Raw genomic sequence first — 55209 nt, 5'->3', positions numbered from 1 at the left:
CCGATCGCCGCGATTGGCGTTCAGCTGCGCGCGCGTCTCTTCCAGCGCGGTGACGTCGGTTTCCTCGACATAGGTGAAGTGCGGAATGTGGCGCTTCGACGCGGCCATGTTCTCGGCAATCCGCTTGCGCAGGCCGATTACCTTAATCTGCTCGTCAGCACGCGCGGGGGCCGCGCCGGAGAAGCCGCCAGTGTAGGACACATAGGCGTCGAGATCGGCGTGGCGGATACGGCCGTCCTCGGCTGCCTTCACGTCAGCCAGGTCGATGCCGAGGTCAGCCGCGCGCTTGCGCACCGCTGGGCTGGCGAGAACCTTGGCGGCGGCAGGTGCCGGGGCCGGGGGCGGAGCAGGAGCGGGAGCGGGAGCGGGAGCCGGTGCTTCCTCGACCACTTCGGGTTCGGGTGCCGACGCAGGAGCGGGTGTCGGTTCCGGAGCCGGAGCAGGCGCAGCCTCGGCCGCCGCCTCGTTCTCTTCCAGCACGTCCTCGGGCACTTCGCCTTCGGTCTCGATCACCACCAGCATGCCGCCGATGGCCACCACGTCGCCCACTTCGCCGGCGACTTCGAGCACGGTGCCCGCCACCGGGCTTTCCATCTCGACCGTCGCCTTGTCGGTCATCATGTCGGCCAGCTGGCCGTCTTCCTCGATGCGGTCACCCGGCTTCACGTGCCAGGCAACGATCTCGGCCTCGGCAATGCCTTCGCCGATATCGGGCAGGTTGAAGGTGAATTTCGCCATGGCGGTTACTCGCTCAGAAGCTTGTCGATGGCCTCGCCGATGCGGACCGGACCGGGGAAATAGGCCCATTCGAGGCTGTGGGGATAGGGGGTGTCGAAGCCCGTGACGCGTTCGATCGGGGCTTCGAGGTGGTAGAAGCAGCGTTCCTGCACCAGCGCGGACAATTCCGCACCGAAGCCGGAGGTCCGCGTCGCCTCGTGCACGATCATGCACTTGCCAGTCTTCTCGATGGAGGCCTCGATCGCCTCGATGTCGAGCGGCACCAGCGTGCGCAGGTCGAGGATTTCAGCTTCAACGCCCTTCTCGCGGCAGACCGCCTCGGCCACGTGGACCATGGTGCCATAGGCCAGCACCGTCAGCGCATCGCCCTCGGTAACTTTGCGCGCCTTGCCCAAAGGGATCTTGTAATAGCCTTCGGGCACCTGCGCCTCGGCAAAGCCCTTCCAGCTCTTGGCGGGCTTGTCGTAATAGCCGTCGAACGGGCCGTTGTAGATGCGCTTCGGCTCGAAGAAGATGACCGGGTCGTTGTCCTCGATGCAGGAGATCAGCAGGCCCTTGGCATCGTAGGGCGTCGCCGGGATCACCGTCTTCAGACCGGACACGTGGGTGAAGATGGCTTCCGGGCTCTGCGAGTGCGTCTGGCCGCCGAAGATGCCGCCGCCGAACGGGCTGCGTACCGTCATCGGGGCGATGAACTCTGCCGCCGAACGGTAACGCAGACGCGCCGCTTCGGAGATCAGCTGGTCGAGGCCGGGATAGATGTAATCGGCGAACTGGATTTCGGGTACCGGACGCAGGCCATAGGCGCCCATCCCCACCGCGACACCGATGATGCCGCATTCGGAGATCGGCGTGTCGAACACGCGGGTCTTGCCGTACTTTTCCTGCAGGCCGGCGGTGCAGCGGAACACGCCGCCGAAATAGCCGATATCCTCGCCCAGCAGGATCACGTCGTCGTCGCGCTGGAGCATGACGTCGAGGGCGGAGTTGATCGCCTCGATCATGTTCATCTGACGGGTCTCGCCAGCTTCGGTCGCGCCTGCCTCTGTGGTGGTCATGTCGTTCATTCCGCCGGGTCCTCCGGCCACTTGATCTGGCGCTCGCGGATGGCCTGCTCGCTCTGTTCCTTGAGGTGCCAGGGCAGTTCCTCGAACACGTCCTCGAACATGGTGCCGAACGGATGGTGCAGGCCGTGGCCGAGGATGCCGTTCTTCTCGGCTTCCTTCATCGCGGTGCGCACTTCGGCATCCAGTTCGGCGTCCATCGCCTCCTGCTGCTCTTCGGTCCATTCGCCCAGCGCGATGAGGTGGTTCTTCAGCCGGTTGACCGGATCGCCCAGCGGCCATTCCTCGCGCTCCTCGGCCGAGCGGTAGGCGCTCGGATCGTCCGAGGTGGAGTGCCCCTCGGCGCGGTAGGTGAAGTGCTCGATCAGCGTCGGGCCGGCATTGGCGCGGGCGCGATCGGCCGCCCAGCGTTCGGCCGCGAAGACGGCCAGCGGATCGTTGCCGTCCACCCGCAGGCCGGCCATGCCATAGCCGATGGCGCGCGCGGCGAAGGTGGCGCGCTCGGCCCCGGCGAAACCGGAGAACGACGAAATCGCCCACTGGTTGTTGATGACGTTGAAGATGACCGGCGCATTGTAGACGGTCGCAAAGGTCAGCGCGGAGTGGAAGTCGCCTTCCGCCGTGCTGCCCTCGCCCACCCAGGTCGCGGCGATGCGGCTGTCGCCCTTGCTGGCGCTGGCCATGGCGAAGCCGGTCGCCTGCGGCAGCTGCGTGGCGAGGTTGCCCGAGATGGAGAAGAAGTTCAGCCGCTTCGAGCAGTACATGATCGGCAGCTGGCGGCCCTTCAGCTTGTCACCCTTGTTCGAGTAGATCTGGTTGATCATCTCGACCAGCTTGTAACCGCGCGCGATCAGGCAGCCCTGCTGGCGGTAAGAGGGGAAGATCATGTCGTCCCCGGCCAGCGCATGGGTGGCGCAGACGGAAGTCGCCTCCTCGCCCGTACACTTCATGTAGAAGCTGGTCTTGCCCTGTCGCTGGGCGCGATACATGCGATTGTCGAAGGCGCGCACCAGCGCCATTTCGCGCAGCATGGAGCGCAGCGTCTCGGCGTCGAGGCGCGGGTCCCACGGACCGTGCGCCTTGTTGTCGTCACCCAGCACCCGGATCAGGTCGTCGCAGAGCGGGAAGGTTTCCTTCGCCGGGGCGCTTTCGTCCGGACGCGGCTGCGCGCCGGCTTCGCTGATGTTCAGGTGGCTGAAATCGACCGCGTCGCCGGGGCGGTAGCGCGGCTCGGGCACGTGCAATGCGAGCTTGGGGCGATTGCTCCCCTTCTCGGCGCTGGCATCAGCCATCAGCTGCTCCCACAATTTTATTCCAGTAGAGCGGAATTATATTAGTTACATATGTAACGGTCAATCCGCTCTACCATAGGCGGGGCTAGACCGCCACAGGTGCACGCAGGACTCCCTGCGGTTCGTAATCACGCACCTCGAAATCCTCGAAACGGTAGTCGAAAATTGTCGGCGGCACCCGGGTGAGAGCAAGTTTCGGTTCGCCGGCCGGTTCGCGTTCCAGCTGCGCTTCCACCAGATCGGTGTGATTCAGGTACAAATGCGTGTCCCCGCCGCTCCACACCAGCTCGCCGGGGAGCAGATTCGTCTGCGCCGCCATCATCCGCGTCAGCAGCGCCGCGCCGAACAGGTTGAACGGCAGGCCCAGCGCCACGTCGCAGCTGCGCTGGTAGAGCAGGCAGTTCAGCCGCGCCTCGTCCCCCTCGCCGGCGACGTGGAACTGATAGGTCTTGTGGCACGGCGGCAGGGCCATCCGGTCCAGCTCGGCCACGTTCCAGCCTTCGATGATGTGGCGGCGGCTGCCGGGATTGGTCTTCAGGCTCTGCACCACCTGCGCCACCTGGTTGATGCCGGGCCCCTTCTGATACTTGCCGTCCGGCCCGTATTCGTAGGTCGGCCAGTCGACCCATTGCTTGCCGTAGACCGGACCAAGATCGCCCCAATTCTTCGCGAATACTTCATCGGCGACTATGCGCGCTTCGAAGTCCTTCTGCGAAATGTCCTCACCTGTAGCTTGCCGATACTTGGCCAGCGGCCAGTCGGACCAGATGGTGACGCCCACCTGCAGCAGGGGCCGGATATTGGTCTCCCCGGTCAGGAACCACAGCATCTCTTTCGCCGCGGCCTTCCAGTAGACGCGCTTGGTGGTCAGCAGCGGCACCCGGTCGTTCGCCAGGTCGAAGCGCAACATGGTGCCGAAGACGGAGCGCGTGCCGACGCCGGTGCGGTCCATGCGCTCGTCGCCGTGCTCCCAGATGTGGCGCATCAGGTCGAGGTATTGCCATTCGGGGTGGCGGTCCGGAGTCGTGGTCATGCCCGGTGGCTACCACCGGGGGCGGCGCGAGGCCAAGCTTACACGCCGTGATATTCCCGATACCATTCGACGAAGCGCGGCAGCCCCTCGGCAATCGTGGTGGTCGGCGTATAGCCAAGGTCGCGGCTGATCGCGTCGATATCGGCATAGGTGCGCACCACGTCGCCCTTCTGCATCGGCTGCCAGTCGATCTGCGCCTTGGTGCCGCAAGCCTGTTCGAGGATAGCGATCAGGTCGGTCAGCTTTTCGGAGCGGTTGTTGCCGATGTTGTAGAGTGCGTGCGGCTTGGTGGAGCCACCCGCCTTCACCGCGTCGTCATCGGCGGGCGCATGATCCAGCGCCGCCACCACGCCGCGGATAATGTCATCGATGTGGGTGAAATCGCGCCACATTTCCCCCTTGTGGAACACCGGGATCGGTTCGCCCGCCAAGATCTTCCGGGTGAAGATCCAGTAGGCCATGTCCGGGCGCCCCCAGGGGCCGTAGACGGTGAAGAAGCGCAGGCCCGTCAGCGGGATGCGGTAGAGATGGGCATAGGTCTCGCTCATCAGCTCGTCGGCGCGCTTGGTGGCGGCGTAGAGGCTGACGGGATGGTCGACGCGGTCGTCGACCGAGAACGGCACCTTGTCGTTGCCGCCATAGACGCTGGACGAGCTGGCATAGACCATGTGCTCCACCTCGCGGTGGCGGGCCAGCTCCAGCATGTTGGCGTGGCCGACGAGGTTGGACTGCACGTAGGCCGCCGGGTTCTCCAGCGAATAGCGCACCCCCGCCTGCGCGCCGAGGTGCACGATGCGGTCGATCTTCGCGCCGTCCACCGATGCTTCCAGCGCAGCCATGTCGGCGAAGTCCAGCTTGTGGAAGCGGAAGCGCGATCCGCCGGCCGCATCCAGCCGCCGCAACCGCGCATGCTTGAGCGCCGGATCGTAATAGGCGTTGAGGTTGTCGATGCCGATCACGCTGTCCCCGCGTGCCAGCAACTGCTCGCTCAGCGCCGCGCCGATGAAGCCTGCTGCCCCGGTGACCAGAACCTGCATCCGAAAAACCCTCGAAACCCGCCAGAATTGCGAGCGCCCTAGTGGCAGGACGAGGCTGTTTGCGCAATGCGGCAAACTCGTGCTTGCATGCCTGTGAAGCTGACCCTATAGGGCCGCCTCTGCCTCGCGGGGGTTCGCCCCCCGCACGCACCGGTCGGGGAGTAGCTCAGCCTGGTAGAGCACTGTCTTCGGGAGGCAGGGGCCGGAGGTTCGAATCCTCTCTCCCCGACCAATTGACACCTTAGGGAAATCAAGTTTTTAGCGGACCTTTCTAGACAGGAAGCGTCCCCAGACCAACGCCCTTGTGCGGCTCCGATCACACTCTGATCACACGGAGCTAAGCATGGCATCAATTACCAAACGAAAAGGCGGCTGGTGCGTCCAAGTTCGCCGCAAGGGCTATGCTGCCCGCAATGCAACTTTCCCCACAAAATCTGCCGCGCTCAAATGGGGGCGCGAGCAGGAAGCGCAGATGGACAATGGCACCCTTCCCGCCACCGTCGCGCCACTGAAGGCAACAAGGCTGGCAGAACTCATCGAACAATATCGCCAGACCGTCACACCCTACAAACGCAGCTCTGAAACGGAGGGCTTAAGGCTCTGCCGCATGGCCAAGGACCCAATTGCTGCCAAGGTGCTCATTGACCTGTCTGCGGGCGATTTCGCGGCATATCGGGACCGAAGGCTGAAGGTAGTCAAACCGGGCACGGTGCGGCGCGAGTTGTATCTGTTTGCCAACATGATCGACAAGGCGACAAAGGAATGGGGTTATCCGTTCTCGGCAAACCCCGTGCGGCAAGTGTCCTTCCCAATCGCCAACGATGCCCGTGACAGGCGCTTGGAGGATGGCGAGGCGACAATCCTGCGCGATGCTATCGCGTCCTGCCGCAATCCCTTCATCGGCCCCATTGTCGAGCTGGCAATCCAGACGGGCTTGCGGAGGCGCGAAGTTCTGGAACTGACTTGGGCCAATGTCGATCAGGTTCGCCGCATCGCCTTCATCCCGACCACAAAGACAGGCCAGCCGCGCACAATCCCGCTGACGGAGCAGGCCGTCGCTATCATCGCTGCCCTGCCCTGCGAGCGCGATGCTGGGGGCCAGCCGGTGAACGAGAGGCTGTTTCCCATCACGCTCAACGCCTTCAAGCAGGCCTGGCAACGTGTGCAGAAGCGTTCCGGCCTAGCAGACCTGCGGTTCCACGATCTGCGCCACGAGGCGCTGTCGCGCTTCTGCGAGCTTGGGCTGTCGGTTCCCGAGTTGTCGGTCATTTCGGGCCACAAGGACCCGAGAATGCTGTTTCGTTATACCCACTTGCGGGCGGACGACCTTGCTCGCAAGCTGTCCGGACTGCGTTGGGAAGAAAGGAAATCCGCGCCAGCACCACAAGCCAGTCAGACAGGGGAGTTTCAGCTATGAGAATGCCGTTCTGGTTCATTCCGTTACTTTTTGTGTCAGTCTCCGCACACGCCCAGCAAATCGAACGGTTCATTTGCCGTGAAGAAAGCGGCGGCTGGTGCGAAAGCAGCAGCGGCTGCCAAATGAACCACCTCCCTCCAGCGGAATTCAGGCTTCTAGGCGTCATCCCTGACGAACTTGGGACGCAGGCAGCCACTTTTACTGAATGCAGAGGCGATTGTGGCGTCGAATGGGAGGCCCAATTCGTGCGCGGTTTGGGCAACCAGCTTCGCATTCTCCGCAACGGCGAGGAACTGGTCCTCGATCTGGAAACGGGTTTCTTCAGTTATGCACTAATCGCTTCCGCCCAATCGGCAGGCCGTGTCACCTACGCATTTGGCCAGTGCGAGCGCTTAAGCGCCTTCTGACAACGTGCAGATTCCAACCAGATTGACACCTCCGTCCGGTTGCAGGTGGCTCAACGAAATGCCCTATGGACCGAGCTTGGGTGGAAAGCAGACAATCCAGCTGAAGCCGGTCAATTCGCTCTAGTCGCTCTATTGTGATATTCAGGTCATGGGTCGCATGCCTGTGGGAGGCAGTGATGCGCCGTGAACTGACACTATCCGCCATCCTCTTGACGACCTTAGCGATTGGGGGCGCGTCGGCGATTGAACCAACGCGGCAACCTTCCGCCGAAACACTTGCCGCCCTTGATCCGACAGCATTGGGTCGCAACGCTTGCCGCGGGTTTTTCATTTCCGGTTCGACGCTTGATGCTCGCCTGCAACTTGCGCAAGCTCTATCTGACGACAGAGGTTACGGTGCACGTCCGATAAACCTTTACCCTGATATTTCCCCATCTGATCTACCGCTGGGAGAAGCTTCTCCCATGGCTCGGCAATACTTCGACCAGGGCCTTGCTCTGGCATATGGATTCAACCATCGAGCGGCCATTCGATCATTCCAAAATGCGAGAGAGATTGATCCTGAATGTGCCATGTGCTGGTGGGGCGAAGCCATGGCCAATGGCCCCAACATCAATGCAGGCATGGATGATGAACAAAATCAGGCCGCATTGCACGCCCTTGAAAGGGCCAGGCAACTCGCCGTTGGTGACGATCCAGCAGTTCTTGAACTGATCGATGCACAAGCGGCTCGCTACTCTGATGACCCCAATGCCGATCGCGCCGCACTGGATTGGGCCTATGCGCAAGCAATGCTTGCGATTGCACGTGAGAATCCCAGTAACGATGACCTAGCCATTCTAGCTGCCGAGGCAGCCATGAATACGTCTCCTTGGGATTATTGGGATCTGGAAACAGGTGAACCTCGTCCACTGCTTGGAGAGGCCGTTTCATTGATTGAAGCGGTGATGAACCGAAGCCCGGCGCATCCACAAGCGTCGCATCTGTATATTCATCTGCTTGAGCTGCCGGACGCCCAGCGAGCCGAAGCTGCGGCGGATCGCCTACGCGAGACTGGCCCGAAAGCCTTGGGCCACCTCGTGCATATGCCGGCCCATATATATTATCGGATCGGTAGGTATCGAGATTCCATGGATGCAAATATCGATGCTGTTGCAGCTGACGAAGCATATCTAAGTGAAGTCGGCGATGATGGCCTGGTGCGGTTCGGCTATTATCCGCATAACGTCCACTTCCTTCTCGCCTCCGCGCAGATGATGGGAGATGTTCGAACTGTCGCTACCCAGACGGCAAGGCTCGAGGCCATTCTCGACATTGAAACTGGAAGGGACCTTTACTGGGTTCAGGCAATCTATGCCGCTCCATATTTTGCCTACGCACAGTATGGATCACCAGCAGCAACACTCTCACTGACTGCTGACCCCCACGAACTTGATTACGTTGAAGCTATGCGCCGCTACGCAAGGGCGGTGGCTCATGCACAGAGCCGAGATGCAGATTCCTTTGCTCTCGAATTGGAGGCACTCCGGAGCTTTGAAGGCTCGGAGGGGGCAAGGCAACTTGAAGCGAGTGGTTTTCCTGCCCCCTTAATCATTCGGTTGGCCACAGAGGTGGCGCAAGGGCGAATGGCCATGGCATTGGACCGGCACCGGAGCGCTATTTCACATTTCTCAAATGCTGCCGAGATGCAGAGGGCAATTCCTTATACCGAACCACCATTTTGGTATTACCCCGTCCACCAATCGCTAGGCGCCGCATATTTCGAAGCTGGCGAATTTGAAGATGCTCAGCGAGCATTCCGAGCTGCTCTCTTCAACGCACCCAACAATGCGCTTGCCCTTTACGGCCTTATTCAAGCGGAGCGCATGCTTGGGCACGAACTTGAAGCACAGGCAGCACAACAGGCTTTCGACAGCGTCTGGCTAGGCGATGACGAATGGCTCTCGATGGACCGGATCTAGAACAAATTCTTGCCGCTTGGCTGTCTAGGTGCCAGCGACCGCTTTTGGGTGGAAAGCGGACGATCTGAGTTATGCATTAGCCTGCGGTTTCTGTCGGTGGTTTTCGAGACCGAATGGCAACCGGGCCCAGATGCGTTCATGAAAGAAATAGAGCACCAGCTTGGTGAACACTTCCAAGCCGCCAATGGAAGCTGCTGTGGCTACGCTTCCGGTGAAGAACCACGCAAGTGCAAATGTGTCCAGGGATGCAATCAGACGCCAAAGCCCGGTCTTGATGGTCGTTCGGCGCATAGTCTCGCGATGGCTCGCATTGCGAAACGCTATTCCCCAGCCGGTGAGTGACCACGCGCGTTCGTGCAAGAAATAGAGGATGAATTTCGTCACGACCTCAGTAATCGCGATATAGCTTGCTGTTTCGAGGGCATCGGCCTGCGCGACAGGTGCGCCAAACATTGGCCCCAGATATGTGATCAAGAGATAGGACAGGATGAGCGTGTCGATTGTGCCCACGACACGCCAAGAAACGGCCTTGGCGACAGAGCGCCATGGCTTGATGTTCGGCCTTTCCGGCGGATCGAGCTTCGGCGTTTCAGGCCCAAAAAACGGTTTTTGTGGGGGTTCCCTCATTGCAGACGACGTCGTGCGGGATCGATCACGCGCTTTCGGAAAGTCCGGTTCGCTTTTGCGATTGGCGGTCATGCTCCGCCAAAGCGTCTTCCAGCCTGAAATAGGAATAGCGCCCCAGACGATAGTGGACCGTTGGCACGGCAATTATCCCTTCCGGGAGCTCGGTTGGAGCTGAAGGCTGCTTTAGGGCGCCGCCTTCACTTTCCCATTCATTGGTTGCAGACTCTTTGGAATCTGCGGCGTTCAACACGGTGCTCATATCAATCATCCTTTCCGGCAGAAGATCGCTCATCCTGCGGCCAGCCAATGTTGGAAAGGTGGTTGTCCTTTCGCCAGTCCGCCATGCGCTCTGCACGCTCTCCCATGAGATTGGCGGCATCCTTGCGCTCTTCAGCCGAACCCGAGCGATCGACCTTCATGGCCGCGAGCTGGTGATCGAAGAGGAATTGATTCATCGGCATGGCAAAATGTCCTTGCGAAGGGGAATTGGCATGAGCCGAGGGCTTTAATCCCCGGCTCTGCTGTCGGCATCAGCCCTGCTGGTTGCTGGCCTGTTCCTTCAGGGTCTGCTCGTAGCCCTGCTGGTGCTGCAGGTTCACGGCGCTCTTCTTGGCGCCGTCAACCTCGCTGGTCTCGTAGCTGTAACGCTGATCGACCTTCGGCATCTGGCCTTCCTGCTGGAGGTCCGCCTTCTTGAAGCGGAGAACGTCTCCGCCCTTCTCAGGGGTGATTGAGCCGGTCCCCGAGCTGCTGTCATAGCTCTTGATCTTGCCGTAATGTGTCATGTGTCATTCCTTCAAACGAGTGTGCAGCGCGCCAGAATTGACCCGACCGCGACTAAGAGGCGAAACTGAAGGAAAGGGCTTCCGATGGTGGAAGCGGTGACCGTCGATTGCGACTGGTAGCTGAGTATTACGTGGCTATGGCGGCCCTCGAATGCAAGCCTTGGGAGAAGCAATTTCTGCGAATTGGGTCTATGTCTGCAATTGGGTCGCTTTCTGCCAGTCCGCTTCCCGCACCACAATGTGTTGAAGCGGACCGATGGCCGCGAGTTATAGCCAAAAGCCACCTAACACAAAACGCATTATTGAGCGGACGCTTATGGTTGTTCCACAGGTCACGCGACCAGTTTCTCGACAAGATCGGCACAGGCTGAAGTCAGCCGCTGACCTCCACCGCGTAGCGTCGGATAACAACAACGGCCTTCGGACTTTAACGGGATTTTTGAAAGACCCTACCCAAGAGGGCGGGGGAACCCAAGATATCCAAAAGGGGACCCCAGACACCAACGACCCGAGTTCACGAAGCTTGGGCTAAGTCCCTCTCAAAGCGTTGGATATCAAGTTACTGTCATCCTATATAAAGGAGAAGACGAAGATAACTTTGGCCCACGCCTTAGTGCTTCAGCCTTCCCCATCTCTGACCGATGAGCCAAGTTTGATGCCTTCACTTTCAGCCTCTGCCTATAGCCTGCTCTCGACCTTTTTCAGCGAGAACGGGTCTTCCCTTCATGGTGATCACGAGCAGGCTCTGAAGTCTTTCCTCAATACCTTGGAGCAAGGTCTGAACGGTGAGTTACCCGCCTCCTATTACCTGCTTTCGCTAGACCCAGGAATGGGCAAGACTGCGGCCTGTGCTGCGTTCCTGCGGGCGTGGCGAGAAGCAGGCTATAAGCCTGCATCAAGCATCCTTGTCGGTGTTTCCACCATCGATGAGCTGAAGTTCTTCGCCGCAGCCTCGGGTCTTCCAAGCTATGACTTTGGTGTCCTCACCAGTGAGGAGGAAGCGAATGCCTTGGGCCAGCCTAGCGACCTGCACGGTGAAGCTAGGGTTCTGTTCACGACGCAGCAGATGATACGCAGCAGGACCAAGGGGAAGGACTTCGCTGACGCTTCGGAGTTCCACTACCAAGAGCGACCTAGGCTCCTTCGTCTGTGGGATGAAGACATACTGCCGAGTGCCGGCGTGGTCCTTCGGCGGGACACACTATTCGGCTTGGTAGCTCCCCTCCGTCCCGAGTTCCCGGAATTTGTTCGGGCATTGGAAGACTTCGCGGCCTCGCTTGGTGAAGGACAGGTCGGACAGGTTATCAAGGTCCCCTTCGACCTCACCCTTTCATCAGGGCAAGCCTACGTTGCATCCCGCCAAATCGCGACCGAGCATGAACGAAACGCACTGGAACACCTTATCCTGATGGCGGGAGCAGATATGCTTCTCCAGCACAGCGACAGGTATGGTCTGGAGCTTGTCGGCTCTACGCCCGCTCTGCCAGCCGACATAGCTCCGCTGGTGGTTATGGACGCTTCAGGAAGGGTCCGCACCACATATCAACTCTGGGAGGAGAACAGGGGTGATCTTGTCCGCCTGCCCGGAGCATCCAACGACTTCCAACAGCTAAACGTCCACCTGTGGAAGCGCCCAGCAGGCAAGGACGCTTTGCGAAGTTCCGGAAGTCGCGATGAAATAGCCGCTGCTATTGCCGACGCCCTCGCAAGGGACCCGGACGGCGAGTGGCTTATTTTGAGCTATAAGGACAGTCTGGACGATCTGGCACGAGCTGTTGAACGGTTCCGCTCTCCTTCCCACACCCCCAAGCTTCATTGGCTCCACTGGGGTAGGCACCGGGCGACCAACGCCTTTCGGGATATCAACAACATCGTCATAGTCGGGCAGAATGCATATCGACCAGCGGACTACCTTGGGCTGACGCTCGCGGCTTCGGGCCTCCCGCTTCGATCTAACAGTCCGCACGATACTGCCGCCACACGGGAGGGAGAGTATCGGCACCATCTGCTTCAGGCGGCGTGTCGGGCGTCCGTGAGGAAAGCCTCAGGCGGTCTTGCCGGCCAGTGTAACGCCTTTGTGATCACGTCGCAGGGCAATGCCGAGCAGATGCTGGAAACGGTCTTTCCCGGTCACAACCTTATCCGTTGGCAGGAAGACGAACCTGCGAATGGGCAAGTGGCGCAGGCAATTGCTTACCTTCAGCAAGTCGTGGACCATGACGAGTTCGAAGAAATGTCCAAGCAGGCCTTAAGGGAAGCCCTAGGCATCCGAGCAGCGTCGAACCTGCGGCAGAACGTCCTCGATACGGAACGCTTTCGGCGCTTCCTCGCTGCAAATGGTCTGGAAATGACCACGCGTACCATCCGCCGTGTCGAATGTGCCTTTGACCCTATCGACTGACTGAACATCGCATTGGCTGGTCCCGTAGTCCCCAACCGTGCTTTTGCGGCGACTAACAAACGCTTTCGATCACACGTTGATCACACTTCTATTGTTATTGCTTTGCTTACCCGATAGTCCTAGGGTCTTCGTGGAGCTGTAAAACGGCGGTTTTCCAAGGGTTTCAAGGCCTCGGAGCATGGGTCCCAACTTCAAGGGGGCTGTCTTCGGGAGGCAGGGGCCGGAGGTTCGAATCCTCTCTCCCCGACCAAATATCTTATTGTGTTTTTCAAAGCTGTGCGAGCTGGTCGAGCCTGTTCCTGTGGCCCAACCAGCTGCGCGATCAGGCCTACTTCAGCGCCGCGACAATCCTTGAAACGGCATCCAGGCCCTTGGGTGTGAGATGAAGATCCCAACGCCTGAAATCACTTGGATTCCGCTCAGCTTTGACTGTGTTGGCAACGCCTGGCTTCCGCTCAGTTTCAACGTGCATCATTGATCGAAGCACTTTGGACGCGGTGCCACTATGTGTGTTTCCCAGTTCGCGATCTATGTCGCGAACCCCGATGGGCTCTTCTCGACGGTTAGCCAGCCCAACGGCGATCAATGCCATGATCTGTCTCACTGTGGTGTTAGCACCCAGCTCATCGACGGCCACGCTTAGCGCCTTGAAGAGTCGCGTCATTTCGCGTGGTGAAAGATCATCGAGACCAGATTGCATTCGAACAATTCCTCCTTTCGTTAGGAATTGCCCGTTCGCTGATTCCTCACGGACAAGGCAAGCCTTCATCCACGCCGGGGGAACTCAAGGTAGTGGAAAAAGCACTCGATAGCAGAGCATCTCTGCAGTCACGCATCTTCTGAAGGACCGTCTCTCCGTGATGGGGAAAAATCCTCTCTTCCCGACCAATTTTCCTCTGCAATTTCGTTAATTTGCATGGCATCCAGCAGGTGCCAAGCCACCGCTGGAACGTTCTCAACGGACAGATCGCGACAATATTCGCGGAAAGTAATGCCGCCATTTTTGGCAGTTTTACATAATAACACGACCCGTCGGGACAGCATTAACCTCTCGCTTAGCATAGTTTTAAGAACCTTTCGCCCACAAGCGTGGCAGATTCGACGTAACTTGAAGGGCTTACGTCACTCGCAGCTTGGGGAGCGAGCAATGAGTATTGGGGACCGGAACGCGGCGGCAGGGCGCCTGCAAGGGCGAATCCTGCCGTGCGCGCGCATTACGCGCGATGAACAAGGCAGCTTGTTGCCGATGGCGGCTGTCGGCTTCCTGGTGCTGGCGGCCATCGTCGGCGGCGGCGTCGACCTGAGCCGCGCCCACAAGGCGGAAAATCGCCTCCAGGCAGCCTGCGACGCCGGCGTGCTGGCCGGTCGCCGTGCCGTGGGCATCAACGGTTTCGACCAGGCCGCGCAGGACGAAGCCGAAGCCTATTTCGACAACAACTTCGATCCCGATCGCCAGGGTGGCAGCAATACGCAGTTCGTCGCCTCCTCCAGCGACAACGGCAATACCATCACCGCCACCGCGGACACCGACGTGGCGACCACCATCATGGCGGTCTTCGGCTTCGACGAGATCAGCATCAGCGTGACCTGCTCGGCCTCGATGGGCGTGGGCAACAGCGACGTGGTGATGGTCCTCGACAGCACCGGCTCGATGGACGATCCAATCGGCTTCAGCGGCCCGACCAAGCTGTCGATGCTGCAAGACGCGATGAAGAGCTTCTACGACACCGTCCAGACCTCGGTCGCGGGCGGCAGCGCCCGCGTGCGTTACGGCTTCGTGCCCTACAGCTCGTCGATCAACGTCGGCCACCTGCTCAATTCGAACTACCTCGTCGACGAGATGACCATCCAGTCGCGCGAGGCGGTTTACGAGACGGTGATCGTGGAAGAGTTCGATCACTGGGATAGCCCGGTGACCTCCACCGCCAGCGGTGAAAGCCAGTCCTGGGTCCATGACGAAGGCGTCTACGGCGGCGACGAATACAGTTCGCGCGATGCTTGCTCGAATGGCCTGCCGAACGACACCAGCTGGTCCAATATCGGCAGTGTCACCACCGACACCTCGACCGACATCAACGGCCAGGGCCAGCAGGTGGTCACCACCACGGACCGGCAGATGCAGACGCGCACCGCCTACACCTGCGTGAGGCGTACACGTGGCTGGGGACGCAGCCGGACGCGCTATTACGTGCCCTACGAAACGACCTATCGCCGGTTCTCCTACGACTATGTCTACGAGACCAGCGATCCGGTGATGTATTCGGTCGAGACGACCGAGTTCAGCCACTATGTCTACAAGCCGGTTACCTACGACGTCAGCAGCTACAAGGGCTTCTCCAGCGTCAGCACGGTAACGGGCTGGAACGGCAGCAACGTCAGTTCCACTTGGCAGGGCTGCATCGAGGAGCGCGAGACGACTCCCGCGGCCAGCTTCAGCTTCAACTCGCTGGTCGGCATCACGCCGGTAAGCGCGAACGACCTCGACATCGATTCCGCGCCGACGTCGGATGACGACACCAAGTGGCGTCCGATGTGGCCCGAGGTGGCCTACTATCGGACCTCCTTCGTCGCCACCGGTCCCGGCCGCGGTCGCTACGACCTGTCGAACAATGCCGAGAGCCTGTCCGGCGGCCAGGCCTATTCCGCCTGCCCGCAGCGCGCCCAGTTGCTGCAGGAAATGAGCGAGACCGCATTCGATGCCTATGCCGACTCGCTGGTTGCCAGGGGCAACACCTACCACGATCTCGGCATGCTCTGGGGCGCGCGCATCAGCTCTCCCGATGGCATCTTCGCGAGCAATGTGAACTCGGCGCCTGCCAACGGCGGCAACGTCGCCCGGCACATCATCTTCATGACCGATGGCCAGATGTACCCGAGCAACGCGATCCAGAGCGCCTATGGCATCGAGTTCCACGACCGGCGCGTGACCGCCAACGGCGTGAACCTGCTGACCGATCGCCACAACTCGCGCTTCGAGGCGATCTGCGAAGCCGTGAAGGCCAAGGGCATCCGCCTGTGGGTGATCGCCTTCGCCACCGGCCTGACCGACGAGCTGGAAGCCTGTTCCTCGGACAACAGCTCGTTCACGGCGGACAATGCCGACGAACTGAACTCGGCCTTCCAGGAAATCGCCAACGAAGTCGGCGAGCTGAGGATCGTGCAGTGATGCGGCGCTTCCGCAACCTTGCCCCGACGCGCAGGCTCGGCGCAGACGAAGACGGCGTGACCATCGTCGAATTCGCCATCATCGCGCCGACCTTCCTGCTGCTGCTGATGGGCACGATGGACATCGGCCAGATGGTCTACGGCCAGTCGGTGCTCAACGGTGCCGTGCAGTCGGCGGCGCGTGATGCCTCGCTGGAAGGCGGCGACACCACCGCGGCCGACCAGCTAGTCTACGACCGCGTCAAGGGCATCATGCCGGGCGTGGAACTGGAATCCAGCCGCACCAGCTACTACGACTTCGCCGATATCGAGCGCGCCGAACAGTGGAACGATGCCGACGACAACGGCACCTGCAACGACGGCGAGGCCTATACCGACGAGAATTCCAACGGCCAGTGGGACGACGACGTCGGCGTTTCTGGCAACGGCGGCGCGAACGACGTGGTGATCTACACCGTGCGCGCCACCTACGATCCGATCTTCTTCGTCCCCTTCATGCCCGAGGCCTGGGAATCGCGGACGCTGGAATCGACCGCGATCAAGAAGAACCAGCCATTCGCCAACCAGGAAGACTATTCCTCTACCGCGGGGACCTGCTGATGCGTCGCTCCATCATCCGAAAAGCCGTCCGGTGGTATCGCCTGCGCGCCGACGAGCGCGGCGTCTCCACCTTGGAATTCGCGCTGATCCTGCCGTTGTTCATCACCATGGGCCTGACCGGCGTCGAATATGCCTACATGGCGACGGTCAACATGCAGGTGAGCCAGACGGCGATTTCGCTGGCCGACAATGCCTCGCGGCTTGGCCAGACCGACAACAGCAGCGTCACGCCCACCGTCACCGAAGCCGATATCGATTCGATCATGTCAGGCGCCATTCGCCAGGGTGAGGGTTTCGACCTGCAAGCGAACGGCCGCATCATCCTCTCCAGCCTGGAATACGACGAGGCGACCGGTCGACAGTACATCCACTGGCAGCGCTGCCGCGGCGATCTCGACCGCGATTCTTCCTATGGCGACGAGAACGAGAACAACGGCCTTGGCTCGAACACGATCACCGGGGTCGGCACGGCCGACAACCAGGTGACTGCCGCCGAAGGCTCTGCGGTGATGGTAGCCGAGGTGTTCTACGAGTACGACGGCATCATCAACGGCGCTTTCGGCGAACCGGCCGAGTTCCGCCAGGAAGCCGTCTTCACCATCCGCGACGATCGCAATCTGACGCCCGGCGTCACCGGTACCGGCGGGGAATCGTCATGCTCGGGATAGTTTTCGCCGCCAAACAGCAGTCTGCAATCGAGGGAGCAACGCAATGAACAAGGGATTGGCCCTCACACTGGCACTGGCCGTCGTGTTCCTGGTGACTGCCGTCGCCGAGGAAGGCGGACCGCTTGACAACTTCACCAACGGTGACGGCGCGGCCGTGGCCGACGATGGCACCCAGCTGGCCCAGGCCGACGAGGATTCCGTGGTGCTGGCCGCCAACGTCCGCCCGACGCCCGAACCGACCGAAGCCCCCGAGGTAGCGGACGACGAGGGAAGCATGTGGGACTGGTTTGCCGAAGAGGATGCTGCTCCGGCTCCGCCGCCCCCGCCCGCACCCGCACGCCCTGCCGTCACCCGCGGCGGCGGTTCGGAAGTGACCGGCGAACTGTCGCGCCACCGGATGAATATCGAGGACTGACGCCCCGAACGCGGGCAAATGCCCGATTGATTCATCGCAAAGACAGCCCCTGCGGCAGGGGGTAGCGTTTCCCGAAACTTGGGAGACGCTGCATGTCGCAGACCTTATCGCAGACGCATGGCGCCGAGCGCCGCGTAATCCCCGGAACGCCGGTGTTCGACGGCGATGCCGCGCGCGCGGGCTATGCGCTCAACGCCATGTGCTATTCCTTCAACAGCGAAGCCAACCGCCAGAAATTCGTCGAGGACGAAGAGGCCTACATGGATCGCTTCAATCTCACCCCGCCGCAGCGCGATGCGGTGCGCAACCGCGACGTCAACGCGATGCTCGCGGCCGGCGGCAACGTCTACTACCTCGCCAAGCTGGCGGGCATCCTGGGCCTCAACGTGCAGGACCTGGGCGCGCTGCAGACGGGCATGGAGCTGGAGGAGTTCAAGGCCGGCCTGATGAGCCACGCGACCACCGAGCGCTACGTCGCCCAGCGGGAGCAGGTGCAATGAGCAATGTCATCGGCGGCCTCTTCACCAGCCACGTCCCGGCCATCGGCAACGCCATCGCCAAGGGCCTGCAGGACGATCCCTACTGGAAGCCGTTCTTCGACGGGTACGACCCGGTGCACCAATTCCTGCGCCGCGAGCAGCCTGACGTCGCGGTGGTGTTCTACAACGACCACGGACTGAACTTCTTCCTCGACAAGATGCCGACCTTCGCCATCGGCGCGGCGCCGGCATACAAGCACGAGGACGAAGGCTGGGGCATCGCCTTCGCCCGTCCCTACCCCGGTCATCCCGAGCTGTCCTGGCACATCATCGAAGAGGTTGTCGGCAGCGACTTCGACCCCGTGACCTGCCAGGCCATGACAGTCGACCACGCGGTCGCCGTGCCGTTCGAATTGTCCTGGCCCGGAGCCGAGGAATTCCCGGTGAAGCTGGTCCCGATCGCCATCAACACGGTGCAGCACCCGCTGCCCAGCCCGCGCCGCTGCTTCGAACTGGGCAAGGCCGTCGGCCGTGCGCTGGAAAGCTGGAGCGGCGACGAGAAGATCGTGGTGATGGGCACCGGCGGCCTGTCGCACCAACTGGAAGGCGGCCGCGCCGGCCACATCAACGTCGATTACGATCGCTTCTGCCTGCGCAACCTGGGCCCCGACCCGGAGGCCCTGTTGCAGCACAGCTCGCTCGACATCGTCGAGCTGGCAGGCAGCCAGGGCGTAGAAATTCTCAACTGGATCGCCGCGCGCGGTGCCTTGCGCGGTTCCATCACGGAACTGGCAAGCAATTATCACGTCCCGATCTCGAATACCGCGGCGGCGACGGTCCTGCTTGAGAATAAGGCGAAGGTAAGCGCCTGACCATACGGCAACCCCTGCCGAGCACCTGGGCCCGCCAAGCGCGGGCCCTTCTTTTTGTCCGATTGTGGGGTTGGCCGCTCAGATGGCCGAACTGAAGATGCGCGGCGAATCCGGGCGATAGGGATCGAAGGCAGCGGCGATGCTGCGGGCATAGGGAAGTGCCGCATCACTGATGGTGAGGATGCCGCCCGAAATCTCGCACAGGCCGCGCTCGATGTAGGGGGACAGGCGCGCCTGCGCTTCCATCATCAGGGCCGCGTCGATGCGCGTGCGGCGGTTGCACAGCAATTGCTCGACCACCTTGCCGCGCCGCTGGTCCTCGGCCGTGCGGCGACGACCAAGCGCCACCGGCAGGTGCCCTTGAGAAAGCAGCATGCGATAGCGGCCCGAATTCTTGTCGTTCTGCGCCAGCAGGCCGGGAAAACCGCTGATGGCCGACGCCCCCAGCCCCAGCAGCACGGGCGCGGTATCCTCGGTAAAGCCCTGAAAATTGCGCCGCAGCGTGCCGGCCTCGGCAGCCTGTGCCAGCGGATCGCCAGGCAAGGCAAAGTGATCGAAGCCCACGGGCACATAGCCTTCGCCCTGCAACTGCTGGTAGCCCAGCCAGGCCATGGCGAAGCGTTCCTCCGCACCCGGCAGCGCGCTGTCGTCGATGCGGCGCTGGCGCGCGATCATGTGCGGCACATGGGCATAACCGAACAGAGCGATGCGGTCGGCACCGAACTGCGCCGCCAGGTCCAGCGAGCGGCTGACGTCGTCCTGGTCCTGTCCGGGCAGGCCGTACATCAGGTCGAAATTGAGCGAAGTGACGCCGCCCTTGCGCAGGATGTCCACCCCGCGCTCAATCATCTCGGTCGGCTGGACGCGCCCGATGGCGGCCTGCAGCTTCGGGGCAAAGGTCTGCACACCCATGCTGGCGTGGCTGGCGCCGATATTCGCCAGCACGTTCGTCCATTCGGCCGTCAGGCTACGCGGGTCCAGCTCGATCGATACGACCGGCTCTTCCAGCGGGAAGCGCGCGGCCAGGTCATCGAACAGGCGCAGGAACTGGTCCGGCGTGATCGCATTCGGACTGCCCCCGCCGAAGGCAATGCGCCGCACCTTCGCACTTCTCGGCAGGCGTTCCGCCATCAGCGCGATTTCGCTGTGCAGCGCATCCATGTAGCTGGCCAGTCGCGACGCGCGATTGGCCGCGGCGGTGTTGCAGCCGCAATACCAGCAGATCTTCTCGCAGAAGGGGATGTGGACGTAGAGCGACACGTGGCCGGTTGCATCCTCGAGAGCATGCAGCAGGTCCGCCTCGCCCACGTCGGTGCCGAACTCGGCAGCCGTCGGGAAGCTCGTGTAGCGGGGCACGGGACGCGCCAGCAGTTCCGGATAGTAGGTCCACATGCCAGCTTGCTTCCCACTGGCCGCGCGCGATTTCATTGTTCTGGATCAATCCGCTTGCGCCGGTCGCGCGAAGGGCAGCCCTTGGCGCAGCAGGGCAGGGTAGCGGGGGCCGGCGCACGATCGCCTCCCAGCGCGATCACGAGGGAGCCGCCATTGCACAGGCTGGCGGTGTAGGTCGCCTCCCCGGCGGGAGCTTCGGCCACGCCAAGCGGGCCGGACATGGCCGGCACCAGCGCGAGGAAGCCGAGCATGGATGCGAAGCCGGTCACTTGTCTTCGTCCTCGAGTTCCTCGTCGTCGATCAGGATGCGCGCGGCGGCGCCGTCGGGATCGTCGAACTGGCCATTGCGCAGGGCCCAGAAGAACGCGGCAAGGCCCAGCAGGCCAAGGAACAGCGCAATCGGCAGCAGGAACAGGACAAGGTTCATTTCGCGGCCCTCGCCAGGCGCAGCGAATTGGCGACCACCACCAGCGAACTGCCCGACATGGCGATGGCGGCGATCAGCGGGGTCACCATGCCGGCAATCGCCAGCGGCACGGCGAAGATGTTGTAGACGATGGCCAGGGTGAAGTTCTGCTTCACCACCCGCATCGTGCGGCGCGAGGCGATTACCGCGCGCGGCACCGCCATCAGCGAGTCCTGCACGAAGACCATGTCCGATGCCTGCAGGCCGACATCGCTGGCAGAACCCGGCGCCATCGAGGCATTGGCGGCGGCCAGTGCCGGTCCGTCGTTCAGGCCATCGCCCACCATCAGCACCTGGTGCCCGGCCTCGCGCAGCTCGCTCACCAGCGCCTGCTTGTCGGCGGGAGTCGCAGCCGCCCTGCCCTCGATCCCGGTTTCCGAGGCGACCCGCTCGACTGCGGATTCCCGGTCGCCAGAGAGGATCGAGCAATTGACGTCTGCCTTTTGCAGCAGGGCCAGCGCTTCCTGCGTATCGGGCCGCAGTTCGTCGCTGAAGGGAATGACGCGCGGCTCAAGCTCGCCGACTTCCAGCAGCACGGCGGTCTGCCCGCTGCCATCGGGGCGGCGCAGCGCTACCGGATGGCCGTGCCAGGTCGCGAACACGCCCTCGCCCGGCCGTTCGCTCACGTCCGTCAGCGGAGCGGGACGATAGTCGGCCAGCGCCTTGGCCATGGAGCGCGAGAGCGGGTGCCGACTGTGCGAGGCGAGTGCCAGCGCCACGGCGGCCTCATCGTCGGAAAGCTCGGCAATTACCTCGGCCTCCGGCTGCGGACGGCCCAGCGTCAGCGTACCGGTCTTGTCGAGCAAGGCGCGGTCGATGCTGGCCATGCGTTCCAGCGCGGAGCCGTCCTTCACCATGATCCCGGCGCGCATCAGCGCCCCGCTGGCGACGACCTGCGCCACCGGCACGGCAAGGCCCAGTGCGCAGGGGCAGGTGATGATCAGCACGGCGACGCCGATCACCAGCGCTTCGTAAAGCGTCGCACCCGCGATCAGCCAGCCGACCACGGTCAGCGCTGCCAGCGAGTGCACGGCAGGCGCATAGAGCCGCGCGGCGCGATCGGCGATGCGGACATAGCGGCTGCGATTCTGGGTGCTCGCCTCCATCAGCCGCGCGATTTCGGCCAGCGTCGTGTCGCGTCCCGCGTGGCTGACGCGGATGTCCACCGGCGCGGAGAGGTTGAGCGTGCCCGCCAGCGCCGCGTCGCCGGTCGCCAGCGGCACCGGCGCGCTTTCGCCCGTCAGCAGCGACTGGTCGAAGCGGCTGTGGCCCGAGACGATCTCGCCGTCGGCGGCCAGCCGTTCGCCGGCGGCAACGCGCATCACCATGCCCGGGCGCAGGTCCTCGGATTCGACGAAGCTGGTGGAGCCGTCCGCGCCGATCACCTGCGCACCTTGCGCGGCCTGGCTTACCAGCGCCTCCACCCCGCTGCGCGCGCGGTCGCGCATCATCGCGTCGAGCACGCGGCCCGCCAGCAGGAAGGCCAGCAGCATGAGCGCCCCGTCGAACCAGGCGTGCTCGCCGCCGACGATCACTTCGTAAAGGCTCAGCCCGCTGGCGATGATCACGCCCAGCGAGATCGGCACATCCATGTTGGTGGTGCCCTTCTTTACCGCGGCCCATGCCGACTTGAAGAACGGACGTCCAGCAAAGCCGATGGCGGGCAGCGCGATCAGCGCGGTGATCCAGTGGAACAGCTCGCGCGTGGAGCCTTCCGCGCCGGACCAGACGCTGACCGACAGCAGCATGACGTTCATCGCCGCGAATGCCGCGACGGCGAGCGGCGCCAGCAGCGGCCTTACCGCGCTGGGCGCCTTGGCACTGGGACTGCGGCGCGGCTGTGCCTCGTAACCGAGGTCCGCCAGCGCAGCCACCAGGCCGCGATCGTCAAGCGTGGCGTCGTGGCTGACCGTGACCATGCGCGAAGACAGGTTCACCCGTGCATCCGCCACGCCGGGCAAGGCGCTCAGCCCGCGCTCGATCTTGCTCATGCAGCCAGCGCAGTGCATCCCCGGAACAGCCAGTGTGCTGCTCTGGAGCGCAGGGCTGACAAGCGGCGCGTTCATTGCAGGTGGACCTCGTCACGCCAGGTGTCGGCGCCGCTCTCCAGCTGTAGGCGTACGGTCCAGCGACCATCGGGCAAGGGCTGGTCTGACAGGTACTGCCCCTCCCCGATGGCGCTGAATGCAAGCGACTGGTCAGGCTGGCGGCCCAGCGGGTGACGCGCCGTGGCACTGGCGCGCAGGCCCTGCGGCGCATCGCTGACCGACAGCAGCAGGCGGCCATCGTCGCGCCGTGCAGTGACGACGTTCCAGCCCAGCGCCTTGCTGGCCTCGGCCTGCTCCAGCCAGGTGTTGAATTCCTGGCTGGCAACGTAGCTGTTCTCCACCACCACGCCGCCGAAGGTGCCGGTGGCATAGCGGGCCATGGAGAAGTTGACCGCCGCCACCGTGCCGAAGAAGGCGACGAGGATCGCGGTCATGTGCCAGCCGGTGAATTTGCGTGCCATCAGTTGTCTCCCGGCGTCACGAAGCGGACTTGCACCGCATCGCTTTCCGCCTGTTCGTCGAGCGAAACCACGCCAAAGCTAAAGTCCTGCGCCCCGGTGCCTTGCACGGCGCGGACGTAGAGGCGGACGGTCTGCGTGGCATCCGCCGGCACCTCGACATCGATGGTGCGGGCAGCCGATTCATTGTTCATCGCCTGTGTCCACATGGTAGCATATTCCAGCCCTTCGAGCGAAATGCGCATGGTGCGCGGGCGGCTTTCCATGTTGCGGATCTTCACGGTGAAGTTGTTGCGGACGCTGCCGTCGCTCATCAGCATGTAGGGCGGATTGCGGTCGGCCTCGGCCACGATATCGACGTGGTTGCGCACGCCCAGCGCGAACAGCAGGCCAAGGCCGATGCCGCTCCACACACAGAAATACAGGATGGCGCGCGGGCGCAGCAGCTTCTTCCAGGTGGGGCGCGGCGGTTGGCCGGCGGCCTCGTCCTCGGCGTCCTGCAGGGTGACATAGTCGATCAGCCCGCGCGGCCGGCCGACCTCGTCCATCACCCGGTCGCAGGCATCGATGCACAGCGCGCAGGTGATGCAGGAAATGTCCGGCCCCTTGCGGATGTCCCAGCCGGTGGGACAGACGGCGACACACTGGTTGCAGTCGATGCAGTCGCCGAACTCGCCGGGGTGCTTTTCCGCCTTCTTCACGCTGCCACGCGGTTCGCCGCGCCAGTCCTTGTAGGTCACCAGCAGCGATTTCTCGTCCATCATGGCGGTCTGGATGCGCGGCCAGGGGCACATGTAGATGCACACCTGCTCGCGCATGAAACCGCCGAAGATGAAGGTGGTGGCCGTCAGGATGCCGACTGTGGCATAGGCGACGAAGGGAGCTTCAAGGCTCCAGAACTCGCGCACCAGCGTGGGCGCGTCGGCGAAATACATGATCCACGCGCCGCCGGTCCAGAAGGCGATGACCAGGTAGATCGTCCACTTGAACAGCCGCCGGGCAACCTTCGACGCCGTCCACGGCGCCGCGTCCAGCTTCATGCGCTTGTTGCGGTCTCCGTCCACGAAGCGGTCGACGTGCTGGAACAGGTCGGTCCACACCGTCTGCGGGCAGGCGTAGCCGCACCAGGCGCGGCCCACCACGCTGGTGACGAGGAACAGCCCGATGCCCGCCATGATGAGCAAGCCGGCGACGAAATAGAATTCGTGCGGCCAGATCTCGATGCCGAACATGTAGAACCGGCGGTTGGCCAGGTCGACCAGCACCGCCTGGTCAGGTGCGTAGGGCCCACGGTCCCAGCGGATCCACGGCGTGCCGTAGTAGATCGCCAGGGTGACCAGCATGACCAGCCACTTGAACCGGCGATAGAACCCGTCGATCCGCTTGGGATGGACCTTGGCGCGCTCCTGGTAGGTGCCCAGCAGGCTCTTGTGCAGTTTCGGCTCAGGGCTGTTCATCGACCTCTACCGCCGGGTCTGCGGCGACCTCCACGAAGTCTTCCCCGCCCCCCAGCGAATGGACATAGGCTGCCAGCATCTTGATCGTGGCCTCGTCCAGGCGTCCTTCCCACTTGGGCATCATGCCCATGCGCGGGTTGAGGATCTGCGCGGCGATGGCCTGGCGGTCGCCCCCGCGCAGCCAGATGGCGTCGTTCAGGCGCGGCGCGCCGAATTGGCGATCCCCCTCGCCCGCCGCGCCATGGCACAGCGCGCAGTTGCTCGCGTAAAGTTCTGCTCCGACGGCGTTCGGTTCGGCGAGGCCGCTGAGCGACTGCACGTGGTCCACCAGCGCATCCAGCTGCGCCCGGTCGAAGGCACCCTCATAGGCGGGCATCTGGCTGGTGCGGGTCTCCGGATCGCCGTCCTGGCGAATACCGTGGACCAGCGTATATTCGATAGCCCGGATATCGCCGCCCCACAGCCAGTCGTCATCGTTGAGGTTGGGATAGCCCAGCTCCTGGCTGCCCGCCGCACCGGCACCGTGGCACTGCGTGCAATGGATCTGGAAGGCGGCGCGGCCACCGGCGACGGCCTGCTGCAACAGCGGATCGTCTCCCTGCAGGCGTTCCAGCGGCGTTGCCACCAGCTGTTCGCGGAACGATGCGCGCGCCATGTCGGCAGCGGCCAGTTCCTCGGCCAGTTCGCCGCGGCTCGACCAGCCGAGCACGCCCTCGGTGCCCTTCTCGATCAGCGGCCAGGCCGGATAGAGGATGACATAGACCAGCGCCCAGACGCAGGTGGCGTAGAAGGTCCACAGCCACCAGCGCGGCAGCGGCGTGTTCAGCTCCTCGATGCCGTCCCATTCGTGGCCGACAAATTCGGTGCCGGTAGGTTCGTCGACGCGCTTGTTACCCATCGTTTTCGTCCTTGAAGATCATGTTGGCGGCGTCTTCGTGGTGAGAGCGCGCGCTGGGGCGGAAGGCCCACAGCGCGAAACCGAGCCACAGCAGGACCATCGCCAGAAGTCCCCAGCTGTCGGCCAACTGGCGCAGGAATTCGTAGGTCGAATGATCGGTCATCGGCCTCTCTCCGATGCCAGCACTTCCTGCGCGGCGGCGCTGTCGACATCGACCAGCGTGCCGAGCATCTGCAGGTAGGCGACGAGGGCGTCCATCTCGGTCACCCGCGAAGGATCGCCGTCGAAATCGCGCACCTGCGCGCCGGGATAGCGCTCCACCAGGTCGCCTGCCGGCACGTCCGGGTCCGCCTGCGCGATCAGGTCGGCCTCGGCATTGGCGATGTCCTCTTCGGTGTAGCGGACGCCGACGATCTGCAGCGCTTCCAGCATGGCCGCCGGATCGCTGACCCGCAGCGTGTTCTCGGCCAGGAAGCCGTACTGCGGCATGATCGACTGCGGCACCACGCTTTGCGGATCGACCAGGTGCTGCACGTGCCATTCGTCCGAGTAACGGCCGCCGACGCGCGCCAGGTCCGGCCCGGTGCGCTTGGAGCCCCACTGGAACGGGTGGTCGTACATGGACTCGGCCGCCAGCGAGTAGTGGCCGTAGCGTTCCACCTCGTCCCGGAACGGGCGGATCATCTGGCTGTGACAGGTGTAGCACCCCTCACGCACGTAGATGTCGCGTCCGGCCTGTTCCAGCGGAGTGTAGGGGCGCATGCCCTCCACTTCCTCGATGGTGTTGTCGATCCAGAACAGCGGGGCGATCTCCACGATGCCGCCGATGGCGACGGTGACGAGCGCGGCCGCGCCAAGCAGGGTGACATTGCGTTCGAGCCTTGCGTGGCCCTTCACGGTTTCTTCGACGACAGGGTCGGTCATTGTCTCGCTTCCTTACTCGGCGGGAACGGCCGTGACCGGACGGTCAGCTTCGGCGTCGTATGGGGTTTCGGTCATCGGCGCTTCCTCGCGCAGCTTGCCGGCAATCGTCATCCAGACGTTCCAGACCAGCAGCGCGGCACCGGCGAGGTAGAGCAGTCCGCCCAGCGCACGCAGCGCGTACATCGGGTGGAGTGCGGCCACGGTGTCGACGAAGGACCAGACGAGGTAGCCGTCGAGGCCGTATTCACGCCACATCAGGCCCTGGGTCACACCGGCAACCCACATGGAGGCGGCGTAGAACACGATACCCACGGTCGCGAGCCAGAAGTGCCAGTTGACCATCCGCAGGCTGTAGAGCCGTTCACGACCCCACAGCCGCGGCACCAGGAAGTAGATAACCGAGAAGGTAATCATGCCGTTCCAGCCGAGCGCGCCGGAGTGGACGTGGCCGATGGTCCAGTCGGTGTAGTGCGACAGGCTGTTCACCGCCTTGATCGACAGCATCGGGCCTTCGAAGGTGCTCATGCCGTAGAAGGCCAGCGCCATCACCATCATGCGGATGATCGGGTCAGTGCGGATCTTGTCCCAGGCGCCGTTCAGCGTCATCAGGCCGTTGATCATGCCGCCCCAGCTGGGCATCCACAGCATCACCGAGAACACCATGCCCAGCGTCTGAGCCCAGTCGGGCAGCGCGGTGTAGTGCAGGTGGTGCGGACCGGCCCAGATGTAGAGGAAGATCAGCGACCAGAAGTGGATGATCGACAGGCGGTAGGAATAGACCGGCCGCTCTGCCTGCTTGGGCACGAAGTAGTACATCATGGCGAGGAAGCCGGCGGTGAGGAAGAAGCCCACCGCGTTGTGGCCGTACCACCACTGCACCAGCGCGCCCTGCACGCCGCCGAACACCGGATAGCTGCGCGAGCCGAGCAGGTTGACGGGAATGTCGAGGTTGTTGACCACGTGCAGCATCGCCACGGTCAGGATGAAGGCGAGGTAGAACCAGTTGGCCACATAGATATGCGGCTCCTTGCGCTTCAGGATCGTGCCGACGAAGACGACGAGGTAGGCGACCCAGACGATGGTCAACCACCAGTCGACGTACCATTCCGGCTCGGCATATTCCTTGCCCTGCGAGACGCCGAACAGGTAGCCGGTCGCGGCCAGCACGATGAACAGCTGGTAGCCCCAGAACACGAAGCGGGCGAGGCCGGGAAAGGCGAGCCGCGCGCGGCAGGTGCGCTGCACGACGTAGAAGCTGCTGGCGATCAGCGCGTTGCCGCCAAAGGCGAAGATCACCGCGCTGGTGTGCAGCGGGCGAACGCGGCCGAAGTTGAGATAAGGCTCGAAGTTGAGTTCGGGCCAGACCAGCTGCAAGGCGATGAACAGCCCGGCCAGGAAACCCGCCATGCCCCAGAACACCGTGGCGATGACGCCCCAGCGCACCGTGTCGTCGTCATAACGGGACTCGTCCACCGGGGTTCGCAGCACCGCCTTGGTGACCGCGTCCACCTCGGTCCGCCAGACGGTAACGATAAGCCCGATGAACGCGGCAAGCGCCACGATCGTCATATGGGCGGAGAACGCCCAGTCCTGCGCCCCTGCGATCGCCGCGATCGCGAGGAACAGAATCGCAAACCAGACGCCAGTGCGCGCCAGCACATTTTCCATGATTCCACTCCGCTGAATGCCCAGCCCTCGTAGGCATGATCCACCTTGGCATCTTTGATCGCAATCAAAATATCGTGAAAGCGCGGAGAAATATTCTTCCAAACCTTGCGCTGGATCAAAGCGAAGGCGTGGAGAAACGCGCACTTGCCCTCCCAAGCCCGTGATCCCCTGGCCGCGTTGGGTGGCCGCCACGGCATGAATGGAGAAGTGAGTGATGAAGACCGCGATGATCGCCAAACTGGGTGGAGCCGCACTGGCCGCCGCAATCACGCTGGCCGCCAACCCGGCGGCTGCACAGGAAGCGGGCGATATCCAGGTCAAGCTGCTCGGCACCGCCGTGCTGCCTGACGGCGAGATCGAGCAGGTCAACCTCGACCTCGTGAACCTGCCCGCCGGCACGCAGACCGAAGCCTCCGACAGCTTCGTGCCGACGCTGGCCATTGAATATTTCTTCAGCCCCGAATTCTCGATCGAGACGATCTGCTGCGTGACCGAGCATGACGTCGACGGCGTGGCCGGTGCCGCCGGCACCGAACTGGTGGCCGACGGGCTGCTGCTGCCCGCCACCTTCACCGCCAAGTATCACATCGCCACCGGCTCGGTGCGTCCCTACCTCGGCGCTGGCGTCACCTACTTCATGTGGCTCGACGACGAACCGGGTGCGACCGCCGTTGCCCTGGGCGCGGACGATTTCAGCCTGAGCGACGAATTCGGGTTCGTGCTGCAGGCCGGTGTCGACATTCCGGTCAGCGACAGCGCCGCCGTGTCGCTCGATGCCAAGCGCTATTTCGTCGACACCACGGCAACCTGGTACGCCAATGGCGTGGAAGTGATCCAGACCGAGCACAAGCTCGATCCCTGGGTGCTGAGCGCCGGGGTCGCCTTCCGTTTCTGAACAGCGGGAACGGCGCGTTCCGCTGCGCGCCGGCCGGGCGCCTGACGCCTGGCACACGAAGCCCTCCGGCCCTCGTGGCCGGGGGGCTTTTGCTTGTAGTCAGGCGTTGCGCCGCTGCATTAATCTGACCAACACCGGGACCGGTCGTGGGTTTCCCGACTGCGCCCCTTGTAATCCAGCCGTAACATCGCCATTGGGGCGGTGCGCCAATCACAGCCACGGAAATCGATGAACTTCACCCATCCCTTCTTCGACGCGGACGGTGACAAGCTGCACGAAGAGTGCGGCGTGTTCGGCATTATCGGCACTGCCGACGATGCCGCTGCCGCGACCGCGCTCGGCTTGCATGCCCTGCAGCACCGTGGCCAGGAAGCCGTCGGCATCACCAGCTTCGACGGCAGCGAATTCTTCACCCGTCGCGCGCTCGGCCACGTGGCGGAGAACTTCTCCACCGGCGAATCGATTGCCGAACTGCCCGGCCACATGGCGGCGGGACACGTGCGCTATTCGACCACCGGCGGATCGGGCCTGCGCAACGTGCAGCCGCTCTATGCCGACCTGGCCAGCGGCGGTTTCGCCGTGGCGCACAACGGCAACATCTCCAACGCCATGAAGCTGCGGCAGGAACTGGTGCAGAAGGGCGCCATCTTCCAGTCGACCAGCGATACCGAGGTGATCATCCATCTCGTCGCCACCAGCCGCTATCCCACCATGCTGGACAAGCTGGTGGACGCGCTGCGGCTGGTCGAAGGCGCCTATGCGCTGATCGTGATGACCCCGCGCGGCATGGCCGCCTGCCGCGATCCGATGGGCATCCGCCCGCTGGTGATGGGCAAGCTGGGCGATGCCACCGTCTTCGCCAGCGAGACCGTGGCGCTGGACGTGGTGGGCGCGGAATTCACCCGCCAGGTCGAACCCGGCGAATTCATCGAGGTCGATTTCGACGGCACCGTGCGCAGCCACCGCCCCTTCGGCGAGGTCAAGGCGCGCCCGTGCATCTTCGAGCACGTCTATTTCAGCCGCCCAGATTCGATCTTCAACAAGCGCTCGGTCTACGAGAGCCGCAAGAACATCGGCGCCGAACTGGCGCGCGAGGCCCCGTGCGAGGCTGACTTGGTCGTCCCCGTGCCCGACAGCGGCGTGCCCGCCGCCATCGGCTATGCGCAGGAAAGCGGCATCCCGTTCGAACTGGGCATCATCCGCTCGCACTATGTCGGGCGCACCTTCATCCAGCCGTCGGACGCCAGCCGTCACGCCGGCGTGAAGCGCAAGCACAATGCCAACCGCAAGATCGTGGAAGGCAAGCGCATCGTCCTGATCGACGATTCCATCGTGCGCGGCACCACCTCGATGAAGATCGTGCAGATCATGCGCGATGCCGGCGCTGCCGAAGTGCACTTCCGCGTCGCCAGCCCGCCGACCGGCCACGGCTGCTACTACGGCGTCGACACGCCCGAACGCTCGAAGCTGCTGGCCGGCCGGATGGACCTGGCCGCCATGTGCGAATTCATCCAGGCGGACAGCCTCGCCTTCGTCAGCATCGACGGCCTCTATCGCGCCGTCGGACTGGACGGTCGCGACAATTCCTGCCCGCAATATTGCGATGCGTGCTTCACCGGCGAATATCCCACGCCGCTGACGGACCTCACCAAGAAGAAAGAGGACGAAGCACAGCTTACATTCCCGGTGAACAAGGTCGCCTGAATGACTGAAAATACGAACGAAAAGCCCCTTGCGGGCAAGATCGCGCTCGTCACCGGCGCCAGCCGCGGCATCGGTGCCGCGACGGCCAAGGCGCTGGCTGCCAAGGGGGCGCATGTAGTACTCACAGCGCGCAAGGTGAAAGACCTCGAAGCGGTCGAGGATGACATCCACGATGCCGGTGGCACTTCCACCATCGCCCCGCTCGACCTGACCGACGGCGAGAGCATCGGCCGCCTGGCGCAGGCCATTGCCGAGCGCTGGGACAAGCTCGACATCCTCGTGATCTGTGCGGCCCAGCTGCCCACCCTCACCCCGGTCACGCAGATCGAAGGCAAGCAGTTCAACCAGGCGCTGACGCTGAACGTGCTCGCCACGCAGGCGCTGCTGGCCGCTTTCGATCCGCTGCTGAAGCGGGCCGAGGCCGGCCGCATCATCGGCCTCACCAGCTCGGTCGGCGCCGAACCGCGCGCTTTCTGGGGCGCCTATGGCGCCACCAAGGCCGCCTTCGACAACCTGCTGGAATCGCACGGCAAGGAAATCGAGCGAATTTCCGAAACCCGCGTGGCCATCGTCGATCCGGGCGCGACTCGCACGGCGATGCGCGCCCGCGCCTATCCGGGCGAAGACCCCGATTCGGTGAAGCCGCCAGAGGTGGTTGGCGACCGGATCGCGGACATGCTGGTGGCGGACTTCCCCAATTTGCACCGCGAACGAGTGGAAACACCGCGTTAACCACGCCCCTTTAATCCCGTTTAAGGCTGCTCGGACAGACTGCGCAAAGCAAGGCGCGTAGGGCCTTGTCCGGTCAGACACATTTCAACGGGATTTGCCGCCATGACGATGCAGAATACGCTGGGACGCTACGATATCGCCGCGCAGGAAGATCGCAGCGCACCGCGTACCAAGATCATGATCCCTGCCCAGCTTCGCGGCTCGGGCATGCGCGCCTTCCAGACGGTCGTGAACGACCTGTCGCTGAGCGGCTTTTCCGCCACCGCCGTCAATCGCATGCACCCGGGCTCGGTGTGCTGGCTGACGCTGCCGGGCCTGGAATCGCTCCAGGCGGAGGTTGTCTGGTGGGAAAACGGCATGGCCGGCTGCGCCTTCACCAACCTGCTTTCACCGATCGTGCACGACAACATCCTCGCCCGCTATCGCGGCGACGGGACATTCCGGGGCTGATTCCAGGCCAGGGTCGCAAGGAAAAGGGTGCTTCGGCACCCTTTTCCTTTTGCCTTGGGCAGCGCGACGACTGACCTTCGCGCGGCCTGGAGGTTCAGGAAACCGTCACCGCACCATCGGCTCTGCCGGACCACCCACACGCACCCCTTCGACGCCGCGACGCTCGTCCACGGCGGCCTGCACGGCGGCGTAGAAGCGGTTGCGCTCCTCCCCCGCCCCGTCATTGCCGGTGGAGACGCGCCAGTTGGAATTGGTGGCAATCACCAGGTTGCGTTCCGGGTCGATGAAGATGCCCTGCCCGAACAGCCCGCTGGCGGCATAGGCACCGCCCGGATAGGTCCACCACTGGTAGGCATAGCCGCGATCGAAGCGTCCGGTCTCGAAGGCCGGCGTGGTGGCTTCCTCGAACCAGCCTTCGGGTACCACGCGCTCGCCGCCGGCAATGCCGCCGCCCATGGCGAACAGGCCGAAGCGCGCGGAATCGCGGGTGCTGGCCTGGATGCAGCAACCGGAAATCTCGCTGTCGGTGTTGGAGAGCAGCCAGGTGGCGTCCTGTTCCATGCCGAAGGGTGCCCAGACCTTCTCGGACAGGTAATCCGCCAGGTTCTTGCCCGTGGCCTCGCGCACCAGCACGCCGATCAGGTTGGTCTCGCCGGTGTTGTATTGCCACCGCGTGCCGGGCTCCGCCTCGCGCGGCAGCTTGCGCATGTAGTCGACCAGCGAATCCACGCCCTCCTCCTCGGAGACGTGTTCGTTGAACAGCGCCACGTCGGACTGCGGGTCGGAGTAGTCCTCGCTCCAGCGCACGCCGCTGCTCATGGTCATCAGCTGGCGGATGGTGACATCGTCGTAAGCCGAACCGCGCATGTCGGGCAGGTACTTGCTGACCGGGTCGTCGAGGCTGTCGATATAGCCGTCCAGCAAGGCCGCGCCGACCAGCGTCGAGGTGTAGCTCTTGGCGACGGAGAAGCTGGTCCACTTGCCCTCGGCGCTGAAATCGAGGCCGTAACGCTCCAGCACCACCTCGCCATCGTGCACCACCACCACGGCGGCGGCGTTCTGCGATGCCATGAAGGCGTCGAGATCGAAATCGCCGAGGTCCAGCGGCTCGCCATCGGGCAGCGGGTAGGTCGCCTCGCCCGCCTCGATCACCCGCGCATTGGCGAGCGCGGGAAAGCCGTCGAGGACGCGGAAAAAGGCCGTGCGGGTGTCTTCCTCCCAGAACAGCACGTCGCGGCTGGTGGGAGCATTGGCGATGGCATCGCGCTGGTCCTCGCTGAGCGACAGCCAGTATCCGCCGCCGGCGACTGCGAGCACGGCGACCGCGCCGACTAGCCATTTCTTCATGGGTTTTCCTTGATCAGGGTTACCTGGCTCACCGTGATGCTGCCGCCGCGGAAACCGCCTTCGCAATACATCAGGTAGAAGCGCCAGAGATCGATGAAACGCTGGTCGAAACCGGCGGGCAGGCGATCCTCCGCCACGGCGGCGTCGAACCGCTCGCGCCAGCTTTTCAGCGTTTCGGCATAGTCGAGGCCGAAGTCTTCCTGGTCGGTCCAGGCGAGGCCGCGTTCTTCGGCGAGGCGGCGGAATTCGCTGGTGCGGATCAGCATGCCGCCGGGGAAGACATAGGCCTGGATGAAATCCGCGCTGGCAGCATAGGCATCGAACAGGTCGTCATCCATGGCGATGAACTGGATCGCCGCGCGGCCGCCCGGCTTCAGGTTGCGGGCGACGCAATCCATGAAGGTGGGCCAGTACTCGCGGCCCAGCGCCTCCACCATCTCGACACTGACGATGGCATCGAAGCGCCCGTCCATGTCGCGATAATCGCACTTGAGGAATTCGACGCCGGCATAGCGTTCGCGCGCCCAGGCCAGCTGCTGGTCCGACAGGCTGATGGCGGTGGCGCGGGTGCCCTGCGATGCAAAATGCGCCGAGAGCGCGCCCCAGCCGCAGCCGATTTCCAGCAATGTCCCCGGCTGGCCGAGCCGCTCCGCCAGCCTTTCCCACTTGTGGTGCTGCGCGGCTTCCAGCCCCTCCGCGTCCCAGCGATAGCCGCTGGAATAGGTCATCGTCGGGTCCAGCCAGGCGGCGTAGAAATCGTTGCCGAGGTCGTAGTGCGCGTGGATGTTCTTCTCGGCCTGCGCCTTGGTGTTGCGCTTCAGCCAGTGCATCAGGCGGGCGGCCCAGCGCTGCGGCCCCTTGGCGCGCGCCACGTCGCCCAGTTCGCGGGCGTTGGCGACATACAGCGCCATCATCGCGACCGGGTCGGGACTGCTCCACTCGCCCGCCGCCCAGCCCTCGTAGAGGCCGATCGAGCCGCCGGTGGCCACGCGCAGCAGGCCGCGCCAGTCTTTCAGGTCGATCTCCGCCTCGAAGCCGGGGGCGCGGTCGCCCAGCACCCGGCGTGATCCATCGGGCAGTGTCGCGTCCAGCCGACCCTTGGCCAGCCCTGCATCCATGCGTGCCAGCAGCCGGTCCAGCGCCGGGGCAAACAGGCGCGACAGCAGGCCGGGACGCGCGCCGAAGCGCCGTCCGCTCTCCAACAAGACCTCTCCGCGAGCGCGTCCGTGCATGGGCGGCTTATGGCCGCCCGTGGTCAGACACTCAAGCCGGGGTCAGTCCTTGTGCGCACGATAGTTGGCGAGCGCCCGCTCGCGCGCTTCCTTGTGACCGATGATCTTGGCCGGATAGTCGCCGCGCAGGTGATCGGGCGGGTCGTGGATATAGGGCTCGTCGAGCCTGGCCAGTTCGGGCACCCATTCGCGGATATAGTCCGCCGCGTCGAACTTCTCGCTCTGGCTGAGCGGAGCCATGATGCGCACGAACATGTTGCTGTCCACGCCCGTGCCGCTGACCCACTGCCAGTTGGTGCCGTTGGAAGCATAGTCCGCGTCCACCAGCGTATCCCAGAACCACTTCTCGCCGTGCCGCCAGTCGATCAGCAGGTGTTTGACGAGGAAGCTGGCGGCGATCATCCGCACGCGGTTGTGCATCCAGCCGGTCGCCCATAGCTGGCGCATGCCGGCATCGACGATGGGATAGCCGGTGCGGCCCTGCTGCCAGGCTTCCAGTTCCTCCCGGATCACGTGGCCGCGATTGGGGTTGCGCCAGAAGTCCTCCTCGTACCCGTCGCGATAGGGCTTTTCCGAATAGTCGGGGAACTGGCAGACGAGGTTCTGCGCATAGTCGCGCCAGATCAGCTCGGCCCGGAACATGCGCGCGCCGGCGCTGGTGTGGCGGCTCATCCGGTCCCACAGCATGCGCGGCGAAACCTCGCCGAAATGCAGGTGCGGCGAGAGGCGGCTGGTGGCGTCCTCGCTCGGCAGGTTGCGGTCGTCGGCGTAGGGCGCGACCTTGTCGAGGAACTCGTCGAACCGCTCCATCGCCGCAGCCGTGCCGTGCAGGCCGTCCCATGCCTGGCGCATTCCGCCAGCCCAGTCGGGCTGTGACGGCAACAGGTCGAGATCGTCCAGCGAGAGGCTGGCAGGCCAACTCTCGGGGCTCTCCAGGCTCGGCTCCGGAAGGATGTCGTAACCCTGGATGCGGTCGAACATGGCATCCTTGAACGGGGTGAAGATCTTGTAGGGCGTGCCCGATCCGGTGGTGACGGTTCCCGGCGGCAGCAGGTAGTTGCCGTCGTGCAGTTGCAGGTCGAGCTTGTCCTTCAGCTTGCCCTGCGCACGGCGCCACCACGGCTCGTAATGCCGAATGGCGTGGACGGTCCTGGCGCCGACCTCCTCCGCCAGCTTGCACAGCTCCTCCACCGCGTTGCCGCGCCGCAGGACCAGCCGCGAACGATGACGGCCAAGGTCCTTGCCCAGTTCCTCCAGCGCATGGTGCAGCCACCAGCGGCTGGCGCCACCCAGGCGCCGTTCGCCGGGTGTTTCGTCATCGAGGATGTAGACCGGCACGACCGGCCCCGCAGCCGCCGCAGCCGTAAAGGCCTCGTGGTCGCACAGCCGCAGGTCGCGGCGCAGCCAGACAATCTGTGGTTCGGACACGTCTATTCCCTGCTTTCAGGGGAAGAACGGTATCAGCTTGCGCCCGGTTCCGAACATAGACCATCGGGCAGGTCCACGCTGAAGCGCCCGTCGCGCACTTCGTAATAGCGCGCATCGGAGATTCGCCAGGTGCCGTCTTCCAGCCGGTCGAGCACCGGCGCGCGCGCCCAGAACAGGAAGGCATCGAGCTGGCTGTCCTGCGCCCGCGCGGCATCGAGATCGCAGGCGTGGAGCGGCATGTTGCCCAGCTTCTCGCCATCGATGAAGAAGCTGCCTCCGCCCCCGACACCGATGGTCTCGCGCTGCCAGAAGGCGATGGGAGGGGGTGAGGAAATCGTCTCCGGGAAAGAGGTGTTGGTCAGCTTGTCGTATTGCGTGATGGCAAGATTGGCGACGACATAGAGTCCGCACAGGCCCAGCACGTTGCGCGCCAGCTTCTGCCCGTCGCCGCCGCGCTTTTCCCGCCGTAGCGAAAGCCAGGTGCCAAGGATCAGCGCCAGCCACAACCACAGGTCGATGATGAACAGCACGTCGCCATAGAACCAGCGGCTGGAGAACGGCTCCAGCAGGCGCACGCCGTAGACATTCATCCAGTCGAGCGCCGGATGCGACAGGCAGCCGATCAGCGAGAGCAGGTACAGCCAGCCGAAATGCACCGGCAGCCGCCCCTCGGGCCGCTTGCCGCGCCTGGTCTGCCAGCGGTCCCACCCCCATAACAGTCCCGCCAGCACCAGCGGCAGCAGCACCATGGCGGGCGGGCCGTGGGTGATGCCGCGGCGGAAGCCGAGGTGCTCGGTCCCCTCCAGCCAGAGGAAGCAGGTGGCGTCGATATCGGGCAGGTTCGCGCCGATGATCAGCGCAGGCATGGCCAGCCCGGTCTTCTTCTTCAGTCCGGCCTGCCCCAGCAGGGCACCTGTCAGCGAGTGGGTAAGATTGTCCATCGGCGGGCGAACATAGTGCCGGGCCGCAAAAGGACTAGCCCCACATTCTCTTTATTGCGCGCGTCCTTGCGGGTAACCAGTGTCCATGAGCGGAGTTCACGACGAGGCCGATTACCTGGGTCCTGGCGCACGCGCCGTGCGGCATCGACCGGCATGGCAGCGGCTGGGTCTGCCCATCGTGGCGATCGTCGCCAGCTGTGCGGGCATCGCCGCCGCCATCGGGTTCTCGACCGAGAAGCTCTACGAAGCTGAGGCGCAGGTGGAACTGATCGTTCCGGAGAGCGCCGATCCTGAAACGATGCCGCTGCCGGGAGAGCGCATCGTGGCCGTGCGCACCTCGCCGGTCGCCACCCGGGCCGCGACCGAGCTGGAGCTGGTGACGGACCAGCGCTTCCTCACCGCCCACCCGCAACTCGACAACAGCACCATGGGCGAAGCCGAGCGACTTACGCGCGCGGCGGCGATCCTGCTGCGCGGCAGCGGCGCCAGCCTGGACGACGACGGCCTGTTCGTTTCCATCACCTATCGCGCTGCCGACCCCTGGCTGGCGACCCAGGTCGCCAACGCCATGGCGGACGCTTTCGTGATCGAGGACGCCAACCAGGTGTCCGGCTCACTGGGGGAATCCCGGCAGGAACTGGAAGCCCTGGTGGCCGAGGTGCGCGGCGAACTGGAAACCGCCGAGCGCGCGCTGGCGGAGAACATGTCGGAAGCCGACATCCTCGCCCTCCCCTCGGCGGAGACCGAGCTGGTCGCGCTGGACGGCAGCGACGCCATGTCGAACGAAGCCCGCATGGCGCTGACCACCGAACTCGCCACGGTAAGCGCGGAACTCGATCGGATCGAGGCCGAAATCGCCAGCGGCCAGCTCGATTCCCGCGATCCCGTGATCGCGCGCCTGCAGGACAGTCGTGCGGCGCTGGAGGCCGAATACGAGCGCATCACCGAGCAGTTTCGCGCCGACTATCCGGCCGCGCGCGACTTGCGCGAACGGATCGCCGCCGTCGACCAGAGCCTGTCGCGCGAGGCGGTGCGGCTGGCCGAGGACCGGGCCGAGCAGCAGATGCAGCTGACCATGCGCGAACAGCAGTTGCAGGCGCAGCTCGCGCAACTGGGCGGCGAAGTCGAGGCGCGCGCGGCCGCAGGTGGCGAGCTCGGCACCCTGCAACAGGAAGTGATCGCCAAGCGCGAGCTCTACAGCCTGTTGCTGCAACGCCTGGCGCTGGCGGATACCGATGAGGTTCCGACCACCGCGCGCGTCATCGCTCCGGCAGTCCTGCCTGTGCGTCCGGTGACGCCCGACTGGTATTTGCTGGTCGGGATTGCCGCGGGCGCGGCGTTGCTGCTGTCCCTGCTGCTGCTGGCCTACGACGCGCGGCGACGCCGCCGCTAATCCCTGTTACTTCGCGCCGTGGCCGGTCAGCACGACCTGCGCGGTGCGCATCAGGATCAGGAAATCCAGCCAGTACGAGAAGTTCTTGATGTAATAGAAGTCGTACTGGAGCTTGGCGTCGATGTCCTGCAATTCGGTGACGTGGCCCTGGTTTACCTGTGCCCAGCCGGTGATGCCTGGCCGCACGATGTGGCGGTAGTCGTAGAATGGGATTTCCTGCCGGTACCAGTTGCCCAGTTCCAACGCCTCCGGGCGCGGGCCGATCCAGCTCATGTGTCCCATCAGGATGTTGAGCATCTGCGGCAGTTCGTCGATCCGCGTGCGCCGCAGGAAGGCGCCCAGCTTGGTGATGCGCGGATCGTTTTCGCCGGTCATCGCCTTGGCGCGCCGCTCCTCGACACTTTCGGACAGTTCCTCGCAGCGCATGGTGCGGAACTTGGTGACCATGAAGGGCCGCCCGCGATAACCGACCCGCTCCTGCCGGAACAGCACCGGACCGTGCGAATCCAGCTTCACCAGCACGGCCACCAGCAGCAACGGCAGCACCAGAATCGGCAGCAGCAGCAGCACCAGCGCGATATCGGCCAGGCGCTTCAGCCGCATGAAGCTCATGTTCGGCAGCAGCGATCCGAAGCTGTTTTCCGCGAGGTGTTCGATCCACACCTTGCCGGTGGCTGCCTCGTAAACCTGCTTGAAATGGAACACCGGCACGCCTTCCAGCGCAGCGGTGGCGAGCAGCCGTTCCCAGCTGTCGTCATGGTCCGCGTGCAGGTCGGCCACGATGATCGCCCCGCGGTGGTTGGGCAGCACCGGCTCCAGCAGCTTGCGGGTCTCCAGCCCCAGGTTGCCGAGCCGGGCAATCCGGCCGCCGGGGACGGTGTAGAGGATCTTGGTGTCGGCCTTGGTCGCCAGCCCCATCACGCCGACATAGACGAGCACCGAGGCCATGAAATTGATCAGCAGCACCTGGTTCGAATAGTCGAAGCGGAAGGCAAGGATGAGCAGGGCGACGAAGCCGAAGCTGGCGATAAAGGTGGGCAGCACGGCGCCCAGCTGCTTGACGCCGGGATAGATGTTCACCCGTCGGGCGAAGAAGATCCCCGCGATCAGCGCGATCATCGAGGCGATGACGCTGTTCTGGAACGTGGGGTTCTCGAACGAGGCCATTCGGCCGCCGAAATAGAGGAATGGCGGCAGCAAGGTGCCGAAGACGATACAGGCGAGCACCTGCAAGCCAAACGACCGATAGAGGCTGCGGCCGTCCTGGATCACATCATTGGGAGCTGCCATCAGCACGGTCAGTCGCTCTCCAATTCACCCAATATACCAACGCCTTATGTCCGGGAAATCGCTCCCATCGAAGACACTACAAGACGAAGCCTTAGGCCCGGTGCGGGCCAGTGGCAAGTTCGGTAACTTACGTTGGTGAACTAGGCCGGATCGGCGGCCGTGCCGTCGACGGTCCAGGTCTGGCCGGTGCCGAGCAGCTTGGCGAGGTTGTTCTCCTTGCCCCTGGTCGCCCGCTCACGCTCTTCCGCCACGGCTACCTCGTAGGTCGGCCGCGGATCGTCGTAGAGCACGCCCAGCGCCATCGGGTATTCGCCGAAGGGCATTTCCACCAGCATGTGGGCGATGGACCGGTTGGTGACATTGTGGACGATCACGCCCGCCGCCTGCCAATCGCCATCGACAACGTCGACCACCCTAAGCTCCAGCGCCTCGCGATCGAGCGTGATGCCCTTGGTCCCGCCGGCGAACAGCATCGGCTCGCCGTCCTCCAGCCACAGCTGGAAGTCCTCCGCCCCCTTGGGTGCGGCGAAACCGTCGAACACGTCCTTGTTGTAGACGATGCAGTTCTGGAAGATCTCGATGAAGGCGGCGCCCTGGTGGGCATGGGCGGCCTTCAAGACGTCGGGCAGCTTCTTCGACACGTCGAAGCCGCGCGCCACGAACCGGGCATTGGCGCCCAGCGCAAAGCTGCACGGGTTGATCGGACGGTCGAAGCTGCCGACCGGCGTGGACGGGCTGCGCGTACCGATGCGGCTGGTGGGCGAGAACTGGCCCTTGGTCAGGCCGTAGATCTCGTTGTTGAACAGCATGATCTGCATGTTCACGTTGCGCCGCAGGACATGCATCAGGTGGTTGCCGCCGATCGACAGGCCGTCGCCGTCACCGGTCACCAGCCACACGTCGAGGTCCGGATTGGCCAGCTTGATGCCGGTCGCAAAGGCCGGCGCTCGGCCGTGGATGGTGTGGAAGCCGTAGGTCTCCATGTAATAGGGAAAGCGGCTGGAGCAGCCGATGCCGGACACGAAGACGGTGTTCTTCGGGTCCGCGCCCAGCTGCGGCATGGTGCGCTGCACCGCCTTCAGGATGGCATAGTCCCCGCAACCCGGGCACCAGCGCACCTCCTGGTCGGTTTCCCAGTCCTTCAGGGTGGTTTCGACAGGCGTCATGTCGTTCATGCGAGGCGCTCCCCGATGGCAGCTTCAAGTTCGGCGATCTGGAACGGCTGGCCGCTCGTCTTGGTCAGGCTTTCGGCGTCGACCAGCAGCTGGTCGCGCAGCACGGTCTTGAACTGGCCGGTGTTCATCTCGGGCACCAGCACCTTGTCGAAGCCGCCCAGCAGCTCGCCCAGGTTGCCCGGCAGCGGCCAGATGTTGCGGACATGGATGTGGCTGACCTTGCGGCCCTTCTCGATCCAGCGGCCCACGGCCTGGCGGATCGGGCCATAGGTGCTGCCCCAGCCGACCACGGCCAGCTCGCCCGTATCGTCGCCCAGCGAGACCTGCTGGTCCGGCACGGCAACGCCCAGCACCTTGTCGCGGCGCAGTTCGGTCATCCTCTGGTGGTTGGCCGGCGAGTAATCGATATTGCCGGTCAGCTCGTGCTTCTCGATGCCGCCGACCCGGTGCAGCAGGCCCGGCGTGCCCGGCTTCACCCACGGCCGTGCGCCCTTGGCGTCGCGGGCATAGGGGTGGAATGCGGCGCCTTCGGGCAGCTGTTCGAGGAACTTGGCCGGGAACGGTTCGAACGCGTCCGGATCGGGCACCTTCCACGGCTCTGCCGCATTGGCGATATAGCCGTCGGTCAGCAGCATGACGGGGGTCATGTATTCCACCGCGATACGGCAGGCCTCGATGGCGACTTCGAAGGCATCGGCAGGCGAGCGAGCGGCGATGACGGGCATCGGCGCATCGCCGTTGCGGCCATAGACGGCCTGGTAGAGGTCGCTCTGCTCGGTCTTTGTCGGCAGGCCGGTGGAGGGGCCGCCACGCTGGCTGTTCACGATCACCAGCGGCAGTTCCACCATGATGGCGAGGCCCATCGCCTCGCCCTTCAGCGCAATGCCGGGGCCGGACGAGCTGGTGACGCCCAGTTGGCCGGCATAGCTGGCGCCGATGGCGGCGCAGATCGCGGCAATCTCGTCTTCCGCCTGGAAGGTGGTGACGCCGAATTCCTTCAGCCGCGCGAGGTGGTGCAGGATCGCCGAGGCCGGCGTGATCGGATAGCCGCCGAAGAACATCGGCAGTTCCGCCAGCTGCGCCCCGGCGACAAGGCCCAGCGACACGGCTTCTGCGCCGGTAATGGTGCGGTAGAGGCCCGGCTCGGCGGGCATCGGCGGCATGGTCACCTGCTGCAGCGGCCCGGCCAGCTCGGCAGTCTCGCCATAGGCATGGCCGGCGTCGAGCGCGGCGATGTTGGCGTCGGCAATTTCCGGCTTGGACTTGAACTTGGCCTTCAGCCAGTCGTGGATCGGTTCGCGCGGTCGATCGAACATCCACAGCGCCAGCCCCAGCGTCCACATGTTCTTGGACCGCAGCGCGTCCTTGTTGCCAAGGCCGAAGGGCTTCACCGCTTCGATGGTGCGTTCGGAAATGTCGAAGGCCAGCAGGTCGTATTTCGCCAGGCTGCCGTCTTCCAGCGGGTTGCTCTCGTATTCCGCCTTGTCGAGGTTGCGCTTGGTGAAGGCGCCGGTGTCGGCGATGATCAGGCCGCCGGGCTTCAGCGAGGCGAGGTTCACCTTCAGCGCCGCCGGGTTCATCGCCACCAGCACGTCGGGCGCGTCGCCCGCGGTCGAGATCTGGCGACTGCCGAAGTTGATCTGGAACGCCGACACGCCGAACAGCGTGCCCTGCGGCGCGCGGATCTCGGCGGGGAAATCGGGGAAGGTCGCGAGGTCGTTACCGGCCAGCGCGGTGGACAGGGTGAACTGCCCGCCGGTCAGCTGCATGCCGTCGCCGCTGTCGCCAGCGAAGCGAACGACGATTGCGTCCTGGGTGGAAAGGTCAGGCCTGGTTTCGGCCGTCTGGGTTGCCATCAAAAGAATCTTTCTGCCGCCATCGAGCGTGGACGTGCGACCTAGGTTCCCGTTGCTTCGGAAACAATCAAGTTTTTCTGTTTTGCGCGCAATAGCTGGCTTTCACCTCTCCACCGCCTTAAGCAGCCGCGCCATGAGCAGAGCAGATCGTTACGAATACCGCCCGTGCGTCGGCACGATGATGATCAACGCCCTTGGCGAAGCTTTCGTCGGCAAGCGCATCGACAACAAGGAAGGCGACTGGTGGCAGATGCCCCAGGGCGGCGTCGACGATGGCGAGGACCTGGCCGAGGCCATGGTGCGCGAACTGGCGGAAGAAACCGGCGTGCAGCGCCAGCACCTCGAAATCGTCCACCAGCTGGAGGAAGAGCTCTACTACGACCTGCCCGAAGAGCTGCACGGCAAGCTGTGGGGCGGCAAGTTCAAGGGTCAGCGGCAGGCGTGGTTCCTCGTGCGCTTCAACGGCAGCGACAGCGACATCGACCTGGAGGCGCACAAGCACCCGGAGTTCTGCGAATGGAAATGGGTCGACCCCGACCTGCTGCCGGAGCTGATCGTGCCCTTCAAGCGCGAGGTTTACGAAACCGTGGTTGCCGGTTTCAGAAGCAAACTCAGTTCTGAGTAACCTCGTCGTCGGCGCTGACCGCTTCGGCGGTCATCACCGGCGGGCCGCGATCGATGGCAGCGCTCAGCTGCACGGTCTCGATGCAGGTTTCGCCGCACAGGCTTTCCAGCCGTTCCAGGTTCTGGCGAGCGGCGCTCAGCGCGCCCTTTTCGACCAGTGCCTCACCTTCGCCCGAAATCGCGGCGAGGTTCTCCGGATCGCGCTCCTGCGCTTCGCGGTAATAGTGGATCGCCTTGCCCTGCAGGCCGTCGGCACGCGCGGCATTGGCCAGCTCGAGATAGACCTGCGTGTTGCCCGGATCGACCGCCAGCGCGGCCTCGAACGCGTCGATGGCCGCCTGCGTGTCACCGGCGTCGAGCGAAGCGCGGCCTTCCGCCACCAGCGCGGCAGAGCGCGGATCGACCTGGTATTGCTGCGCGTGGCCAATACTCGCCTGCACGGCGAGGGCGAGCGACAGGGCAGCAGCGACAGGTCCGAAACGCATGACATACTCCTTGAGCCTGGACGGGTAAGATGTGCGGTAAGCGTCCATTGCCGCCAAGTGTTAACACGCCTTAGCTATACGTGCGATGAAAAATCCGTCCGTTCCGTCGCGGGACGGCAGCAGGCGCACACCGGGGCCGCGCGCCGTGCCGAGCGGCAAGCCCGGATCCTGCGCCTGCCAGTCCGGATTGGCGGCGAGGAATTTCTCGACCTGCTGCGCGCCTTCTTCGTCTAGCAGCGAGCAGGTGACGTAGGTTATCGACCCACCCGGCTTGACCAGCTTTGAAGCGATTTCAAGCAGGTGTGACTGGACTTTGACAAGTCGTGACAACTCGCGCTCGTCCAGGCGCCAGCGGGCTTCGGGATTGCGGCGCCAGGTGCCGGTGCCCGAGCACGGGGCATCGACCAGCACCCGATCAGCCTTGCCCTCCCACTCTGCCAGCGCTTCCAGCTCCTTGCCGGGATCGAGCAGCACTTCGGCGGCAATCCGCGCTCCGGCGCGCTCCGCCCGCGGCCCCAGCTGCGAGAGTCGGCGGCGGTCGGTATCGGCGGCGACCAGCGTGCCCTCGTTGGCCATGGCGGCGGCCAGGGCGAGGGTCTTGCCCCCTGCCCCGGCACAGAGATCGATCACCGTCTCGCCTGGCTGCGCGCCGACAGCCATGCAAGCCAATTGGCTACCATGGTCCTGCACTTCGATCAGGCCGTCCTCGTAGGCCTTCCAAGCGGCGATCTGGGTTCCGGTCGGGAAGCGCAGGCCCTTCACGCCCGGCAGCGGCTCTCCCGCTTCGGGAAGGTCGGCGGGCGCAGTGTCGGTCTTGAGCGTGTTGATGCGCACGTCCAGCGGGGCACGGCCAAGCAGCGCCTCGGCATCGTCCTGCGAGTTGTCGGAGGCGATCAGCCGGTCTTCCAGCCATTCGGGCGCGACTCCGCCCTCGGCAGGCTCCTCGCCTTCGCCGATGGCTGCCGGACCGTATTGCGAGCCGTCGAACAGCTCACGCAGTTCGGGCTGTTCCTCGGCAAGGCCCAGCATGGCCGCCCTGCCCGTCTGCGGCACGGGGCCACAGGCGCGGATGGCATCGTAGACGTGCTCGCGAATGGCGCGCTTGTCCTTCGAGCCGGCGAAGCGGTGGGTGCGGAACCACTCCGCCACCAGCCGATCCGCCGGAGCGCCATTGTGGCGGGCAGCGGCGATCACGCCGTCGAGGATCTCGATCGCGGCCTGGACCCGCGCGGCGGGCGTCATGACCTAGCGCGTCGGGTAATTGGGAGCCTCGCGGGTGATGCTCACATCGTGGACATGGCTTTCCGACAGGCCGGCATTGGTGATGCGGATGAACTGGGCACGGGTCTTGAGGTCGGCAATCGTCGCGCTGCCGGTGTAACCCATGGCCGCCTTCACGCCGCCGACCAGCTGGTGCACCACGTCACGCGCCGGACCCTTGTAGGGAACCTGGCCCTCGATGCCTTCGGGGACCAGCTTCATCTGGTCCTTGATGTCAGCCTGGAAATAGCGGTCAGCCGAACCGCGCGCCATGGCACCCACGCTACCCATGCCGCGATAGGCCTTGTAGGCCCGGCCCTGGTACAGGAAGGTCTCGCCCGGAGCTTCTTCGGTACCCGCAAGCAAGCTACCGATCATGACAGTGGAGGCACCGGCCGCCAGCGCCTTGGCCGCGTCGCCAGAGGTGCGCAGACCGCCGTCAGCGATGACGGGCACATCGCCCGCTGCACCGGCAGCATCCATGATTGCCGTCAACTGCGGCACGCCGACACCGGCGACGATCCGCGTGGTGCAGATCGAACCGGGGCCGATACCCACCTTGATCGCATCCGCACCGGCATCAATCAGCGCCTTGGCCGCTTCCGCCGTGGCGATGTTGCCGGCGACGATCTGCACCTTGTCAGAGATCGCCTTGGCCCGCCTCACCGCTTCGCCCACGGCCTTGTTGTGACCGTGCGCCGTATCGATGATCACCACGTCGCATTCGGCGGCGATCAGCGCCTCGGTACGCTCGAAGCCCTTGTCGCCAACGGTGCTAGCCGCAGCCACGCGTAGGCGGCCACCCGCGTCCTTGGTGGCATCGGGATTGAGCACGGCCTTCTCGATGTCCTTCACCGTGATCAGGCCGACGCAGCGGTTGTCGTTATCGACCACCAGCAGCTTCTCGATGCGGCGCTGGTGCAGGATCTTGCGCGCTTCCGCCTGGGTTACCCCCTCGCTGACCGTGGCGAGGTTCTCGCTTGTCATCAGCTCCTTCACCGGCTGGTTCGGGTTGTCGGCAAAGCGCACATCGCGGTTGGTGAGGATGCCCACCAGCTTGCCGCCGTTGTCGGTAACAGGAATGCCGCTGATCTTGTTCTGCGTCATGATCGCCTGCGCCTCGCCCAGCGTGGCGTCAGGGGTGATCGTGATCGGGTTGACCACCATGCCGCTTTCGAAGCGCTTCACCATGCGCACGGCAGCGCACTGCTGCTCGATCGTCAGGTTACGGTGGAGCACGCCGATGCCGCCCAACTGCGCCATGACGATCGCCATCTCGCTCTCGGTGACGGTGTCCATCGCCGCCGACAATACGGGGATGTTGAGCGCGATGCCCTTGGTCAGCTGCGTCTTGGTGGAAGCCTGCGAAGGCAGGATGTCGCTTTCGGCGGGCTTGAGCAGCACGTCGTCGAAAGTCAGTCCGGTTTGAATGTCGGTTGTTTGAGCCATCCGGCCCTCTGTCATAGCAGAGGGTGATTCGCCAAGGGGGTTTTCGACAGGGACCTAGATCAAGCGGCTCATCACCGCTGCTTTCCCGCCATGTCCAGGGCGGCGGACAGGACCTTGTGCGGGACCGCGTTGTTGAAGGTGTTCACCGAAATATCCCCGCCTTCCGGCATCGAGATATCGAACCAGAGCTCTCCGGAGTGAGAGAAGACCTCAAGCCGGATCCCGTCGAATGCGACATCCGAGGCCCATACTGCACGAAATACCTCGTCTCCGGCGCGCAGGCTCGGCATCCTACTCCGCCGTCCAGCCGCCATCGACGGAGAGGTTCGCGCCGTTGATGTTCTGCGCTTCGTCACGGCACAGGAACACGGCCATGGCGCCCACTTCCTCCACCTGGACGAACTTCTTGGTCGGCTGCTTGGCCAGCAGCACGTCGTTCATCACCTGCTCGCGGGTCATGCCGCGGGCGGCCATGGTGTCGGGGATCTGGTTCTCCACCAGCGGGGTCCAGACGTAGCCGGGGCTGATGCAGTTGGCGGTGATGCCGCATTGCGCCAGCTCCAGCGCCAGCGTCTTGGTAAGACCCGCAATCCCGTGCTTGGCGGCGACATAGGCGCTCTTGAACGGGCTGGCCGTCAACGAGTGCGCGCTGGCGACGTTGATGATGCGGCCCCAACCCTGCTCCTTCATCTGCGGCACGGCGAGGCGCGCGGTGTGAAAGGCGGCGGAGAGGTTGAGCGCGATGATCGCGTTCCACTTGTCGACCGGGAATTCCTCCACCGGCGCAACGTGCTGCATCCCGGCATTGTTGACGAGAATGTCGACCTTGCCCGCGCTCGCCATCAGTTCCTCGGCGCCTTCGACGGTGGTGAGGTCGGTGTTGATGCGGCGCGCGTCCAGTTCCTCGCACAGCTTGGCGATTGCCGCCTCGTCGCCGAACCCGTTCAGCACCACGCTGGCGCCTTCGGCCCGCAGCGCCCGCGCGATGCCGAGGCCGATCCCGGAGGTCGAGCCGGTTACCAGTGCAGTCTTGCCGTCAAGGAACATAAGGAACTCCGTAGGATTGCTATGCACGAGGGTCCTAAACGCCTAGATGCGTTGGTCCAGTCCAAAAGGCATCGAGATTTGCGAGGGGAAGCAGCGTGCGGCTCAATCCATTCAATCCCGGCAGCATCAACGTGCGACGCGGCGGCAGCGGAGGCGGCGGGATGCCCGGTGGAAAACTGGGCTGCGGCGGTATCGCCATCGTCGTGATCGCGGCGCTGGTGTTCGGCGTGGACCCGGCACAGATGCTTGGCACGATGGAGCAGATGAACGCAGGCGCGGCACAGCAGCCCGCCTACTCCAGCGAAAGCGCGATGGAGATCTGCGACGACAACCAGTACTCGATGGAAACCTGCAACGCGCTGGGTTCGCTCAACCAGACCTGGGCGCGGCGTTTCCAGGAGGCTGGCGTGGGCAATCGCTTCCAGCAGCCGACCCTGACCTTCATCGAAGGCAATTCGGTCAATTCGGGCTGCGGCACCGCTTCGGCCGGCGTCGGCCCGTTCTACTGCCCGGCTGACCAGGGCATCTACATCCACACCGGCTTCTACGACCAGCTGGCGCAGATGGCCGGCAACGGCGGCGATTTCGCGCGGCTCTATGTCGTGGCGCACGAATACGGCCACCACATCCAGAACATTTCCGGCCTCGCCGGGCAGATCCGCAGCGCGCAGCAGCAAAACCCGCGTGCCAGCAACCAGTTGCAGGTGCGCATGGAACTGCACGCCGACTGCCTTGCCGGGGTCTGGGCCGGCCGGAATCGGAACCTCATCGAGCCTGGGGATTTTGAAGAGGGTATGGAAGCTGCCGCCGCCATCGGCGACGATCGCCTGACCGGCGGACGCGTGAGCAGCGAAAACTTCACTCACGGCACCAGCCGCCAGCGCATGGAAGCGCTACGGATGGGCATGGAGACCGGCGATGACAATCGATGCACCAACACCTATTTCCAGGCCTAGCCTGACGCGGCGGCTGGCCCCGCTGCTGGCCCTTCCGCTGCTGGTGTTCGCGGCTCCTGCCCAGGCGCAGGAAGACGTGACCGATACCAGCGTGGACGCCGCCGACGTGGCGCTGACCCCGCTCAGTGACCTGAACCTGGCGCGCGACCCGATCCCGCCGATCCTCCTGTGGGCACAGGAAAACCCCTATGCCAATCCCGGCGCGGCGGATTGCGAGGCCATCCGCGTGGCCATTGGCGATCTCGATGCCGTGCTGGGCGACGATGTCGACACCGAAACTCCCGAGCAGCGCAAGTTGACGGCGGGCGGCGTGGCGCAAAGCGTGGTCGGCATGCTGATCCCGTTCCGCGGCATCATCCGCGAGATTTCAGGGGCCAACAATCACGAATACGAGTTTCGCCAGGCGATCGTCGCCGGTCTGATGCGTCGCGCCTACTTGAAGGGATTGGGCGAAGAGCGGGGCTGCCCCTATCCGGCGCGCCCGATGCCGGCCGAGATGCTGGCAGACCTCAGCGAGGACGGTCAACTGGGTGAACCGGTTTCGCAGGACGAGGAATTCGTGGCAGCCGACGGGACGCGCTTCCGGTCGCGCCCCGTCGTCCAGTCAACCGATTGATCAGGCCCGGCCGGTTTCGGATTCGCAGTCGGCTTCGCTGACAGGCGGCGTCGGTGCCGCAGGCGGAGCCGGGGGCGCCGGGGGAGCGACTTCCCACACGACAGCCGGAGCCGGCGGTGCAGGCGGTGCAACGGGCGAGACCATCCGGCCCGACCAGCGCATGGCGACCGCCTGAGCGCGGGCATTGGGCGCCCGCTCACGGCGTTCCACCTTGGCCTCGATCCGGTGCAGCGTGTGGCGTTCGCGCTGCAGCTCCTCGATCGCGCGCTCCATTTCGCGCAGCGCTTCCTCGCGCATTTCGTCGGACAGTTCACGGTTGTTGCGCATTTCGCGCATCGCTTCGCGCATGCCTTCGATGGCGCTCTGGTTGATGAAGGACTGGCAAATCACCAGCGCGCGGCGACCGTTGCCAAGGTCGCGTTCGGCCACGCCGCTTTCGCCGACATCGTCGCAGCTCATTTCGATCTGCGGCATGAGGGCGGCCATCTCGCGGGCATGTTCGCCCATTTCCATGGCGTGCTCGGCCTGCTCCATCGCCTGCTCGACGATGATGCGGATCTCGCCTTCGCGAGCCTCCATGTCGGCTTCGAAGCGCTCCATCATGGCTTCGAATTCTTCTTCGTTGAATTCCTCGCCATCGCGCATGATCCGGCGCCGGACGATGCGGTGCTCGCCTTCCTCGCCTTCACCGGCATGGTCGGCATGGACGATGCGCATTTCGACGTGGCGCTCGTGCTCGCCGTCCTCGGTTGCATCGCCGCGCTCGATGCGACGCTCGATGCGGACGCGGCGCTCCCCGGTATCGGGATCGATGGTTTCGATGACCTGTTCGTCTTCCGGCGCGGGCGGCGCTTCGGCCTGCGCATAGGAAATCGACGCGGTCAGCGGCAGCGCCAGCGCGGTGGTGGTAATCGCGGCGATGCCAAGACGGCGTCGACGGCTCGAAACTTCGGACATTGTGAGGCTCCTCAAACGGTGGATTATCGATTTCTCGCCCAGCACCGGACAAGCCATCGGAGCCGCCAGCGCCATGTGCTCACCGGCGGCAAAGCCGGCAATCACCTGCGCGTAGGCAACCCTGTCTGACTGCTCACGGCCAGCGACGACGCGCGCATCGCAAGCCGCCTCCTGGTCCCTGCGCATTGCTCGCCAGCCCCACCAGGCGAGCGGATTGAACCAGTGCAGAGCCAACAGCGGCTGAGCCGCGATATTGGCAACGAGATCGTAGCCGCGATGGTGCGCAAGCTCGTGCGCAATCGCCATGTCGCGGGCGGTAATGTCGTAATGCGCCATGAAGGCGGGCGGCAGCGCGACGACCTTGTCGAACACGCCGAAGGCCACGGGGCCGGAGACGGCGGGTGTTTCCACCAGCCGCACCTTGCCGGCATCGCCGACCGGGATCGATTCCGCCAGCAGCTCGGCCCGCATCCGGTAGTATTCGCGAATGCGCCAGCCGAGGAACACCAGCGCCCCGCCCAGCCACAGCGGCAGCAACAGGTCGGTGACGGCAATGCCCACCACCGGCGCGGCGGCAGCGGTTTCGGCGGCGGCGACTGCCCCGGCCTCTCCCGGGTCGGAAATGATCACCATCAGCGGCTCTGTCGCCGAAGCGGCCAGCCGTTCCGGTTCTGCCGGGGCCATCCATGCGGGCAGCACGATCGGCGGCATGATGAAGCGCAGGAGGGGCAGCGCCCACAGCGCATAGGCCACCTGCGGGCCGCACCAGCGCGATACCGGGCGCCGCAGCAGCAGCACCAGCGCGATCAGCAGGCCGGTGTAGACAAAGGTGTCGACCATCCAGTCCCCAAAGCCGCTCATTTCTTCATCTCCTGCAGGAGGCGCTCGATTTCAGCGATATCGTCCGGCGTCAGGGCCTCGGCCTGAGCCAGGTGTGCCAGCAGCGGTGCGGCGCGACCGCCGAACAGGCGATCGACCAGCCGCCGCGACTCCCCGCCGACATAGGCGGAGCGGGCGATCAACGGGGTGTAGAGGTAACGGCGGCCGTCAGGCTGGGTGGCCAGGACACCCTTCTGCACCAGCCGGCTGAGCAGCGTCTTCACGGTCGGGATCGACCAGCCGCGTTCCTTGCAGACGGTCTCGCACACTTCGGCGGCGGTTTGCGGGCTGCGCTTCCACAGCGCTTCCATCACCGCATGTTCGGCTTCGCTGATGCGTTCCACGCCATCTTCGGATTCGGACTTCGCAGCCAACTCTACCTCCCTGATCGACTACGTTTGTAGCCATTACGATTACGTTTGTAATCTGAACGCTTGGTGAATTCAAGCTGACGGACACGATTGGCTGCGGATTTCCTGCCCTTAGGCCAACGGCGCATTTCGTGTAACCTTGCCGCAGGATGCAACGAATGGACGAGCAGGTGAACACCCCCGACGACTCGCTCGACCGCCTGATGGCGGCAGCGCGCGAGGGGGATTCGGCAGCCTATCGCCAGTTCCTGGGCGAAGCTGCCCAGCGTATCCGCGCCAGGCTGGCCAGCAAGATCGGTGCGAACAGCGAGTTGGAGGACCTGGTGCAGGAAAGCCTGATCGCCATCCATCAGAAGCGGCACACGCTCGACCCCGGTCGACCCGTTGCGCCGTGGATGTACGCGATCGCCAACTACAAGCTGATCGACCACTGGCGAAAACGCGGGCGCAGCCCGATCGTGCTGGATGACGAGGCCGACATGGCCGTCCCCGCCGATACGCTGGCTGGAGTGGACGTGGAGGCGCTGCTTGATCGCCTGCCCGAAGCCCAGGCCGAAGCCATCCGGCTGACCCATGTCGAAGGACTGACCAACCGCGAGGCCGGGGAACGTCTTGGCGTCGGCCTGTCGGCGATGAAGCTGCGCGTGCATCGCGGAATGAACGCGCTCAAGGCCATGGTGGAAGACAACCGCAAATGACCCCGACCGAAACCCTCATCGACCGCCTTTCCGAGAACGGCGCTACGGAGAATGGCCATCCCGTGCGGCAGTTCGTTGCGCCGTTGCTGGCGGTGATCGTGCTCTGCGCACTGGGCGTGGCCCTGGTGCTGGAAGGCGCCTTCGCCCCGGTCGCCGAGTTCGGCATCATGCCGCTGACGGTGAAGTGGGGTTTCTCGATCGCCCTGGTGGTGATGAGCGCCACCACGCTCTGGCTGCTGGGCCAGCCCGGCCGCAAGACCCGCAGCGCCATGGTGACGCTGGCGATCCCCTTCGTGCTCGTCGGCCTGCTGCTGGTGCTGGACCTGCTGGTGGCCAGGTCCACCTTTCCCGGCGCGACCTGGCGCACCTGCCTTGCCGCCATGGCGATCATGAGCCCGCTCGGCTTCGCCGGGGCCGTGGTTGCCACGCGCTGGCTGGCCCCCACCAACCTGCGCCGTGCCGGGCTTGCTGCCGGCATTTTCGGCGGCTCGGTCGCGATGACGGCCTATTCCCCCTACTGCCCGGAACTGGGCATGCTCTACATGGCGGTCTTCTACTGCCTGCCGATCCTTGCCATGGCAGGACTGGGCTGGCTGCTCGGCCCGAGATTGCTGCGCTGGTAAGGGAGCCACCGGGGTGAGGGACAGGAACGATTACAGCGTTCGACGCCTGTCGGACTGCCACAAGATCGCCGACTTTCGCGAGCTGGCGCGCCGTCGCCTGCCCTATCCGGTGTTCAACTATATCGACGGCGCCGCCGACGACGAGGCGACCAAGGACCGCAACACCGCCGCCTTTGCCGACGTGGACCTGGTGCCCGACGTGCTGGTGGGTGCGGACAAGCTGGACCTCTCCACGACCATCATGGGGCGCGAGACCGCCCTGCCCCTGATGCTCAGCCCCACCGCGCTGCAACGCCTGTTCCACTGGCAGGGCGAGCGCGCAGTCGCCGCCGTGGCGGAGAAGTACGGGCTGTGGTTCGGCATCTCCAGCCTCTCCACCGTCAGCATCGAGGAGGTCGGCCAGCGCTGGTCCGGCCCGAAGATGCTGCAATACTACTACCACAAGGATCGCGGCTTGAACGCCGCGCTGGTGGAGCGCGCCAAGGCCGCCAATTTCGATGCCATCACGCTGACCGTCGACACCATCGTCAGCGGCAACCGCGAACGCTGCAAGCGCACCGGCTTCACCACTCCGCCCCGGTTCACGCCGTCGAACGTGCTGTCCTACGCCGTGCATCCCGGCTGGGCGCTCAACTTCATGTTCCGCGAGAAGTTCGACCTGCCCAACCTCTCCACCCACGTGGAAGCGGGCAGCGGCAAGGCGATCTCGATCCAGGACTATTTCAACTCCATGCTCGACCCTGGCCTGAACTGGCAGGCGGCGGAACAGCTGCGCGACGACTGGGGCGGCAAGTTCTGCCTGAAGGGCATCATGTCGGTTGGCGATGCCCGGCGCGCGGCGGACATGGGCGTGGATGCCATCATGATCTCCAACCACGGCGGCCGCCAGCTCGACGGCAGCCGCGCCCCGTTCGACCAGCTGGCCGAGATCGTCGATGCCGTGGGTGACCGCGTGGAGGTGATCCTCGACGGCGGCGTGATGCGCGGCAGCCACGTGGTGAAGGCGCTCAGCATGGGCGCCCGGGCGGCCAGCGGCGGGCGGCTCTATCTCTATGCCCTGGCGGCTGCGGGCGAGGCCGGCGTGGACCGCGCGGTCAGCATCCTGCGCGACGAAATCACCCGCGCGATGCAGCTGATGGGCAAGCAGGACCTGGGCGAACTTTCGCGCGAGAACCTGCGCTTCCGATAGCAAGAGAGCCGGACCCTCGCAGGCCCGGCTCTCCTTGTTCGTCATTTCGAGAGGTCTCAGCTTTCGGCGTAGCCTTCCGCTTCCTCGCTGCGGCCCACGGCGGTCCAGTCGACCGAGCGGGTGGCGTACATGATCCCCGCCAGCGCGGCGAAGAGCAACAGCGAACCGATCACCAGCGAGTAGGTCTCGAGGTTCAGCAGCACGAACAGCAGCGCGTAGAGGCCGGCCAGCATCAGGCCGATGAAGCTGGCCCGGCGCCAGGTGCCCAGCACCGCCGCGCTGTAGGTGGTCAGCAGGCCGATGATCGCGGCCGAAGCGACGACATAGGCCAGAGCAAAGCCCCAGATCTCCGCGAAGGCCAGCAGCATGACGAAGAACAGCACCAGCCCCGCGCCGGTCAGCAGGTACTCGGCCGAGGCCACGCGCGCGCCGCCGACGATGTCGAACATCAGGAAGGCGGCGAAGGTGAAGCCGATGAACAGGAATCCGTATTTCACCGCGCGGTCCACCTGGCTGTAGAGATCGACCGGATCGACCAGCGCGATGGTGGCGACCATGCTGCCCTCGCCCACTGCCGGTGGCTGGACCACGACATCGCTGTCGTAGCGCACGGGTGCAGGCATGGCCGATGGCGGGCCGTCATCGGTCAGCGCCACCAGCCCGCGCCCCAGCGCGAGGTTGGTGATGCCGGGATAGACTGCCGTGAAGCCCTCGCCGCCGGTCTCGGTCGTCGCAGGATCGGGCAGGAAGGAGCCGGTGAAACTGGGGTGCGGCCAGGGCGAGGTGACGCGCCACTCGGTTTCGCCGCCGCGCGGGATCAGCGCCAGCGAGCGCGTGCCGCGCACGCCGTATTCCCAGCTCACCTCGAGCGTGCCCTCGCCATTCCAGTCGACGTTCGCGGAGAAGCCGGAACCACCGGTGGATGCCGGGCCGTTACCCGGTTGGAGTTGCAGCGCTTCGCCGCCCACGGTGACTTGCGCCCCGTCGGTAAGCCCGCGCGGATCGGACACGCCGAAGCGCAGTTCCGCCTGGTCGGTCAACAGTTCCTCCACCTCGACGCCCAGGCGCTCGAGGTCGGTCGGCAGGTCGAAGCTGGCCGTGCCCGCCATGCGCGACTGGTAGACCACGCTTTCGTAGATGGCGTAGCCCTTGCGGTCGGGGTCGATCGAGGTTTCCACCGACTGGCTGGTGGGGGAGACGAACAGCTGGCTGCGCATGGTGCGGGTGCGCTCCACCGCCGTGCCATCGATGATTTCCGCCTCGGTGGAGCGATAGGTGAAGGGCAGCACCAGCACCGGGCCGGTCACGGTCTGCGCCCCGCCCCAGCCCTGGGTGATCTG

The 55209-nt window shown here is 64.4% G+C and carries 56 protein-coding genes and 1 tRNA gene (2 of these 57 cut by a window edge); 22 read left to right on the top strand and 35 right to left on the bottom strand.

The features are described 5' to 3' along the window. The 5 genes from OZN62_RS01095 to OZN62_RS01075 all read right to left on the bottom strand — a co-directional run. A protein-coding gene (locus OZN62_RS01095; RefSeq protein WP_269100809.1) for a dihydrolipoamide acetyltransferase family protein crosses the window boundary here: on the bottom strand, positions 1-738 show its 5' portion. The gene continues 549 nt to the left of window position 1, outside the view; 738 of the gene's 1287 nt are visible here — the first part of the coding sequence; the start codon lies at positions 736-738; the stop codon falls past the left edge of the window. Positions 739-743: 5 nt separating this feature from the next. Next, on the bottom strand, positions 744-1796 hold the full coding sequence (locus OZN62_RS01090; RefSeq protein WP_442864403.1) for an alpha-ketoacid dehydrogenase subunit beta: 1053 nt from the start codon (positions 1794-1796) through the stop codon (positions 744-746). A 5-nt stretch (positions 1797-1801) separates the two neighbouring features. Next, positions 1802-3094, bottom strand: a complete 1293-nt coding sequence (locus tag OZN62_RS01085) for a 3-methyl-2-oxobutanoate dehydrogenase (2-methylpropanoyl-transferring) subunit alpha (RefSeq protein WP_269100806.1) — start codon at positions 3092-3094, stop codon at positions 1802-1804. Positions 3095-3179: 85 nt separating this feature from the next. After that, positions 3180-4127: a thymidylate synthase gene (thyA, locus tag OZN62_RS01080; protein WP_269100805.1), complete on the bottom strand. Its 948-nt coding sequence runs from the start codon at positions 4125-4127 to the stop codon at positions 3180-3182. Positions 4128-4165: 38 nt separating this feature from the next. After that, a complete protein-coding gene (locus tag OZN62_RS01075; protein ID WP_269100804.1) occupies positions 4166-5164 on the bottom strand; it encodes an NAD-dependent epimerase/dehydratase family protein in 999 nt (332 codons plus the stop codon). A gap of 155 nt (positions 5165-5319) precedes the next feature. Between OZN62_RS01075 and OZN62_RS01070 the strand changes: the two genes are divergently transcribed. The 4 genes from OZN62_RS01070 to OZN62_RS01055 all read left to right on the top strand — a co-directional run bounded on the left by OZN62_RS01070 (position 5320) and on the right by OZN62_RS01055 (position 8949). Then, a tRNA-Pro gene (locus tag OZN62_RS01070) sits at positions 5320-5396 on the top strand. 111 nt (positions 5397-5507) lie between these two features. After that, positions 5508-6581, top strand: a complete 1074-nt coding sequence (locus tag OZN62_RS01065; protein ID WP_269100803.1) for a site-specific integrase — start codon at positions 5508-5510, stop codon at positions 6579-6581. After that, the gene (locus OZN62_RS01060) at positions 6578-6988 is read left to right on the top strand and encodes a hypothetical protein (protein ID WP_269100802.1); all 411 of its coding nucleotides are present in this window, start codon (positions 6578-6580) and stop codon (positions 6986-6988) included. The genes OZN62_RS01065 and OZN62_RS01060 overlap by 4 nt, the downstream gene beginning before the upstream one ends. Positions 6989-7164: 176 nt before the next feature. Then, the gene (locus OZN62_RS01055; protein ID WP_269100801.1) at positions 7165-8949 is read left to right on the top strand and encodes a hypothetical protein; all 1785 of its coding nucleotides are present in this window, start codon (positions 7165-7167) and stop codon (positions 8947-8949) included. 69 nt (positions 8950-9018) lie between these two features. Here OZN62_RS01055 and OZN62_RS01050 read toward each other — a convergent pair whose 3' ends face one another. The 4 genes from OZN62_RS01050 to OZN62_RS01035 form a co-directional block, all read right to left on the bottom strand. Beyond that, on the bottom strand, positions 9019-9648 hold the full coding sequence (locus OZN62_RS01050) for a DUF2061 domain-containing protein (RefSeq protein WP_269100800.1): 630 nt from the start codon (positions 9646-9648) through the stop codon (positions 9019-9021). Continuing rightward, on the bottom strand, positions 9602-9868 hold the full coding sequence (locus tag OZN62_RS01045; RefSeq protein WP_269100798.1) for a hypothetical protein: 267 nt from the start codon (positions 9866-9868) through the stop codon (positions 9602-9604). The genes OZN62_RS01050 and OZN62_RS01045 overlap by 47 nt, the downstream gene beginning before the upstream one ends. Continuing rightward, the gene (locus OZN62_RS01040) at positions 9837-10031 is read right to left on the bottom strand and encodes a hypothetical protein (RefSeq protein WP_269100797.1); all 195 of its coding nucleotides are present in this window, start codon (positions 10029-10031) and stop codon (positions 9837-9839) included. Before OZN62_RS01040 ends, OZN62_RS01045 begins: the two co-directional genes overlap by 32 nt. Positions 10032-10106: 75 nt before the next feature. After that, positions 10107-10361: a cold-shock protein gene (locus OZN62_RS01035; protein WP_269100796.1), complete on the bottom strand. Its 255-nt coding sequence runs from the start codon at positions 10359-10361 to the stop codon at positions 10107-10109. A gap of 547 nt (positions 10362-10908) precedes the next feature. Here OZN62_RS01035 and OZN62_RS01030 point away from each other — a divergent pair. Then, positions 10909-12762 (top strand): hypothetical protein, encoded by a 1854-nt coding sequence (locus OZN62_RS01030; RefSeq protein WP_269100794.1) that lies wholly within the window; start codon positions 10909-10911, stop codon positions 12760-12762. 328 nt (positions 12763-13090) lie between these two features. Here OZN62_RS01030 and OZN62_RS01025 read toward each other — a convergent pair whose 3' ends face one another. Beyond that, complete coding sequence (locus tag OZN62_RS01025) at positions 13091-13462, bottom strand: hypothetical protein (protein ID WP_269100793.1); 372 nt, start codon at positions 13460-13462, stop codon at positions 13091-13093. A gap of 447 nt (positions 13463-13909) precedes the next feature. Between OZN62_RS01025 and OZN62_RS01020 the strand changes: the two genes are divergently transcribed. The 6 genes from OZN62_RS01020 to OZN62_RS00995 all read left to right on the top strand — a co-directional run bounded on the left by OZN62_RS01020 (position 13910) and on the right by OZN62_RS00995 (position 18961). Further along, positions 13910-15928: a pilus assembly protein gene (locus OZN62_RS01020; protein WP_442864382.1), complete on the top strand. Its 2019-nt coding sequence runs from the start codon at positions 13910-13912 to the stop codon at positions 15926-15928. After that, positions 15928-16527 carry a TadE/TadG family type IV pilus assembly protein gene (locus OZN62_RS01015; protein ID WP_269100791.1) on the top strand — a complete coding sequence of 200 codons (600 nt, stop codon included), beginning with the start codon at positions 15928-15930 and terminating at the stop codon, positions 16525-16527. The genes OZN62_RS01020 and OZN62_RS01015 overlap by 1 nt, the downstream gene beginning before the upstream one ends. Further along, on the top strand, positions 16527-17195 hold the full coding sequence (locus tag OZN62_RS01010) for a TadE/TadG family type IV pilus assembly protein (protein ID WP_269100790.1): 669 nt from the start codon (positions 16527-16529) through the stop codon (positions 17193-17195). The genes OZN62_RS01015 and OZN62_RS01010 overlap by 1 nt, the downstream gene beginning before the upstream one ends. Before the next feature lie 43 nt (positions 17196-17238). Beyond that, positions 17239-17610 carry a hypothetical protein gene (locus OZN62_RS01005; RefSeq protein WP_269100789.1) on the top strand — a complete coding sequence of 124 codons (372 nt, stop codon included), beginning with the start codon at positions 17239-17241 and terminating at the stop codon, positions 17608-17610. 92 nt (positions 17611-17702) lie between these two features. Continuing rightward, a complete protein-coding gene (locus OZN62_RS01000; RefSeq protein ID WP_269100788.1) occupies positions 17703-18110 on the top strand; it encodes a protocatechuate 4,5-dioxygenase subunit alpha in 408 nt (135 codons plus the stop codon). Next, on the top strand, positions 18107-18961 hold the full coding sequence (locus OZN62_RS00995; RefSeq protein WP_269100787.1) for a class III extradiol dioxygenase family protein: 855 nt from the start codon (positions 18107-18109) through the stop codon (positions 18959-18961). Before OZN62_RS01000 ends, OZN62_RS00995 begins: the two co-directional genes overlap by 4 nt. 78 nt (positions 18962-19039) lie before the next feature. Here the strand turns inward: OZN62_RS00995 and hemN are convergent, their stop codons facing one another. The 10 genes from hemN to ccoN are packed head-to-tail and all read right to left on the bottom strand — an operon-like array spanning position 19040 to position 28272. Next, a complete protein-coding gene (gene hemN, locus OZN62_RS00990) occupies positions 19040-20353 on the bottom strand; it encodes an oxygen-independent coproporphyrinogen III oxidase (protein ID WP_269100785.1) in 1314 nt (437 codons plus the stop codon). Positions 20354-20385: 32 nt separating this feature from the next. Continuing rightward, positions 20386-20622: a hypothetical protein gene (locus OZN62_RS00985; protein WP_269100784.1), complete on the bottom strand. Its 237-nt coding sequence runs from the start codon at positions 20620-20622 to the stop codon at positions 20386-20388. After that, on the bottom strand, positions 20619-20780 hold the full coding sequence (ccoS, locus tag OZN62_RS00980) for a cbb3-type cytochrome oxidase assembly protein CcoS (RefSeq protein ID WP_269100783.1): 162 nt from the start codon (positions 20778-20780) through the stop codon (positions 20619-20621). The genes OZN62_RS00985 and ccoS overlap by 4 nt, the downstream gene beginning before the upstream one ends. Further along, positions 20777-22885: a heavy metal translocating P-type ATPase gene (locus tag OZN62_RS00975; protein ID WP_269100782.1), complete on the bottom strand. Its 2109-nt coding sequence runs from the start codon at positions 22883-22885 to the stop codon at positions 20777-20779. Before OZN62_RS00975 ends, ccoS begins: the two co-directional genes overlap by 4 nt. Further along, on the bottom strand, positions 22882-23328 hold the full coding sequence (locus OZN62_RS00970) for a FixH family protein (protein ID WP_269100781.1): 447 nt from the start codon (positions 23326-23328) through the stop codon (positions 22882-22884). Before OZN62_RS00970 ends, OZN62_RS00975 begins: the two co-directional genes overlap by 4 nt. Further along, positions 23328-24782: a cytochrome c oxidase accessory protein CcoG gene (gene ccoG / locus OZN62_RS00965; protein ID WP_269100780.1), complete on the bottom strand. Its 1455-nt coding sequence runs from the start codon at positions 24780-24782 to the stop codon at positions 23328-23330. The genes OZN62_RS00970 and ccoG overlap by 1 nt, the downstream gene beginning before the upstream one ends. After that, on the bottom strand, positions 24769-25680 hold the full coding sequence (ccoP, locus tag OZN62_RS00960; protein WP_269100779.1) for a cytochrome-c oxidase, cbb3-type subunit III: 912 nt from the start codon (positions 25678-25680) through the stop codon (positions 24769-24771). The genes ccoG and ccoP overlap by 14 nt, the downstream gene beginning before the upstream one ends. Continuing rightward, entirely contained in the window at positions 25673-25843 is a 171-nt protein-coding gene (locus tag OZN62_RS00955) for a cbb3-type cytochrome c oxidase subunit 3 (RefSeq protein ID WP_269100778.1), read from the bottom strand. The genes ccoP and OZN62_RS00955 overlap by 8 nt, the downstream gene beginning before the upstream one ends. Continuing rightward, entirely contained in the window at positions 25840-26604 is a 765-nt protein-coding gene (ccoO, locus tag OZN62_RS00950) for a cytochrome-c oxidase, cbb3-type subunit II (protein ID WP_269100777.1), read from the bottom strand. The genes OZN62_RS00955 and ccoO overlap by 4 nt, the downstream gene beginning before the upstream one ends. 12 nt (positions 26605-26616) lie before the next feature. Then, on the bottom strand, positions 26617-28272 hold the full coding sequence (gene ccoN / locus OZN62_RS00945; RefSeq protein ID WP_269100776.1) for a cytochrome-c oxidase, cbb3-type subunit I: 1656 nt from the start codon (positions 28270-28272) through the stop codon (positions 26617-26619). Between the two features lie 214 nt (positions 28273-28486). Between ccoN and OZN62_RS00940 the strand changes: the two genes are divergently transcribed. The 4 genes from OZN62_RS00940 to OZN62_RS00925 all read left to right on the top strand — a co-directional run bounded on the left by OZN62_RS00940 (position 28487) and on the right by OZN62_RS00925 (position 32053). Then, positions 28487-29167: an OmpW/AlkL family protein gene (locus tag OZN62_RS00940; RefSeq protein WP_269102196.1), complete on the top strand. Its 681-nt coding sequence runs from the start codon at positions 28487-28489 to the stop codon at positions 29165-29167. Positions 29168-29395: 228 nt separating this feature from the next. After that, entirely contained in the window at positions 29396-30871 is a 1476-nt protein-coding gene (gene purF / locus OZN62_RS00935) for an amidophosphoribosyltransferase (protein ID WP_269100775.1), read from the top strand. Continuing rightward, positions 30872-31603 (top strand): SDR family NAD(P)-dependent oxidoreductase, encoded by a 732-nt coding sequence (locus OZN62_RS00930; RefSeq protein ID WP_269100774.1) that lies wholly within the window; start codon positions 30872-30874, stop codon positions 31601-31603. It begins immediately after the preceding gene. A 102-nt stretch (positions 31604-31705) separates the two neighbouring features. Then, a complete protein-coding gene (locus OZN62_RS00925; RefSeq protein ID WP_269100773.1) occupies positions 31706-32053 on the top strand; it encodes a PilZ domain-containing protein in 348 nt (115 codons plus the stop codon). A 105-nt stretch (positions 32054-32158) separates the two neighbouring features. Here OZN62_RS00925 and OZN62_RS00920 read toward each other — a convergent pair whose 3' ends face one another. From OZN62_RS00920 to OZN62_RS00905, 4 genes are read right to left on the bottom strand one after another with little or no spacing between them, the layout of a single operon-like run. Further along, positions 32159-33400: a serine hydrolase domain-containing protein gene (locus OZN62_RS00920; protein ID WP_269100772.1), complete on the bottom strand. Its 1242-nt coding sequence runs from the start codon at positions 33398-33400 to the stop codon at positions 32159-32161. After that, positions 33397-34632, bottom strand: coding sequence for an SAM-dependent methyltransferase (locus tag OZN62_RS00915; protein WP_269100771.1), 1236 nt, complete (start codon positions 34630-34632; stop codon positions 33397-33399). The genes OZN62_RS00920 and OZN62_RS00915 overlap by 4 nt, the downstream gene beginning before the upstream one ends. Before the next feature lie 42 nt (positions 34633-34674). Continuing rightward, positions 34675-36060 (bottom strand): cryptochrome/photolyase family protein, encoded by a 1386-nt coding sequence (locus tag OZN62_RS00910; protein WP_269100770.1) that lies wholly within the window; start codon positions 36058-36060, stop codon positions 34675-34677. A 32-nt stretch (positions 36061-36092) separates the two neighbouring features. Further along, positions 36093-37001, bottom strand: a complete 909-nt coding sequence (locus OZN62_RS00905; protein ID WP_269100769.1) for a metal-dependent hydrolase — start codon at positions 36999-37001, stop codon at positions 36093-36095. Between the two features lie 85 nt (positions 37002-37086). Between OZN62_RS00905 and OZN62_RS00900 the strand changes: the two genes are divergently transcribed. Further along, a complete protein-coding gene (locus tag OZN62_RS00900) occupies positions 37087-38394 on the top strand; it encodes a GumC family protein (RefSeq protein WP_269100768.1) in 1308 nt (435 codons plus the stop codon). A 6-nt stretch (positions 38395-38400) separates the two neighbouring features. Here OZN62_RS00900 and OZN62_RS00895 read toward each other — a convergent pair whose 3' ends face one another. From OZN62_RS00895 to OZN62_RS00885, 3 genes are all read right to left on the bottom strand, one after another. After that, on the bottom strand, positions 38401-39684 hold the full coding sequence (locus OZN62_RS00895; protein WP_269100767.1) for an exopolysaccharide biosynthesis polyprenyl glycosylphosphotransferase: 1284 nt from the start codon (positions 39682-39684) through the stop codon (positions 38401-38403). A gap of 140 nt (positions 39685-39824) precedes the next feature. Continuing rightward, positions 39825-40859 (bottom strand): 2-oxoacid:ferredoxin oxidoreductase subunit beta, encoded by a 1035-nt coding sequence (locus tag OZN62_RS00890; protein WP_269100766.1) that lies wholly within the window; start codon positions 40857-40859, stop codon positions 39825-39827. Then, complete coding sequence (locus OZN62_RS00885) at positions 40856-42715, bottom strand: 2-oxoacid:acceptor oxidoreductase subunit alpha (RefSeq protein WP_269100765.1); 1860 nt, start codon at positions 42713-42715, stop codon at positions 40856-40858. Before OZN62_RS00885 ends, OZN62_RS00890 begins: the two co-directional genes overlap by 4 nt. Before the next feature lie 133 nt (positions 42716-42848). Between OZN62_RS00885 and OZN62_RS00880 the strand changes: the two genes are divergently transcribed. Continuing rightward, complete coding sequence (locus tag OZN62_RS00880) at positions 42849-43340, top strand: RNA pyrophosphohydrolase (protein ID WP_269100764.1); 492 nt, start codon at positions 42849-42851, stop codon at positions 43338-43340. Here the strand turns inward: OZN62_RS00880 and OZN62_RS00875 are convergent. From OZN62_RS00875 to OZN62_RS00855, 5 genes are all read right to left on the bottom strand, one after another. Continuing rightward, entirely contained in the window at positions 43327-43824 is a 498-nt protein-coding gene (locus tag OZN62_RS00875; protein WP_269100763.1) for a tetratricopeptide repeat protein, read from the bottom strand. The two genes, OZN62_RS00880 and OZN62_RS00875, sit on opposite strands and share 14 nt — an antisense overlap. A 60-nt stretch (positions 43825-43884) precedes the next feature. After that, on the bottom strand, positions 43885-45066 hold the full coding sequence (locus tag OZN62_RS00870; RefSeq protein WP_269100762.1) for an RsmB/NOP family class I SAM-dependent RNA methyltransferase: 1182 nt from the start codon (positions 45064-45066) through the stop codon (positions 43885-43887). A 3-nt stretch (positions 45067-45069) separates the two neighbouring features. Then, the gene (gene guaB, locus OZN62_RS00865) at positions 45070-46533 is read right to left on the bottom strand and encodes an IMP dehydrogenase (protein WP_269100760.1); all 1464 of its coding nucleotides are present in this window, start codon (positions 46531-46533) and stop codon (positions 45070-45072) included. Between the two features lie 71 nt (positions 46534-46604). After that, positions 46605-46823 (bottom strand): hypothetical protein, encoded by a 219-nt coding sequence (locus tag OZN62_RS00860; protein ID WP_269100758.1) that lies wholly within the window; start codon positions 46821-46823, stop codon positions 46605-46607. A 1-nt stretch (position 46824) separates the two neighbouring features. Further along, complete coding sequence (locus OZN62_RS00855; protein WP_269100756.1) at positions 46825-47580, bottom strand: 3-hydroxybutyrate dehydrogenase; 756 nt, start codon at positions 47578-47580, stop codon at positions 46825-46827. A 95-nt stretch (positions 47581-47675) separates the two neighbouring features. On the opposite strand from OZN62_RS00855, the gene ypfJ reads away from it, so the two are divergent. Then, entirely contained in the window at positions 47676-48536 is an 861-nt protein-coding gene (gene ypfJ, locus OZN62_RS00850) for a KPN_02809 family neutral zinc metallopeptidase (RefSeq protein WP_269100754.1), read from the top strand. After that, positions 48499-49152 carry a hypothetical protein gene (locus OZN62_RS00845; RefSeq protein WP_269100752.1) on the top strand — a complete coding sequence of 218 codons (654 nt, stop codon included), beginning with the start codon at positions 48499-48501 and terminating at the stop codon, positions 49150-49152. Before ypfJ ends, OZN62_RS00845 begins: the two co-directional genes overlap by 38 nt. On the opposite strand, the gene OZN62_RS00840 is transcribed toward OZN62_RS00845, so the two are convergent. Together OZN62_RS00840 and OZN62_RS00835 are read right to left on the bottom strand one after the other, a co-directional pair. Next, positions 49153-50970, bottom strand: coding sequence for a M56 family metallopeptidase (locus OZN62_RS00840; protein ID WP_269100748.1), 1818 nt, complete (start codon positions 50968-50970; stop codon positions 49153-49155). Further along, entirely contained in the window at positions 50967-51362 is a 396-nt protein-coding gene (locus tag OZN62_RS00835) for a BlaI/MecI/CopY family transcriptional regulator (RefSeq protein ID WP_269100746.1), read from the bottom strand. Before OZN62_RS00835 ends, OZN62_RS00840 begins: the two co-directional genes overlap by 4 nt. A 155-nt stretch (positions 51363-51517) precedes the next feature. Here OZN62_RS00835 and OZN62_RS00830 point away from each other — a divergent pair, with 155 nt between their 5' ends. The 3 genes from OZN62_RS00830 to OZN62_RS00820 are packed head-to-tail and all read left to right on the top strand — an operon-like array spanning position 51518 to position 53869. After that, the gene (locus OZN62_RS00830; RefSeq protein ID WP_269100738.1) at positions 51518-52057 is read left to right on the top strand and encodes a sigma-70 family RNA polymerase sigma factor; all 540 of its coding nucleotides are present in this window, start codon (positions 51518-51520) and stop codon (positions 52055-52057) included. Then, the gene (locus OZN62_RS00825) at positions 52054-52680 is read left to right on the top strand and encodes a DUF1109 domain-containing protein (RefSeq protein ID WP_269100737.1); all 627 of its coding nucleotides are present in this window, start codon (positions 52054-52056) and stop codon (positions 52678-52680) included. The genes OZN62_RS00830 and OZN62_RS00825 overlap by 4 nt, the downstream gene beginning before the upstream one ends. A gap of 13 nt (positions 52681-52693) precedes the next feature. Beyond that, positions 52694-53869: an alpha-hydroxy acid oxidase gene (locus tag OZN62_RS00820; RefSeq protein WP_269100735.1), complete on the top strand. Its 1176-nt coding sequence runs from the start codon at positions 52694-52696 to the stop codon at positions 53867-53869. Positions 53870-53925: 56 nt separating this feature from the next. Here OZN62_RS00820 and creD read toward each other — a convergent pair whose 3' ends face one another. Further along, positions 53926-55209, bottom strand: partial view of a cell envelope integrity protein CreD gene (creD, locus tag OZN62_RS00815; RefSeq protein ID WP_269100734.1) — the 3' portion only. It continues 132 nt past the right edge of the window; only the last 1284 of its 1416 coding nucleotides appear in the window; its start codon lies off the right edge, out of view; the stop codon is at positions 53926-53928.

Origin of the sequence: Aurantiacibacter sp. MUD11 (assembly GCF_026967575.1) — a bacterium.
Classification (GTDB): domain Bacteria; phylum Pseudomonadota; class Alphaproteobacteria; order Sphingomonadales; family Sphingomonadaceae; genus Alteraurantiacibacter.
The sequence above is the reverse complement of the archived record's forward strand: the minus strand, read 5'-3'. Positions and strand labels throughout refer to the sequence as shown.

Bases quoted from the DNA above. Each gene is read 5' to 3' on its own strand.
- OZN62_RS01065 (WP_269100803.1), top strand. From the start codon at position 5,508: ATGGCATCAATTACCAAACGAAAAGGCGGCTGGTGCGTCCAAGTTCGC.
- OZN62_RS00940 (WP_269102196.1), top strand. From the start codon at position 28,487: ATGAAGACCGCGATGATCGCCAAACTGGGTGGAGCCGCACTGGCCGCC.
- OZN62_RS01005 (WP_269100789.1), top strand. From the start codon at position 17,239: ATGAACAAGGGATTGGCCCTCACACTGGCACTGGCCGTCGTGTTCCTG.
- OZN62_RS01035 (WP_269100796.1), bottom strand. From the start codon at position 10,361: ATGACACATTACGGCAAGATCAAGAGCTATGACAGCAGCTCGGGGACC.
- OZN62_RS00975 (WP_269100782.1), bottom strand. From the start codon at position 22,885: ATGAACGCGCCGCTTGTCAGCCCTGCGCTCCAGAGCAGCACACTGGCT.
- OZN62_RS00880 (WP_269100764.1), top strand. From the start codon at position 42,849: ATGAGCAGAGCAGATCGTTACGAATACCGCCCGTGCGTCGGCACGATG.
- OZN62_RS01085 (WP_269100806.1), bottom strand. From the start codon at position 3,094: ATGGCTGATGCCAGCGCCGAGAAGGGGAGCAATCGCCCCAAGCTCGCA.
- OZN62_RS01060 (WP_269100802.1), top strand. From the start codon at position 6,578: ATGAGAATGCCGTTCTGGTTCATTCCGTTACTTTTTGTGTCAGTCTCC.
- OZN62_RS00920 (WP_269100772.1), bottom strand. From the start codon at position 33,400: ATGAAGAAATGGCTAGTCGGCGCGGTCGCCGTGCTCGCAGTCGCCGGC.
- OZN62_RS00905 (WP_269100769.1), bottom strand. From the start codon at position 37,001: ATGGACAATCTTACCCACTCGCTGACAGGTGCCCTGCTGGGGCAGGCC.
- ccoG (WP_269100780.1), bottom strand. From the start codon at position 24,782: ATGAACAGCCCTGAGCCGAAACTGCACAAGAGCCTGCTGGGCACCTAC.
- OZN62_RS00930 (WP_269100774.1), top strand. From the start codon at position 30,872: ATGACTGAAAATACGAACGAAAAGCCCCTTGCGGGCAAGATCGCGCTC.
- ccoO (WP_269100777.1), bottom strand. From the start codon at position 26,604: ATGACCGACCCTGTCGTCGAAGAAACCGTGAAGGGCCACGCAAGGCTC.
- ccoP (WP_269100779.1), bottom strand. From the start codon at position 25,680: ATGGGTAACAAGCGCGTCGACGAACCTACCGGCACCGAATTTGTCGGC.
- OZN62_RS00870 (WP_269100762.1), bottom strand. From the start codon at position 45,066: ATGACGCCCGCCGCGCGGGTCCAGGCCGCGATCGAGATCCTCGACGGC.
- guaB (WP_269100760.1), bottom strand. From the start codon at position 46,533: ATGGCTCAAACAACCGACATTCAAACCGGACTGACTTTCGACGACGTG.
- OZN62_RS01010 (WP_269100790.1), top strand. From the start codon at position 16,527: ATGCGTCGCTCCATCATCCGAAAAGCCGTCCGGTGGTATCGCCTGCGC.
- OZN62_RS01025 (WP_269100793.1), bottom strand. From the start codon at position 13,462: ATGCAATCTGGTCTCGATGATCTTTCACCACGCGAAATGACGCGACTC.
- OZN62_RS00845 (WP_269100752.1), top strand. From the start codon at position 48,499: ATGACAATCGATGCACCAACACCTATTTCCAGGCCTAGCCTGACGCGG.
- ccoN (WP_269100776.1), bottom strand. From the start codon at position 28,272: ATGGAAAATGTGCTGGCGCGCACTGGCGTCTGGTTTGCGATTCTGTTC.
- OZN62_RS01090 (WP_442864403.1), bottom strand. From the start codon at position 1,796: ATGACCACCACAGAGGCAGGCGCGACCGAAGCTGGCGAGACCCGTCAG.
- purF (WP_269100775.1), top strand. From the start codon at position 29,396: ATGAACTTCACCCATCCCTTCTTCGACGCGGACGGTGACAAGCTGCAC.
- thyA (WP_269100805.1), bottom strand. From the start codon at position 4,127: ATGACCACGACTCCGGACCGCCACCCCGAATGGCAATACCTCGACCTG.
- OZN62_RS00840 (WP_269100748.1), bottom strand. From the start codon at position 50,970: ATGAGCGGCTTTGGGGACTGGATGGTCGACACCTTTGTCTACACCGGC.
- OZN62_RS00995 (WP_269100787.1), top strand. From the start codon at position 18,107: ATGAGCAATGTCATCGGCGGCCTCTTCACCAGCCACGTCCCGGCCATC.
- OZN62_RS01000 (WP_269100788.1), top strand. From the start codon at position 17,703: ATGTCGCAGACCTTATCGCAGACGCATGGCGCCGAGCGCCGCGTAATC.
- ccoS (WP_269100783.1), bottom strand. From the start codon at position 20,780: ATGAACCTTGTCCTGTTCCTGCTGCCGATTGCGCTGTTCCTTGGCCTG.
- OZN62_RS00825 (WP_269100737.1), top strand. From the start codon at position 52,054: ATGACCCCGACCGAAACCCTCATCGACCGCCTTTCCGAGAACGGCGCT.
- OZN62_RS00885 (WP_269100765.1), bottom strand. From the start codon at position 42,715: ATGGCAACCCAGACGGCCGAAACCAGGCCTGACCTTTCCACCCAGGAC.
- OZN62_RS00875 (WP_269100763.1), bottom strand. From the start codon at position 43,824: ATGCGTTTCGGACCTGTCGCTGCTGCCCTGTCGCTCGCCCTCGCCGTG.
- OZN62_RS00895 (WP_269100767.1), bottom strand. From the start codon at position 39,684: ATGGCAGCTCCCAATGATGTGATCCAGGACGGCCGCAGCCTCTATCGG.
- OZN62_RS00925 (WP_269100773.1), top strand. From the start codon at position 31,706: ATGACGATGCAGAATACGCTGGGACGCTACGATATCGCCGCGCAGGAA.
- OZN62_RS00970 (WP_269100781.1), bottom strand. From the start codon at position 23,328: ATGGCACGCAAATTCACCGGCTGGCACATGACCGCGATCCTCGTCGCC.
- OZN62_RS01040 (WP_269100797.1), bottom strand. From the start codon at position 10,031: ATGAATCAATTCCTCTTCGATCACCAGCTCGCGGCCATGAAGGTCGAT.
- OZN62_RS00915 (WP_269100771.1), bottom strand. From the start codon at position 34,632: ATGCACGGACGCGCTCGCGGAGAGGTCTTGTTGGAGAGCGGACGGCGC.
- OZN62_RS00955 (WP_269100778.1), bottom strand. From the start codon at position 25,843: ATGACCGATCATTCGACCTACGAATTCCTGCGCCAGTTGGCCGACAGC.
- OZN62_RS01015 (WP_269100791.1), top strand. From the start codon at position 15,928: ATGCGGCGCTTCCGCAACCTTGCCCCGACGCGCAGGCTCGGCGCAGAC.
- OZN62_RS01045 (WP_269100798.1), bottom strand. From the start codon at position 9,868: ATGAGCGATCTTCTGCCGGAAAGGATGATTGATATGAGCACCGTGTTG.
- OZN62_RS00830 (WP_269100738.1), top strand. From the start codon at position 51,518: ATGGACGAGCAGGTGAACACCCCCGACGACTCGCTCGACCGCCTGATG.
- OZN62_RS01055 (WP_269100801.1), top strand. From the start codon at position 7,165: ATGCGCCGTGAACTGACACTATCCGCCATCCTCTTGACGACCTTAGCG.
- OZN62_RS00860 (WP_269100758.1), bottom strand. From the start codon at position 46,823: ATGCCGAGCCTGCGCGCCGGAGACGAGGTATTTCGTGCAGTATGGGCC.
- OZN62_RS01020 (WP_442864382.1), top strand. From the start codon at position 13,910: ATGAGTATTGGGGACCGGAACGCGGCGGCAGGGCGCCTGCAAGGGCGA.
- OZN62_RS00855 (WP_269100756.1), bottom strand. From the start codon at position 47,580: ATGTTCCTTGACGGCAAGACTGCACTGGTAACCGGCTCGACCTCCGGG.
- OZN62_RS01075 (WP_269100804.1), bottom strand. From the start codon at position 5,164: ATGCAGGTTCTGGTCACCGGGGCAGCAGGCTTCATCGGCGCGGCGCTG.
- hemN (WP_269100785.1), bottom strand. From the start codon at position 20,353: ATGTGGACCTACTATCCGGAACTGCTGGCGCGTCCCGTGCCCCGCTAC.
- OZN62_RS00900 (WP_269100768.1), top strand. From the start codon at position 37,087: ATGAGCGGAGTTCACGACGAGGCCGATTACCTGGGTCCTGGCGCACGC.
- OZN62_RS00890 (WP_269100766.1), bottom strand. From the start codon at position 40,859: ATGAACGACATGACGCCTGTCGAAACCACCCTGAAGGACTGGGAAACC.
- OZN62_RS01050 (WP_269100800.1), bottom strand. From the start codon at position 9,648: ATGACCGCCAATCGCAAAAGCGAACCGGACTTTCCGAAAGCGCGTGAT.